The organism is Klebsiella sp. KE9456, assembly GCF_043832615.1.
Taxonomy (GTDB): domain Bacteria; phylum Pseudomonadota; class Gammaproteobacteria; order Enterobacterales; family Enterobacteriaceae; genus Klebsiella; species Klebsiella indica.
The window spans coordinates 57,672-115,059 of the sequence record NZ_JBDYQK010000016.1 but is presented as its reverse complement, the minus strand read 5'-3'; the positions used below and the strand labels follow the sequence as shown (position 1 = coordinate 115,059).

General features: G+C 52.8%; 54 protein-coding genes, 2 tRNA genes and 6 pseudogenes (1 of these 62 running past the window's edge). 29 read left to right on the top strand and 33 right to left on the bottom strand.

Features of this window, described 5'->3' with window-relative positions:
* Positions 1–70: 70 nt before the first annotated feature.
* The 3 genes from pgsA to uvrY are packed head-to-tail and all read right to left on the bottom strand — an operon-like array spanning position 71 to position 3,162.
* Positions 71–619, bottom strand: coding sequence for a CDP-diacylglycerol--glycerol-3-phosphate 3-phosphatidyltransferase (gene pgsA / locus ABK821_RS17065; RefSeq protein WP_138363067.1), 549 nt, complete (start codon positions 617–619; stop codon positions 71–73).
* A 57-nt stretch (positions 620–676) separates the two neighbouring features.
* Positions 677–2,509: an excinuclease ABC subunit UvrC gene (gene uvrC / locus ABK821_RS17060; protein WP_343178597.1), complete on the bottom strand. Its 1,833-nt coding sequence runs from the start codon at positions 2,507–2,509 to the stop codon at positions 677–679.
* Positions 2,506–3,162 carry a UvrY/SirA/GacA family response regulator transcription factor gene (uvrY, locus tag ABK821_RS17055; RefSeq protein WP_138363065.1) on the bottom strand — a complete coding sequence of 219 codons (657 nt, stop codon included), beginning with the start codon at positions 3,160–3,162 and terminating at the stop codon, positions 2,506–2,508. Before uvrY ends, uvrC begins: the two co-directional genes overlap by 4 nt.
* Before the next feature lie 458 nt (positions 3,163–3,620).
* Here uvrY and ABK821_RS17050 point away from each other — a divergent pair, with 458 nt between their 5' ends.
* The gene (locus tag ABK821_RS17050; protein WP_138363064.1) at positions 3,621–3,845 is read left to right on the top strand and encodes a DUF2594 family protein; all 225 of its coding nucleotides are present in this window, start codon (positions 3,621–3,623) and stop codon (positions 3,843–3,845) included.
* Positions 3,846–3,912: 67 nt separating this feature from the next.
* On the opposite strand, the gene sdiA is transcribed toward ABK821_RS17050, so the two are convergent.
* The 5 genes from sdiA to tcyJ form a co-directional block, all read right to left on the bottom strand.
* On the bottom strand, positions 3,913–4,635 hold the full coding sequence (sdiA, locus tag ABK821_RS17045; protein ID WP_138363063.1) for a transcriptional regulator SdiA: 723 nt from the start codon (positions 4,633–4,635) through the stop codon (positions 3,913–3,915).
* 569 nt (positions 4,636–5,204) lie between these two features.
* The gene (tcyN, locus tag ABK821_RS17040) at positions 5,205–5,957 is read right to left on the bottom strand and encodes an L-cystine ABC transporter ATP-binding protein TcyN (protein ID WP_142502152.1); all 753 of its coding nucleotides are present in this window, start codon (positions 5,955–5,957) and stop codon (positions 5,205–5,207) included.
* On the bottom strand, positions 5,954–6,622 hold the full coding sequence (gene tcyL, locus ABK821_RS17035) for a cystine ABC transporter permease (protein ID WP_142502153.1): 669 nt from the start codon (positions 6,620–6,622) through the stop codon (positions 5,954–5,956). The genes tcyN and tcyL overlap by 4 nt, the downstream gene beginning before the upstream one ends.
* A gap of 15 nt (positions 6,623–6,637) precedes the next feature.
* Complete coding sequence (dcyD, locus tag ABK821_RS17030; RefSeq protein WP_138363060.1) at positions 6,638–7,624, bottom strand: D-cysteine desulfhydrase; 987 nt, start codon at positions 7,622–7,624, stop codon at positions 6,638–6,640.
* A gap of 94 nt (positions 7,625–7,718) precedes the next feature.
* Positions 7,719–8,519, bottom strand: a complete 801-nt coding sequence (gene tcyJ / locus ABK821_RS17025) for a cystine ABC transporter substrate-binding protein (RefSeq protein WP_138363059.1) — start codon at positions 8,517–8,519, stop codon at positions 7,719–7,721.
* Positions 8,520–8,718: 199 nt separating this feature from the next.
* Between tcyJ and amyA the strand changes: the two genes are divergently transcribed.
* A complete protein-coding gene (gene amyA / locus ABK821_RS17020) occupies positions 8,719–10,206 on the top strand; it encodes an alpha-amylase (protein ID WP_142502154.1) in 1,488 nt (495 codons plus the stop codon).
* Between the two features lie 32 nt (positions 10,207–10,238).
* Here the strand turns inward: amyA and yedD are convergent, their stop codons facing one another.
* Positions 10,239–10,664, bottom strand: a complete 426-nt coding sequence (yedD, locus tag ABK821_RS17015; RefSeq protein ID WP_138363083.1) for a lipoprotein YedD — start codon at positions 10,662–10,664, stop codon at positions 10,239–10,241.
* A gap of 460 nt (positions 10,665–11,124) precedes the next feature.
* Here yedD and rcsA point away from each other — a divergent pair, with 460 nt between their 5' ends.
* Positions 11,125–11,748: a transcriptional regulator RcsA gene (gene rcsA / locus ABK821_RS17010; RefSeq protein ID WP_138363057.1), complete on the top strand. Its 624-nt coding sequence runs from the start codon at positions 11,125–11,127 to the stop codon at positions 11,746–11,748.
* A gap of 31 nt (positions 11,749–11,779) precedes the next feature.
* Here the strand turns inward: rcsA and dsrB are convergent, their stop codons facing one another.
* Positions 11,780–11,977, bottom strand: coding sequence for a protein DsrB (gene dsrB, locus ABK821_RS17005; RefSeq protein ID WP_138363056.1), 198 nt, complete (start codon positions 11,975–11,977; stop codon positions 11,780–11,782).
* Between the two features lie 134 nt (positions 11,978–12,111).
* Between dsrB and ABK821_RS17000 the strand changes: the two genes are divergently transcribed.
* Positions 12,112–12,315 (top strand): YodD family peroxide/acid resistance protein, encoded by a 204-nt coding sequence (locus tag ABK821_RS17000; protein WP_138363055.1) that lies wholly within the window; start codon positions 12,112–12,114, stop codon positions 12,313–12,315.
* Between the two features lie 395 nt (positions 12,316–12,710).
* Here the strand turns inward: ABK821_RS17000 and ABK821_RS16995 are convergent, their stop codons facing one another.
* On the bottom strand, positions 12,711–12,890 hold the full coding sequence (locus ABK821_RS16995; protein WP_138363054.1) for a YodC family protein: 180 nt from the start codon (positions 12,888–12,890) through the stop codon (positions 12,711–12,713).
* 75 nt (positions 12,891–12,965) lie between these two features.
* Positions 12,966–13,877, bottom strand: coding sequence for a DUF808 domain-containing protein (locus tag ABK821_RS16990; protein WP_343178598.1), 912 nt, complete (start codon positions 13,875–13,877; stop codon positions 12,966–12,968).
* Positions 13,878–14,064: 187 nt separating this feature from the next.
* Between ABK821_RS16990 and yedA the strand changes: the two genes are divergently transcribed.
* Positions 14,065–14,976, top strand: coding sequence for a drug/metabolite exporter YedA (yedA, locus tag ABK821_RS16985; RefSeq protein WP_142502156.1), 912 nt, complete (start codon positions 14,065–14,067; stop codon positions 14,974–14,976).
* 1 nt (position 14,977) lies between these two features.
* Here the strand turns inward: yedA and ABK821_RS16980 are convergent.
* From ABK821_RS16980 to drpB, 4 genes and pseudogenes are all read right to left on the bottom strand, one after another.
* Positions 14,978–15,445, bottom strand: a pseudogene (locus ABK821_RS16980) (very short patch repair endonuclease); the annotation flags it as partial.
* Between the two features lie 7 nt (positions 15,446–15,452).
* Positions 15,453–15,593, bottom strand: a pseudogene (locus ABK821_RS16975) (DNA (cytosine-5-)-methyltransferase); the annotation flags it as partial.
* Between the two features lie 31 nt (positions 15,594–15,624).
* On the bottom strand, positions 15,625–16,320 hold the full coding sequence (locus ABK821_RS16970) for a phosphohydrolase (protein WP_308565213.1): 696 nt from the start codon (positions 16,318–16,320) through the stop codon (positions 15,625–15,627).
* 42 nt (positions 16,321–16,362) lie between these two features.
* The gene (gene drpB, locus ABK821_RS16965; RefSeq protein ID WP_138363049.1) at positions 16,363–16,644 is read right to left on the bottom strand and encodes a cell division protein DrpB; all 282 of its coding nucleotides are present in this window, start codon (positions 16,642–16,644) and stop codon (positions 16,363–16,365) included.
* Between the two features lie 769 nt (positions 16,645–17,413).
* On the opposite strand from drpB, the gene ABK821_RS16960 reads away from it, so the two are divergent.
* The 5 genes and pseudogenes from ABK821_RS16960 to ABK821_RS16940 all read left to right on the top strand — a co-directional run bounded on the left by ABK821_RS16960 (position 17,414) and on the right by ABK821_RS16940 (position 21,954).
* Complete coding sequence (locus tag ABK821_RS16960; protein WP_138363048.1) at positions 17,414–18,469, top strand: porin; 1,056 nt, start codon at positions 17,414–17,416, stop codon at positions 18,467–18,469.
* Positions 18,470–18,638: 169 nt separating this feature from the next.
* A pseudogene (locus ABK821_RS16955) lies at positions 18,639–18,893 on the top strand (IS30 family transposase); the annotation flags it as partial.
* A 193-nt stretch (positions 18,894–19,086) separates the two neighbouring features.
* Entirely contained in the window at positions 19,087–20,067 is a 981-nt protein-coding gene (locus ABK821_RS16950) for a GlxA family transcriptional regulator (protein WP_138363047.1), read from the top strand.
* Between the two features lie 78 nt (positions 20,068–20,145).
* Positions 20,146–21,156, top strand: a complete 1,011-nt coding sequence (gap, locus tag ABK821_RS16945) for a type I glyceraldehyde-3-phosphate dehydrogenase (protein WP_138363046.1) — start codon at positions 20,146–20,148, stop codon at positions 21,154–21,156.
* A gap of 351 nt (positions 21,157–21,507) precedes the next feature.
* Entirely contained in the window at positions 21,508–21,954 is a 447-nt protein-coding gene (locus tag ABK821_RS16940) for a hypothetical protein (RefSeq protein ID WP_179951939.1), read from the top strand.
* 179 nt (positions 21,955–22,133) lie between these two features.
* On the opposite strand, the gene ABK821_RS16935 is transcribed toward ABK821_RS16940, so the two are convergent.
* Positions 22,134–22,223 (bottom strand) — tRNA-Ser (locus ABK821_RS16935).
* A gap of 90 nt (positions 22,224–22,313) precedes the next feature.
* Here ABK821_RS16935 and mtfA point away from each other — a divergent pair.
* The 3 genes and pseudogenes from mtfA to ABK821_RS16920 all read left to right on the top strand — a co-directional run.
* Positions 22,314–23,114, top strand: a complete 801-nt coding sequence (gene mtfA / locus ABK821_RS16930; protein ID WP_171034950.1) for a DgsA anti-repressor MtfA — start codon at positions 22,314–22,316, stop codon at positions 23,112–23,114.
* A 100-nt stretch (positions 23,115–23,214) separates the two neighbouring features.
* Positions 23,215–23,290, top strand: a tRNA-Asn gene (locus ABK821_RS16925).
* A 162-nt stretch (positions 23,291–23,452) separates the two neighbouring features.
* Positions 23,453–23,743, top strand: a pseudogene (locus tag ABK821_RS16920) (Arm DNA-binding domain-containing protein); the annotation flags it as partial.
* 126 nt (positions 23,744–23,869) lie between these two features.
* On the opposite strand, the pseudogene ABK821_RS16915 reads toward ABK821_RS16920, so the two are convergent.
* Both ABK821_RS16915 and ABK821_RS16910 read right to left on the bottom strand, forming a co-directional pair.
* Positions 23,870–24,013: pseudogene (locus tag ABK821_RS16915) on the bottom strand (type II toxin-antitoxin system HipA family toxin); the annotation flags it as partial.
* A 4-nt stretch (positions 24,014–24,017) separates the two neighbouring features.
* Entirely contained in the window at positions 24,018–24,311 is a 294-nt protein-coding gene (locus tag ABK821_RS16910) for a helix-turn-helix transcriptional regulator (RefSeq protein WP_138363081.1), read from the bottom strand.
* Between the two features lie 591 nt (positions 24,312–24,902).
* Here ABK821_RS16910 and ABK821_RS16905 point away from each other — a divergent pair.
* Positions 24,903–24,992, top strand: a pseudogene (locus tag ABK821_RS16905) (hypothetical protein); the annotation flags it as partial.
* 215 nt (positions 24,993–25,207) lie between these two features.
* Here ABK821_RS16905 and ABK821_RS16900 read toward each other — a convergent pair.
* The 3 genes from ABK821_RS16900 to ABK821_RS16890 all read right to left on the bottom strand — a co-directional run bounded on the left by ABK821_RS16900 (position 25,208) and on the right by ABK821_RS16890 (position 27,236).
* Positions 25,208–25,639, bottom strand: a complete 432-nt coding sequence (locus ABK821_RS16900) for a DUF6515 family protein (protein WP_343178599.1) — start codon at positions 25,637–25,639, stop codon at positions 25,208–25,210.
* Between the two features lie 285 nt (positions 25,640–25,924).
* Positions 25,925–26,089 carry a hypothetical protein gene (locus ABK821_RS16895; protein WP_171034949.1) on the bottom strand — a complete coding sequence of 55 codons (165 nt, stop codon included), beginning with the start codon at positions 26,087–26,089 and terminating at the stop codon, positions 25,925–25,927.
* 223 nt (positions 26,090–26,312) lie between these two features.
* Positions 26,313–27,236 carry a LysR family transcriptional regulator gene (locus ABK821_RS16890; RefSeq protein ID WP_308565062.1) on the bottom strand — a complete coding sequence of 308 codons (924 nt, stop codon included), beginning with the start codon at positions 27,234–27,236 and terminating at the stop codon, positions 26,313–26,315.
* A gap of 165 nt (positions 27,237–27,401) precedes the next feature.
* Between ABK821_RS16890 and ABK821_RS16885 the strand changes: the two genes are divergently transcribed.
* From ABK821_RS16885 to ABK821_RS16845, 9 genes are all read left to right on the top strand, one after another.
* Positions 27,402–28,826, top strand: a complete 1,425-nt coding sequence (locus ABK821_RS16885) for a M20 family metallopeptidase (protein WP_395033998.1) — start codon at positions 27,402–27,404, stop codon at positions 28,824–28,826.
* The gene (locus ABK821_RS16880; RefSeq protein ID WP_395033997.1) at positions 28,823–30,097 is read left to right on the top strand and encodes an MFS transporter; all 1,275 of its coding nucleotides are present in this window, start codon (positions 28,823–28,825) and stop codon (positions 30,095–30,097) included. The genes ABK821_RS16885 and ABK821_RS16880 overlap by 4 nt, the downstream gene beginning before the upstream one ends.
* Before the next feature lie 301 nt (positions 30,098–30,398).
* Positions 30,399–31,094: an oligogalacturonate-specific porin KdgM family protein gene (locus ABK821_RS16875; RefSeq protein WP_395033996.1), complete on the top strand. Its 696-nt coding sequence runs from the start codon at positions 30,399–30,401 to the stop codon at positions 31,092–31,094.
* A gap of 18 nt (positions 31,095–31,112) precedes the next feature.
* Positions 31,113–32,417, top strand: a complete 1,305-nt coding sequence (locus tag ABK821_RS16870; protein ID WP_395033995.1) for a histidine-type phosphatase — start codon at positions 31,113–31,115, stop codon at positions 32,415–32,417.
* Between the two features lie 212 nt (positions 32,418–32,629).
* Positions 32,630–34,450, top strand: coding sequence for an ABC transporter permease (locus tag ABK821_RS16865; RefSeq protein WP_395033994.1), 1,821 nt, complete (start codon positions 32,630–32,632; stop codon positions 34,448–34,450).
* Position 34,451: 1 nt separating this feature from the next.
* Positions 34,452–35,531 (top strand): ABC transporter ATP-binding protein, encoded by a 1,080-nt coding sequence (locus ABK821_RS16860; RefSeq protein ID WP_395033993.1) that lies wholly within the window; start codon positions 34,452–34,454, stop codon positions 35,529–35,531.
* A 27-nt stretch (positions 35,532–35,558) separates the two neighbouring features.
* Positions 35,559–36,662, top strand: coding sequence for an ABC transporter substrate-binding protein (locus tag ABK821_RS16855; protein ID WP_395033992.1), 1,104 nt, complete (start codon positions 35,559–35,561; stop codon positions 36,660–36,662).
* A 57-nt stretch (positions 36,663–36,719) separates the two neighbouring features.
* Complete coding sequence (locus tag ABK821_RS16850; protein WP_395033991.1) at positions 36,720–38,165, top strand: inositol monophosphatase family protein; 1,446 nt, start codon at positions 36,720–36,722, stop codon at positions 38,163–38,165.
* On the top strand, positions 38,155–39,195 hold the full coding sequence (locus tag ABK821_RS16845; protein ID WP_395033990.1) for a substrate-binding domain-containing protein: 1,041 nt from the start codon (positions 38,155–38,157) through the stop codon (positions 39,193–39,195). Before ABK821_RS16850 ends, ABK821_RS16845 begins: the two co-directional genes overlap by 11 nt.
* A gap of 91 nt (positions 39,196–39,286) precedes the next feature.
* Here the strand turns inward: ABK821_RS16845 and ABK821_RS16840 are convergent, their stop codons facing one another.
* Entirely contained in the window at positions 39,287–39,739 is a 453-nt protein-coding gene (locus tag ABK821_RS16840) for a hypothetical protein (protein WP_395033989.1), read from the bottom strand.
* A 1,641-nt stretch (positions 39,740–41,380) separates the two neighbouring features.
* Here ABK821_RS16840 and ssuE point away from each other — a divergent pair.
* From ssuE to ssuB, 5 genes are read left to right on the top strand one after another with little or no spacing between them, the layout of a single operon-like run.
* Positions 41,381–41,938 (top strand): NADPH-dependent FMN reductase, encoded by a 558-nt coding sequence (ssuE, locus tag ABK821_RS16835; RefSeq protein ID WP_138361740.1) that lies wholly within the window; start codon positions 41,381–41,383, stop codon positions 41,936–41,938.
* 13 nt (positions 41,939–41,951) lie between these two features.
* Entirely contained in the window at positions 41,952–42,911 is a 960-nt protein-coding gene (locus ABK821_RS16830; RefSeq protein ID WP_343178983.1) for a sulfonate ABC transporter substrate-binding protein, read from the top strand.
* An 18-nt stretch (positions 42,912–42,929) separates the two neighbouring features.
* Positions 42,930–44,075, top strand: a complete 1,146-nt coding sequence (gene ssuD, locus ABK821_RS16825; protein WP_138361738.1) for an FMNH2-dependent alkanesulfonate monooxygenase — start codon at positions 42,930–42,932, stop codon at positions 44,073–44,075.
* A gap of 14 nt (positions 44,076–44,089) precedes the next feature.
* The gene (ssuC, locus tag ABK821_RS16820; protein WP_343178984.1) at positions 44,090–44,869 is read left to right on the top strand and encodes an aliphatic sulfonate ABC transporter permease SsuC; all 780 of its coding nucleotides are present in this window, start codon (positions 44,090–44,092) and stop codon (positions 44,867–44,869) included.
* Positions 44,866–45,666, top strand: coding sequence for an aliphatic sulfonates ABC transporter ATP-binding protein (gene ssuB / locus ABK821_RS16815; protein ID WP_138361736.1), 801 nt, complete (start codon positions 44,866–44,868; stop codon positions 45,664–45,666). The genes ssuC and ssuB overlap by 4 nt, the downstream gene beginning before the upstream one ends.
* 56 nt (positions 45,667–45,722) lie before the next feature.
* Here ssuB and cbl read toward each other — a convergent pair whose 3' ends face one another.
* The 9 genes from cbl to ABK821_RS16770 form a co-directional block, all read right to left on the bottom strand.
* Positions 45,723–46,676 (bottom strand): HTH-type transcriptional regulator Cbl, encoded by a 954-nt coding sequence (gene cbl / locus ABK821_RS16810; RefSeq protein ID WP_138361735.1) that lies wholly within the window; start codon positions 46,674–46,676, stop codon positions 45,723–45,725.
* A 654-nt stretch (positions 46,677–47,330) separates the two neighbouring features.
* A complete protein-coding gene (locus tag ABK821_RS16805; RefSeq protein WP_138361734.1) occupies positions 47,331–48,056 on the bottom strand; it encodes an IclR family transcriptional regulator in 726 nt (241 codons plus the stop codon).
* A 53-nt stretch (positions 48,057–48,109) separates the two neighbouring features.
* A complete protein-coding gene (locus ABK821_RS16800; RefSeq protein ID WP_241675638.1) occupies positions 48,110–49,051 on the bottom strand; it encodes a 2-hydroxyacid dehydrogenase in 942 nt (313 codons plus the stop codon).
* Positions 49,051–50,283: an MFS transporter gene (locus tag ABK821_RS16795; protein WP_138361733.1), complete on the bottom strand. Its 1,233-nt coding sequence runs from the start codon at positions 50,281–50,283 to the stop codon at positions 49,051–49,053. The genes ABK821_RS16800 and ABK821_RS16795 overlap by 1 nt, the downstream gene beginning before the upstream one ends.
* An 81-nt stretch (positions 50,284–50,364) precedes the next feature.
* The gene (locus tag ABK821_RS16790) at positions 50,365–51,567 is read right to left on the bottom strand and encodes a pyridoxal phosphate-dependent aminotransferase (protein ID WP_343178985.1); all 1,203 of its coding nucleotides are present in this window, start codon (positions 51,565–51,567) and stop codon (positions 50,365–50,367) included.
* Between the two features lie 12 nt (positions 51,568–51,579).
* Entirely contained in the window at positions 51,580–52,305 is a 726-nt protein-coding gene (locus ABK821_RS16785; RefSeq protein WP_138361744.1) for an amino acid ABC transporter ATP-binding protein, read from the bottom strand.
* Positions 52,306–52,315: 10 nt separating this feature from the next.
* Complete coding sequence (locus tag ABK821_RS16780) at positions 52,316–53,023, bottom strand: amino acid ABC transporter permease (RefSeq protein WP_138361731.1); 708 nt, start codon at positions 53,021–53,023, stop codon at positions 52,316–52,318.
* A complete protein-coding gene (locus ABK821_RS16775; RefSeq protein WP_138361730.1) occupies positions 53,023–53,721 on the bottom strand; it encodes an amino acid ABC transporter permease in 699 nt (232 codons plus the stop codon). Before ABK821_RS16775 ends, ABK821_RS16780 begins: the two co-directional genes overlap by 1 nt.
* A 146-nt stretch (positions 53,722–53,867) precedes the next feature.
* Entirely contained in the window at positions 53,868–54,731 is an 864-nt protein-coding gene (locus ABK821_RS16770; RefSeq protein WP_343178987.1) for a transporter substrate-binding domain-containing protein, read from the bottom strand.
* A 554-nt stretch (positions 54,732–55,285) separates the two neighbouring features.
* Between ABK821_RS16770 and ABK821_RS16765 the strand changes: the two genes are divergently transcribed.
* A complete protein-coding gene (locus ABK821_RS16765) occupies positions 55,286–56,749 on the top strand; it encodes a glycoside hydrolase family 1 protein (RefSeq protein ID WP_138361742.1) in 1,464 nt (487 codons plus the stop codon).
* Positions 56,750–56,952: 203 nt separating this feature from the next.
* Here ABK821_RS16765 and ABK821_RS16760 read toward each other — a convergent pair whose 3' ends face one another.
* Positions 56,953–57,388: the 3' portion of a hypothetical protein gene (locus ABK821_RS16760; RefSeq protein ID WP_343178988.1), read on the bottom strand. It continues 50 nt past the right edge of the window; the window shows 436 of its 486 coding nt (coding positions 51–486); its start codon lies off the right edge, out of view; its stop codon occupies positions 56,953–56,955.

Genomic DNA, 57,388 nt, shown 5'->3' with positions numbered 1-57,388 from the left:
TACCTGGCGCAATGAGTCAACGTTATTTTTTAAAAGCCCGTATTGTTTGCTGAAAATTGCGCCGAAACGATCACTGTTCAAGCAAATCCCCACGTGCCGCGTTCAAATATTGCAGCATGGACCACAGCGTCAGTACTGCCGCGACAAAAAACAGACCGATTCCCGCCCATTCAACCCAAATATATGGCCGCCACAGCATCCACACCAACGCCGTCATCTGAGCGGTGGTTTTCACTTTACCTATCCACGATACCGCCACGCTGCTGCGCTTGCCCAGTTCGGCCATCCACTCACGTAGCGCGGAAATAATGATTTCACGGGCGATCATCGTTGCGGCCGGTAACGTCACCCACCAGGTGTGGTAGTGTTCAGCAACCAGCACCATCGCAATCGCCACCATCACTTTATCCGCTACCGGGTCAAGGAAAGCACCGAAACGGGTGCTCTGGTTCCAGCGGCGCGCCAGGTAGCCATCAAACCAGTCGGTCACTGCGGCAATAAAGAAAATCAGCGCGCAGGCAAATGGCGCCCAGGTAAATGGCAGGTAAAACGCCAGTACAAAGAACGGGATAAGAATGACGCGAAACAGAGTAAGCAACGTAGGGATATTAAATCGCATAATAACGGGTAACTATCTGTTGTAAGTAAAAATTAGCCCTATGTTGCTACAGAGCCCCTAATGTTTCAACGAGTAGAAGATCTTTTCTGCCAGACCGTGAGATATACCCGGTACTTTAGCAATCTCTTCGACGCTGGCTTTCTGCAGCCCTTGCAGACCCCCCATATATTTCAGCAGCATTTGTCGGCGTTTTGGCCCCACTCCTTCAATCGTTTCTAACGTGCTGGTGCTTTTCACCTTCGCCCGTTTTTTGCGATGACCGGAAATAGCATGATCGTGTGATTCATCGCGTATATGCTGGATAACATGCAGCGCCGGTGAATCCGGCGGCAAGCTAAAACCGTCACCTTCCGCGTCGAAAAATAGCGTCTCCAGCCCCGCTTTACGGTCACTGCCTTTTGCCACGCCCAACAGCAAAGGATGATTTTTATCCCACGGAACATCCAGCCCGGCAAAAACCATTTTCGCCTGTCCAAGCTGACCTTTACCGCCATCAATCAGGATAACATCAGGAATTTTACTCTCTTCTATCGCCTTGCCATAGCGACGACGCAGAACCTGATTCATCGCCGCATAATCATCTCCCGGCGTGATGCCGGTAATGTTATAACGGCGATATTCCGCGCGCAGCGGCCCGTTATTGTCAAAAACCACGCACGAGGCGACCGTCTGCTCACCCATAGTGTGACTGATATCGAAACACTCCATCCTATTCACCGTCGGCAGCTTAAGCAATGTTGCCAGCGCCTGCAGGCGTTGCGTAATCGTCGCGTGTTGAGAAAGTTTAGCCGTCAACGCCGTCGCAGCATTGGTCCGCGCCAGCTTCAAATAACGTGCACGATCGCCACGCGGCTTCGTCTGTACATTAACCCGACGCCCCGCCAGCTCAGAGAGCGAATCGGACAGCAGCGTTTTATCACCCAGATTAAAATCCAGTAAGATCTCGCCAGGTAAAGTACGCATCTGGCTGCCCTGTAAATAGAATTGACCGACAAAGGTTTCCACAACTTCCCCCAGTTCGGTTCCATTGGGGACTCTGGGGAAATAGCTGCGGCTACCCAGCACTTTACCCTGACGAATAAATAGCACGTGGACACAGGCCATTCCGGCCTCAAACGCCACGCCAATCACATCCAGATCGTCCCCGGTATTAGAAACAAACTGCTTTTCGGTGACCCGACGCACGGCCTGAATCTGATCGCGGATCCGCGCCGCCTCTTCAAACGCCAGCGACCGGCTGGCCTTCTCCATGCGGGCAATCAACTGCGTGAGCACCTGATCGTCCTTACCCGTAAGGAACAGGCGGACATAATCAACCTGCTGTGCATACTCTTCTTCACTCACCAGCCCGGCGACACACGGCCCCAGACAGCGACCAATTTGATATTGCAGGCAGGGCCGGGAGCGATTGCGGTACACACTGTTTTCACACTGCCGGATGGGGAAGATTTTTTGCAGCAGAGCTAAAGTTTCGCGAACCGCATAACCATTCGGAAACGGGCCAAAATACTCACCTTTCGCATGCTTTGCCCCGCGATGCATGGCCAGACGAGGATGGGTATCGCCGCTAAGAAAAATAAAAGGGTAGGATTTATCATCGCGCAGCAGCACGTTGTAACGCGGCTGATACAGCTTGATATAATTGTGCTCAAGCAGCAGCGCTTCCGTTTCGGTGTGGGTAACGGTCACGTCTATCTGCGCGATGAGCGCCACCAGCGCCTCCGTTTTGCGCGAAGCCAGATTGCTGCGAAAATAGCTGCTGAGGCGCTTTTTTAAATCTTTGGCTTTACCTACATAAATGACAGTACCGCCAGCATCATACATACGATAGACGCCCGGTTGGCTGGTAACTGTCTTCAGGAAAGCTTTGGCGTCAAAAACATCACTCACTGACTTGCTAACGACTCCGTATTGCACAGGCCATGGCGAATTGCCAGGTGCGTCAGCTCCACATCGCCATGAATGTTAAGTTTACTGAACATACGATAACGATAGCTGTTCACCGTCTTAGGACTCAGATTTAACTGCTCTGAGATCTCATTGACCTTCTGACCTCGGGTGATCATCAGCATAATCTGCAATTCTCGCTCGGACAAACTGGCAAACGGCGATTCTGCCTTTTCAGGTTCAATCTGGCTGAGGGCCATTTGTTGGGCGATATCCGAGGCGATATAACGCTGGCCGGACGCCACGCAACGAATCGCATTGACGACTTCCTTCGGCGCTGCGCCTTTACTGAGATACCCCGCCGCGCCGGCTTGCATAACCCTGGCCGGCAGTGGGTTTTCAGTATGCACCGTCAGCATAATCACTTTGGCATCGGCAACAGAGCGGACAATCTTACGCGTCGCTTCAAGTCCGCCGATACCCGGCATATTCATATCCATCAGGACGACATCAACGGGATGTGCGCGGCACCATTTCACGGCATCCTCGCCGCAGCAGGCTTCGCCGGCAACTTTAATCCCTTTTATATCTTCCAGAATGCGTCGTATCCCTGCGCGCACTAGTTCGTGGTCATCAACAAGAAGGACGTTGATCAAAGGAATAATCTCCAGAATTGAGGGATAACGCTACTGATAGCTTATCTTTTACATATTACCGGGTTTTATCGTAACTTTAAAAGCCCAAAAATGTGCTACGAAAACTTTCTTACGCCATAGTGAAAATTTGTCAGCGTATCTTATAGAATTCCATAGATAACATAGCGTTATACAACACCATTTTTTTAACATTGATCATACAGATTACGCAAAAACACAACACTTTATGTAGAAGCGAAATACAGCGCTGATATGTAACAATTATTAACGAAAAAATAGCATCACGCAAAATTATCCCGCTCAGGCCCCATAATTACGTATTACGCAACAAATAGAACCATTCACCATTCAAATGAGAGAACAGAAATCAGGCACTCTTTTTTCCCTTGCTTGTGGTATACTGCGCCGCCTTTACTTTTAGTCATGCGCATTTGCGCAGAAAGCAAACGAGGATATCGATGAGTACACCAGATTTTTCCACTGCAGAAAATAATCAAGAGCTGGCGCAAGAAGTTTGCTGCCTGAAAGCGATGCTGACGTTGATGCTTCAGGCCATGGGCCAGGCAGATGCAGGCCGCGTGATTATTAAAATGGAAAAGCAAATCGCGCAGATGGAAGATAAGGCTCAGGCTGCCGTATTCTCCAGTACGGTCAAGCAAATTAAACAGGCGTACCGTCAGTAATCATTCACCGGCTGAAAGTATGACTGACAGCCGGTTTTGCGTCTGACACGCAGAACAACGAATTAACTCAAATTAATCCCGTCGCCACCGCATAGCAGGCAATTTGCGTTTTGTTTGGTGCATTGAATTTTCGCTGCATATTCTTCTGATGGAAATTGACGGTATTTTCAGAGATAGAGAGAATCATCGCCACTTCTGCCGACGTTTTCCCTTCCGCCGTCCATTTGAGAATCTCCAGTTCGCGTCGGCTAAATTTCATTTCCGGCGGCATAACCATCCCATCTTCCAGTCGCAACAGCGTGAATAAACTTAATTCTGTTAGCATACTTAAACGCATTTCCAGTTCATCTTCCGCAAAAGGGCCCGGACCCGGCTTGTTACCTGAAACGGATAGGAATCCCTGGGCATGATTCGGCAATATCCGGCACTGAGTCACACCTTTGCGTAAACCATGATCGCGCGCGCCATTCCATAATTCCGGCGTATCACGAAATAACGTGTCGTTCCACTGCAGATGCCCGCGAATGAAATTCTCGTTGCGTAGTACCGGATCAATAGCAAAATAATTTTCGGCTTGATAGTGCGACATCCAGGCCTGCGGATAGGTTGATTGCAGGGTCAACCTGGGGCGCGTAAACGGTACAGGATGCCGAACACAAAGCGCAAAGTAATCATATTCCAGTCCCTGCACCTGCTGCTGTAGCAGTTTATAAACCCCTTCCCCCGAAGCGATTGACTGAAATTGTTGCAGCATATCCCGCCGCCAGCTGAAAAAATCATTGTCCCTCATAACTGACCAAATAACCCCTAAGTAATAATCATTCTTATAAACATATAAAGCTAACACATAAATCTTTTTTATATGTATACCCGTCATACTTCAAGTTGCATGTGCGTTGGCTTTCCTCGTTCACCCCAGTCACGTACTGGAGTACGCTCCCGGGGATTCACTGCGTCGCCGCCTTCCTGCAACTCGAATAATTTAGGGTATATAAAATATCTATAGCCTGAATAATTAGAATTGCAGAACAAAACGACTATCCGTTTTGAACAACGCTTGCACGGCTCCCGAAAGGCCGTGCCTCATAGATGAAACGCATCACACCGCAGCCAACACATCTGCAGCCTGAAGTCTGACGGCTAAAAAGCCCCCCATTTATTAGACTGCCGCGGGCAACATCACCTGATTTAATAAATAAAGTATACCTCCGGCACGCCTGAATTGATGAAATACACAACCAGATTGCTCATAACCTGCGGCAGAATAAGCAACATTTGATAGCCGCAATCAGTACAAACATGGGCCCTCAGAGTGCGTTCGCCAGAACATTACCCCGGGAACGCAACCGGAGGAAAATGTTACTGCATCAGGAATTTTTCAAGGAACTGGCGAGTACGCGACTGCCGGGGATTAGCAAACAGTGATTTCGCTTCGCCCTGTTCAACAATACGCCCCTGATCCATAAAAATCGCACGATCCGCCACGTCACGGGCGAAACTCATCTCGTGGGTCACTATCACCATAGTACGCTTCTCCTGCGCCAGCTGACGAATGGTGTTAAGCACCTCACCCACCAGTTCAGGATCTAACGCCGATGTGGGTTCGTCAAACAGGATCACATCGGGGCGCATCGCCAGCGCACGCGCTATCGCCACGCGCTGCTGCTGCCCGCCGGACAAGCGCCGCGGATAGCTGTTTTCTTTACCGGCAAGGCCAACCTTCGCCAACAGTTCACGGGCCCGGATAATGGCGGCGTTTTTATCCTCGCCTTTAACGATTACCGGCCCCTCAATGATATTTTCTAACACCGTCCGATGTGGAAAAAGATTGAAGTTCTGAAACACAAAGCCCACATGCTGACGCAGGCGGCGAATGGCCGCTTTTTGCTGACTGATGCTGCGTGCTATATCTATCGTGACCTCACCAACCCGAATCGTCCCGCTTTCCGGCTGTTCCAGCAGATTAATACTGCGCAACAATGTGGTTTTGCCGGAGCCGCTGGGACCGATGATTGCAACAACCTCGCCTTCCTGTACTTCAAGGTCGATACCATGCAGGACCGTTTGCCCATGAAATTTTTTCACCAGGTTTTTGACTTCAATGGCACTCATTTCGGCTCACGCTCCTGGCGGTTAAGTTGATGTTCAAAATAGTTTTGCAGCGTCGACAGTACCGTCGCCATCACCCAATAGATCAGTGACGCAGCCAGATACATGGTGAACACCTCCAGAGTACGCGAGGTGATCAGTTGCGCCTGACGAAACAGTTCCGGTACCTGGATAGTCGCGGCCAGCGAGGTATCTTTCACCAGGCTGATAAAACTGTTAGAAAGCGGCGGCAGCGCCACCCGAGCGGCCTGCGGAAGAATAGCCCGACGCATCGCCTGCCAGCGCGTCATACCGATACTTGCCGCCGCTTCCCACTGCCCTTTGTCAATGGAGGCAATGGCTGCGCGCAGCGTCTCGGCTGCGTAAGCCGCAGTATTGAGCGACAAACCGATCATTGCCGCGGGAACAGGATCCAGTTCAATACCAAACTGCGGCAAACCGTAATAGATCATAAACAGTTGCGCGATCAGCGGTGTACCGCGAAAAATGGAAATATACATCCGTGCCAGCCATTTTACTGGCCAGACCGACGACATACGCATCAGGGCCAGAATGAACCCTAGCACCAGACCAAATAACATACCGCCGATGCTGAGCTGTAGCGTGAAAACCGCTCCTTTTAGCAGAAAAGGCGCCGAATCGATAACCAGTTGGATACTCTCTTGCATTCTATTCGCTCTGTATTAGATATGAGGATGATAGGCGAACAGCGCAGGTGCACCGCCAGTGTGGACAAACAATATCGGCCCTTCATCTTTAAAACGATTCTGGTTGATGCCATCAATCAGTCCAGCCATCGCTTTTCCGGTATAAACCGGATCCAGCAGGATGCCCTCCAGCTGTGCCAGCAGCTTCACCGCCGCCATCCCCTCATCGTTCGGCGTACCATAACCCGGCGCAAAGTAGTCATCCCATAGCTGAATATCGGCCTTCGCCTCCAGCGCCAGGCTGTTTGCCACCGCCTGTTGCAGCGCAACCACCTTTGGCAACTGGTCCGCAACTGTGCGCGACACGGTTACACCAATCAATTCAGTCTCTGGCATCAATTGTTCAAGACCCACGGCGAGACCTGCATGGGTGCCTGCGCTCCCGGATGCCACCACAATTGACGAAAGGCCAACCGCACCTTCACACTGCTGAGCAATTTCCAGCGCACTTTCTACATAACCCAGGGCGCCCAGGGCATTAGAACCGCCAACCGGGATCACATACGGACGGTAGCCCTGAGCTTCAATACGTGTCGCCAGTTCCTCCAGTTGCGCATTGGGATCGGTCAGCGCATCACACATTTCAACCTGAGTATTAAACAAGTCGAGGAGCAGGCGGTTACCGTTAGTCAGGTAGTTCTCCGCCCGGGTACCTATCGGATTCTCCAGCAACGCCACGCAATGCAGACCCAGTTTCGCCGCAACTGCCGCCGTCTGACGGACATGGTTAGACTGGATAGCCCCTGCGGTGATGAGCGTATCCGCGCCCTCGCGCAGCGCATCGGCCGCCAGAAATTCCAGTTTGCGTAGCTTATTTCCCCCCATTGCCAGGGGAGTGACGTCATCACGTTTAATGAAAATTTCGCGACCAAGGTGATCGGATAAACGCGGCAGATATTCAAGCGGCGTCGGCGCGCCAATCAGTTCCAGACGCGGGAAAAGCGTTAAATTTTGCAGTGACATAAGACCTCCTGACTCAATTATCCTTAATTATGCACGCTGTTACAGGCGAAATAAAAAAGGCGCTATCGAAAGCGCCTTTTTTCACCACCTGTGGTTACTTCGTGACGTCAGCACCAAACCATTTTTCCGATAGTGCCTTCAGGCTGCCATCTTTTTGCATATCCGCAATGGCGCCATCGATCGCGTTCAGCAGGTCTTCATTGCCTTTACGCAGCGCCACGCCGGATTCCTGCCTGGAGAAGGGTTCTCCGGCGAGCGCAAGGGTGTCGCCCGTTTTCTTCACCAGATCGAGCGCCGCCAGGCGGTCAACCAGGATGGCGTCGATACGACCAACGCGCAGATCCTGATACTTGGTCGGATCATCGTCGTAAGTACGAATATCAACCCCTTGCACGTTCTGGCGCAGCCAGGCTTCATAATTCGTGCCCAGGCCGACACCAACTTTCTTACCTTTCAGGTCAGCGGCGGTTTTAATCGTTCCTGCATTACCTTTTTTCACCAGCGCCTGAATCCCGGAGATGGTATATGGCGTCGAGAAGTCATACTTCTTCTTACGCTCAGGGGAGATGGTTACCTGGTTGATAACCACGTCGATACGTTTGGATTCCAGTGACGCAAGCATGCCGTCCCATTTCGTCGGTTTAAGGTCAGCTTTTACGCCTAAGTGCTTCGCCAGATCGTTGGCGAAATCCACCTCAAAACCGGTCAGCTTGCCGTCATCGCCCTGATAACTGAATGGCGGGTAGGTGCCTTCCAGGCCAACACGTAAGGTGCCGCGCTCTTTAATCTGATTAAGTAAATTTTCAGCGGCAAAGGTTTTTACGCTGACGCCCGCCAACAAAACAACAGCCATAACGCCCATCAGCGCCTGACGACCCCGAAATGCTAATTTCATAGAGACTCCTGGCAGAGAGATATTTTTGTAGTGTAAAGGGTTTAGCCCCTGTCACCAACATCGATACGCTACATCTTATACCAAATAATTATATATGATGCCTTTTATCACATAGTGAAAATACAACAAAAATGCCACCGTTTTGGTGGATATCTCTCATACTGCAATGGTCAGCTTGATGACGTCTGGAGCACGGAAGATGAAAAACCCCACGTTATTGCAGTGCTTTCACTGGTACTACCCCACCGGCGGCGAATTATGGCGTGAAATCGAAGCCCTGGCACCAAACCTGAATGAAATCGGTATCAATATGATTTGGTTGCCTCCCGCCTACAAAGGCGCTTCTGGCGGATATTCCGTCGGTTATGACAGCTACGATCTTTTTGACCTCGGTGAGTTCGATCAAAAAGGCTCGGTCGCCACCAAATATGGCGATAAAGCCCAACTACTCGCCGCCATCTCCGCGCTCCGCCAGCATGATATCGCCGTGCTGCTTGATGTCGTGATCAATCACAAAATGGGTGCTGATGAAAAAGAGGCCGTACGTATACAGCGTGTTGATGAACAAGACCGGACGCAAATCGACGATGAGATTATTGAGTGTGAAGCCTGGACGCGCTACACCTTCCCCGCCAGGCGCGGACAATATTCAGCGTTTATATGGGATTACAAATGCTTTAGCGGCATCGATCATATTGAAAACCCTGATGAAGATGGCGTGTTTAAAATCGTCAACGACTATACCGGCGAGGGATGGAACGATCAGGTCGATGATGAAATGGGTAATTTCGACTACCTGATGGGCGAAAATATTGATTTTCGCAATCGGGCCGTTGCCGAGGAGATTAAATACTGGGCGCGCTGGATAATGGAGCAAACCGGCTGCGATGGCTTCCGTCTTGATGCAGTTAAACACATCCCCGCCTGGTTTTATAAAGAATGGATCAACCACGTCCAGGACGTCGCGACAAAACCACTGTTTATCGTCGCGGAATACTGGTCGCACGAAGTCGACAAACTTCAGCAATATATCGCCATGGTAGATGGAAAGACACTGCTATTTGATGCCCCTTTGCAAATGAAATTCCATGAAGCCTCCCGACAGGGACGCGAATACGATATGCGTCAGATTTTTAGCGGTACGCTGGTTGAAGCCGATCCATTCCACGCAGTGACGCTGGTCACCAACCATGATACGCAGCCGCTGCAGGCGCTGGAAGCACCGGTTGAGGCATGGTTTAAGCCGCTGGCCTATGCGCTGATTCTGCTACGTGAAAATGGCGTGCCGTCGGTCTTTTATGCCGATCTTTTCGGCGCCTGCTATGAAGACGCCGGCAGCGATGGACAACGCTATGCAATTGAGATGCCAGTTATCGAACAGTTACATGAGCTGATCGATGCCCGCCAGCGTTTTGCCCACGGTGTACAAACGCTATGGTTCGATCATCCTAACTGTATCGCCTTTAGCCGTAGCGGCACCGATGAAGATCCAGGTTGTGTGGTGGTGCTGTCAAACGGCGATGACGGAGAAAAATCGCTTCCTCTGGGGGAAAACTACGGCAACAAACGCTGGCGGGATTTTCTCGGCAACCGTGAAGAAGTGATTACCACCGATGCTAAAGGTAACGGTATTTTTACCTGTAACGGTGGTAGCGTCAGCGTTTGGGTGATTGAAGAGACGCTATAAAACATATCGGTCCCGCGCGGGCTGAAAATGACTCATTCCGCGTGGGCGTTCGTGCTCTCCGTTGAAGACGCTTCCCACGCCTGTTCACACTCCGGAGTAAGACGCGCCACCCGTTTGAACGTCATGCGATCGTAGTGCAGCGTATCACCTTCACGCTCAACGGGATAAACATTCAGCGCAGCGGTAACGTTATAGATAACTGCGTCACGTTTCATTAATTTCCCCGGTACGACGATCACCCTTTGCCACTGTCGACAGTCAAACGTATCGCCATCTTTAGTCACAATCAGGCTGGCAATCGCCTGTGGGCTCATCATCTCTTTCTGCGGTCCCGCCGATTGCCAGTAGCCATCCAGACCGTCCGGGGCTGGCGCTTTAATTACATCGCTGTAGTTATCAACCTGAGCGCAGCCAGATAAAACCAACAGCAATCCCAAAAATACGATCTTGTTCTTCATCATCATCCATCCCGCAAACCGATAAAAAATTATTGTGGCATTAAAGCGTTACGCCCGCTACTCTTCTCGAATTGAGGGAAAACATCCGCATCGTGCCTGCCACCTCCGGCGCGGCAAAAAAATTGCCTGTACCGAATAAATTATTTTTCTCTATTGAATAATCCTATCTTTTTGTGAGGTGATATTTTAATCGCTCAATATAAGGATAATCCTATTTTAAAATACGATGAAAAATGACAACCTTATATCACACGGGAGTTTTTGGTTTTTATTTCCTCCACGTAGCAATTCGTCACCTTTACTTTAAGAATATTCCTGGCAAATTATGGGATTATTACAGAATGGTTCATGCTGCCTGATAGTTACTGAGCGGTAGCAGTTTTTATGACTAACAAAATGGACTTCATCGCACTTACCGGCGAGGAATAAATTATCGTTAGGTGTTGATTGAGGATGAGTCATGTCAACGATTATCATGGATTTATGCAGCTTCACCCGGCTGGGATTAACCGGGTACCTGACAAGCCGGGGGATAAAGAAGCGCGATATCACTGAAGTACACAGCCTCACCAGCCTGCAATCAGGCTGCGAGAGTAACCGCCCAACGGTGGTGTTTATCAATGAAGATTGCTTTATTCACCATAAAGAGAGCAACCAGCTTGTCCGGCAGATCATCAAAGCACACCCGGCGACGCTATTTGTTGTCTTTATGTCGCTAACCAATATTCATTTTGATCACTATCTGTTGGTGCGCAAAAACTTACTTATTTGCTCAAAGTCACTGACGGCAAAAGACCTTGATGATATTCTAGCCAATCGTCTGAAATATGAGAATCATCGCACTACGCGCATTACTATCCCGACGCTGGCGTTAAGCCAGACTGAATCAAATATGCTCCGGATGTGGATGGCCGGGCACGGCACCACGCATATATCCGCCCAGATGAACATTAAGGCCAAAACGGTCTCATCGCATAAAGGCAATATTAAAAAGAAAATCCAGACTCACAATAAACAAGTGATTTATCACATTGTACGATTGACGGAAAACATCACGTCCGGGATTTATGTCAACGCTCGTTGAAAACGCTGGCGGCATCGGCCGCCAGTTTGCTTCATACAGGTGACTCTTCTTTCTCAACAAAAATGCCGTCCGGATGCCCTTTCTCGTTGAAAAACCAAATTCCCAGCGGATAATCTTCCAGCGAAACCAGATACATGACCCCTTCACTAAACGACTCTATGGCCAGCACAACCCCCGATCGACGTGGGCCACCATCGGTCTTGACCGTGACACGATCGTTTACCTGCATAACTCATCTCCTCTCTATTTTGAGCCAGTGTAGAACAAAAGAGCCGATCGCGCAGCGCTCTCCCTGATAACAGGTGTTTTTGTAAACAGTCTATACTTAAAAGCGCCATCCCCGAGTTAAGCGAGGTCGCTGCGATGAAAACCGCCAAAGAAAATAACGTCGGAGAAAGAGTCGATGTTGACGCCCTGCTGGCGGCAATTAATGAAATCAGCGCAACTGAGGCGCACCGCATACGCGAGGTAAGTAGTGATGATGGCGATTATCATGCCTGGCGTGAACTGGCTGAAGCTTTTGAGCTGGATATTCATGACGTTAGCATAACGGAGATTAATCGCTGATACGCACGCAAAAAAATCCCGACTCGCAGGAGTCGGGAAGAAACTTGCTAATGCAAGAAGCACTTAAAATTCGTTACACCGGGAAATCCGATGTACTAAAGACATTATCCTCAATTATTTTGCATGACAAGGTCTATTCATGAGGCAAATTATTGAAAAAATGTGACTTATAAAAGGCGTAACGCTGGCAAGGCACGCCAGACAAGGACTTTACCAGTTTGTTCTGCTACGAACATTTGTTCTCAGGCGTATTTTTTTTAAGATAAATCTCATTATAGCGATCGCAACAAATAGATTATGGATTTATTCATTGGTTAAACGAATAAATAATTATCCCTCGCAATGACAAACCCGCCCCGTTCGCACAAATGAAGCCGGAGCAACAGTATACAAACTCAGGAATGATTGAGCTTCTCCTCCCCTCCGCGGATCAGCTCATCCTCACGAAATGACTCACGCTTAACGCCATGCCCGTCATACCAGCGACACTCAACCATACCGCTGGCAAACCCGGTGACAATCATCCGCGGTCCTCCGTTTTTACGCCTCACTTCATCGCTAATCAACAAGCCCATCTTCGCCTCCGCTTTCAGGAAGAAACAACGTTACCTTAGACGAAGATGGGCGATATTGCCTGGTCCGGCGGGCATTTAGTCTGCAGAACGCCGAAGCGCAGCAATCGCTTTCACCCCTGCCAGCACAATAGCGCCAATGATAAAGCCCAGCAGCAGATTCGCCGCCATGGGCAACAATGACGCAATTATGCCATTCTGCTCATGGACAATCTCCTCAATAGCATGGTGCAACGGCGTAATACCGTGAACGACAATCCCTCCGCCGACCAGAAACATCGCCAGCGTTCCGACCACCGATAACGCTTTCATCAAGCGAGGAGCAATCGCTAATAAGGCCTTACCTGACCATTGCGCCAGCGAACTGGTTTTCTCCACCAGCCAGTACCCCATATCATCAAGCTTGACGATGATCCCCACCAGACCATACACGCCTATCGTGACCAGCAGCGCAATGCCAGACAAGATCAGAATCTGGTTTAACAGCGGCGCTTCGGCGACTATGCCGAGCGTGATGGCGACAATTTCAGCGGAGAGGATAAAATCGGTGCGTATCGCCCCTTTTACCTTATCGCGTTCAAAAGCCATAGGATCCTGATTTGCCAGCGCCTCAAGCCGCTGCTGGCGAACCTGCGGATCCTCTTTATGTTTACGCGCCTGCAGGCTGTGCAGAACTTTCTCTACCCCTTCAAAGCACAAAAACGCCCCACCCAACATCAGTAACGGCGTAATTGCCCACGGAATAAAAGCGCTAATCAACAACGCCAGCGGCACCAGAATCACTTTATTAATAAACGAACCTTTAGCCACGCCCCAAACCACCGGCAGCTCGCGGTTAGCCCGTACGCCAGTCACCTGTTGCGCATTAAGCGATAAATCATCGCCCAATACGCCCGCTGTTTTTTTTGCCGCCAGTTTCCCCATGACCGAAATATCGTCAAGCAGAGTGGCAATATCATCCAATAAGGTTAAAAGACTACTTCCTGCCAAAATTACATTCCTTCATTGATGGTTGTTCAGCGTAAAGTATGAAGCAAAAGCCCTTTTTCGCCCACAACAGTCTGCATATAGTCAACAAAAATTTAACAGTAGCAAATGTGTGAAAGGACTCGCCAGCGCGATAGTTTTCACGTTTACTATGTGCCTCCTTTCTATCTCTGCACCGTCGTGAGGAAATATGTCTACCCGTCAGTTGTTACCGCTTATCGGGGCATTATTTGCGTTATATATCATCTGGGGTTCCACCTATTTTGCTATCGCCATTGGTGTTGCCAGCTGGCCGCCGCTCATGATGGCTGGCGTCCGTTTTCTTTCTGCCGGCGCGGTGCTCACTGCCTGGTTACTGGCAACCGGACATAAACTTCCCGCCCGCAGGCCGCTGCTCAACGCCGCGCTGATTGGTATTTTACTGCTGGCTGTCGGTAACGGTTTCGTCACCCTCGCGGAACACCAGCATGTTCCCTCCGGCATTGCGGCGGTAATGGTGGCGACGGTGCCTCTGTTTACCCTGTGCTTTAGCCGCTTTTTCGGCATTGCTACCCGTAAGCTTGAGTGGCTGGGTATCGTCATCGGTCTGGCGGGGATTGTCCTGCTCAATAGCGGCGGTAACCTCAACGGTAATCCGTGGGGAGCATTGCTGATTCTGCTTGGTTCGATGAGTTGGGCCTTTGGTTCCGTCTACGGGTCGCGAATTGCGCTACCGACAGGCATGATGGCGGGGGCCATTGAGATGCTGGCTGCGGGCCTCGTGCTGATAATTGCCTCGGCGTTAACCGGAGAAACGTTAACCCGAATGCCTTCATGGTCCGGCATACTTGCCGTTGCTTACCTGGCCATATTCGGCTCACTTATCGCTATCAATGCCTACATGTATCTGATTCGTAACGTAACTCCTGCTGTTGCCACCAGCTATGCCTACGTTAATCCGGTAGTCGCCGTTCTGTTGGGTACCGGACTGGCGGGTGAAAATCTGTCGCCGATCGAGTGGCTGGCACTGGGAGTGATTATTTTTGCGGTGGTGCTGGTGACGCTTGGAAAATATCTGCTCCCTCCCCGGAGCAAAGTGACTTCCTGTCAGGCTGAGAAGTGATCGCCAGCGGACCTATGCCTTGAGTGTCGATCTGCGCGCAGTCCCCACCGCCGCAGATCCACTCTTCCAGGCGTTCGCCAAGCGCTTCATCACTGAGTTTCTTTCTCCCGCGCAACGCACACTCCCAGACCACCAGCACCCGCCATCCCAGTTCCGTCAGTCGCCCGAGATCCCGGCCATCACGCGCCACGTTTTTGGCTATCTTAGCTAACCAAAATTCGGTTCTCGTGGCTGGGATTTTAAACAGATAGCAATGGTGATGATGCCAGAAACAGCCGTGAGTAAAAATCACGCACTGATAGTCGGCCACCACAAAATCAGGCCGTCCCGGCAAGGCGGCGTCCTGCACCGTAAAAGAAAATCCTGTACGCGTCAGCAATGCCGCCAGCCGTTTTTCGATCGCCGTATCGCGCGTGCCAATCGCCCGCATGTTTTTACTGCGGGTGGCTTTATCGTGAACGTCCGCCATGATGAATCCCTCGTTCCTGATGTTTATGCGCATAACGGTAGAGATATTTCCATAGCACCTTCGTGAGAATAAACTTAGGATCGACTTCGGCTTCAAGTAACTCACCGAATGTTGGCCGTTTTGCCGGATAAAGGGCCGTAATATCTCTGCGGAAATTACCATCAATAGCGCTGGCAGTTTTAAGTCAACGGGGTAAAGCGCTGTAAAACAGCCTCATCAAAGGTCACAGGATCGCCGCGAAGCTCCGCGCTGAGTTTAGCCATAAACTGCACCAGAAAGTGCGCGTTATGCATCGCCATTACCCTGCCCTTTTCTGTCTGCATCGTTTCCGGTAAACGCAATAGCTTGCACTGAAAGTGGTCCAGGGCATACTTCTTGTCATTTAATTCCCGCCGTTCGGCGAAAGGATCGTCGGCATCAAACAAGAGATTATTCAACGAACCGGAGACCGCAAACACACGAGCCAGCCCAATCGCGCCTAAAGCTTCCAGACGATCGGCGTCCTGGACAATTTTCGCTTCTTCACTTTGCGGGGCAATTGCGGCGCTAAAGCTGTGCGCTTCAATGGCGTGCAGAACCGCCGGATAGCGGTCTGCGGGGAAGTCCGGGAAAGAAGACTGCAGAATGGCCAGCGTCCTCTCTGCCGCCATTACCGAAGACCGGCTACGCTCTGGATGATTTTTCGCCAGACTGATAATGTCATGAAAATAGCAGGCGGTCAGGATCACCAGACGATCAGCATCGGTGCCTTCCGCCAGTCTCTGTGCCGTTGACCATACCCGACGAAAGTGTGAAATATCGTGTGCGGAATCCTCTTGCGAATGGCATCCGCTTAACCAGTTTTCAAATCGTTGCTGCCAGTCAACCAGTTCCATGCTCGTTCCTTTAAGATAACGCCAGCAATCAGCATAGCAACATTAATCGTGATGTTCATAACGCTGTGGAAGCGGGCGCGTGTACCAGGCAATTGCGCCGAGAATTCCGCCCACGGCACCCAGAACCAAAAAACCCAACAATGCACCGATCCATTTCCCCGCCGTTGAGCCAAGTTCACCTGCGATTGTCGCACCAGGCACACTTTGAATCTGTCCGACAACCCACCAGTAGCGCACCATCGCCCAACAGAAATAACAACAAAAAGCATAAAATGCCCATAACGCCAGTTTACCTCCCGGGCTCCGTTTCGCTTTTTCTGCCATTTATTTTTCTCCCTTTACTTAACAGCCATATGCAGTCTGGTTGCACAAAATTGTGATAAGCATCACATTATATACTTAAAATTGTTCAATATGCATTGCGGCGCCAGGCAGGTGACAGACCTGAACAGTCAGGAGCAGACGCAGGAGAAAAATGCATGGCAGGCGACCGCGCATCCATCCTCATGATCAGAGGTAATGATGGACTGACGAGAACGACAGGACCCCCGGTGCCAGTTTGAATGCAGCCACGGTAATGGGAGCGGATAGTATTCAAAGATAAACGGGTAACCGTCACCGATGCATCAGCAATCCGATAGGTAATATTGAGAATACTCATTATATTTAAATAATCGAATCTGACAGCGATAAACAATAGCCCCTCTCCTCTTCGCCACTGACATCATCACTGAATTCCTATTTTATACAAAACCCTCAGTTATCTTTTTAAAAGAGACCCACAAAGAACCCAACATCCACCTAAAAACGGAAAACAGCAATACCTGGTACACCCGGAAGAAATTCATAACATCAATCACACCAAAAAAAACATAACAGCATGTTATCTTTAAATATTATTACAATGAATATATTGCATCTTAATTATATAATTAAAACATAAAGAGAGCATTAGAAACAATTAGAAATATTTTATATATTTTGTTTACATAATTTAATTTAAAGAAAAATAAACTTAATCGCTAGTATCACACCGTCACTTCGGAGTGAGGTGGCACAATTCATATTAATTATGATTAAAAGGGAATATATAATGAAAAGAAAAGTACTGGCAATTTTGATTCCAGCGTTATTCACTGTGGGTAGCGCTAATGCGGCTGAAATCTATAATAAGAACGGTAACAAACTGGATTTCTACGGTAAAATGGTCGGCAAGCACATCATGACCCATGATGGCGGCAACAATAATGCCAACGATGCCTCCTATGCCCGCTTTGGTATCAAAGGGGAAACGCAGATTAACAACACGCTGACCGGTTATGGCCGGTTTGAGTACAACATCAAAGCGGACAAACCTGAAGGGCAGCAGACTCATGCCACGCGTCTGGCTTTCGCTGGCCTGAAATTCAGTGACTATGGTTCATTCGATTATGGGCGTAACTATGGCGTGGTTTACGACGCAGCCGGTTACACCGATATGTTGGTTGAATGGGGAGGCGATGGTCTGGTTCACACCGACAACTTCATGACCGGCCGTACCACTGGCGTTGCAACCTACCGTAATACCGACTTTTTCGGATTGGTTAATGGCCTGAACTTTGCGCTCCAGTATCAGGGTAAAAACAACCAGAGCTCAGCTAAAAAATCGAACGGTGACGGTTTCGGCTTCTCCGTAAACTACAACATTAACGACTTCGGTTTCGTTGGCGCATACAGCAATTCTGACCGTACGCACGAACAAACAGCAGACAACAAAGGCGAAAAGGCGGAAGCCTGGAGCATCGCCGCGAAGTATAGTGCGAATAACATCTATACAGCCGCCATGTATGCGGAATCCCGCAACTTGAGCCCTATGGAAAATGGTTCTTTTGCAAATAAAACCCAGAACATCGAAGCCGTTGTTCAATATCAGTTTGACTTTGGTCTGCGTCCGTCCCTGGGCTATGTCTACGCGAAAGGCAAAGATCTGAATAACCGCCGCGATGCGGATATCATGAACTATGTTGAGCTGGGTACCTGGTACTACTTCAACAAGAACCTCAACGTTTTCACTGCATACAAATTCAACCTGTTGGATGACGACGATGCCGTTGTGACTGGCGCGTCGACTGACGATCAGTTCGCGGTCGGTATCACCTACCAGTTCTAAGGTTGTTCAACACATCCAGATCCGCCTCGTAAACCATGTCATTCCTTTAAGCGAAGCGGCATGTTTATTCACCGGATAACAGGTTTTACCCTTGAAAAACGGCCCTGGTCTTGATGACCGGGGCATTTTATAATGAAGATTCAGGATGATTCCCGGACGCCTCTGCGCCAGCTACACCCGATTTACTGTAGCGGCAAACATTCAGATTTATTTCTGTGATCCTCAATCTCCCTGGCAACGCGGCTCAAATGAAAATACAAACAGATTACTCAGACAGTATTTTCCAAAAGGAACTGACTTATCAGTTCACAGCCAACAAAGACTAAACAATGTTGCCAGACGGCTCAACGAAAGGCCCAGAAAAACGCCAGACTATGAATCACCCGCAGAGCGCTTCAATCAATGTGTTGCATCCATCAGTTGAACTCACAGCGCATAGCGGAACACCGGGCCATATGCCCGATCCACTGTGTGTCAGAATCGCACATTAGCAGGCAACTCCGGTCAGTCAAAATCAAACCATCATCCAGAGATGGCCCTGTCACTTCGGTAGAGAGAATTTTTCCGTCCACAGAGGTTCTGTTGACTTATTCTGTAAAAAGTCTACTTTTCAGGACATGAAGAAGATACTTATCATTGTACCCGATGGCGGCATGCTGTTTGAATCCGCCGGTATTGCCGACATTCTGATGCAGGCCAACCGCCTGCACGCGAAAGGCGCTACGGACATCTGTTACCAGGTTCAGTTAGCGACAACTCAGCCGCATCAGGTGATCCATGGTCAGTCCGGTTTAAATCTACTGGCAGATCATCGCCTGCATGAGATGAACCCTCGTGAACCTCTCGATACCATTATTATCACCGGCAGGGGGCAAAATCCGCAGGAAGGGATTGCAGTCGTTGACTGGCTGCGCCTTGCCGCTCCCCATTCCCGTCGCATTGCATCCATTTGCGGTGGCGCGATGCTGCTGGCGCAAACCGGGTTGCTGGACGGCAGACGAGCCACCACCCACTGGAAACTGCTGGAGACCATGCAGGCAGAATTTCCTCAGGTTCGCGTCGAAGGTGGTCCACTCTACATTCAGGACGAACACATCTGGACATCCGGCGGGGTCAGTTCCGGCTTTGACCTGACGCTGGCGCTGGTCGAAGAGGACTACGGCTTCAGTCTGGCGCGCGACATCGCCCAGGACTTCGTCATGTACCTGCGCCGTCCCGGAGGCCAGTTGCAGTTTAGCCGCTACAACCTTCAGCAGACCAGCCCCCAGAGCCCTCTTAACGATCTGCAGGCCTGGTTGCTCGAGAACCTCACTGCCGACCTCAGCGTGGATAAACTGGCAGAAAAAGTCGCCATGAGTCCACGTAATTTCACCCGCGTATTTACCCGTGAAACCGGCCTTTCCCCAGCGCGCTACGTCGCAGAAGCCCGGCTGGCCGCTGCCCGGCAGCGTCTGGAGCAGACCAACGAGACACTGGATCGTATAGCCGAGCAAACGGGATTTGGCAACAGCGTTAATCTGCGGCGGCTATTTGAAAAACAACTTCAGCTCACACCTGGTGAATATCGCCAGCGCTTTCACTGCCGTAAAATGGCGTAAAGTGATCCTTTTTTGTCATTTACGCCAACTCGTCACCGACCTACATTACCTTCAGAGACAACAGACAAGGAGTTGATCATGGTAAAGGTCGGTATTAACGGTTTTGGCCGTATCGGACGCAACGTACTGCGTGCTGCGCTGGGTAACCCGGATATTCAGGTCGTAGCAATCAACGATCTGACAGATAGTCAAACGCTGGCGCATCTGCTGAAATACGACTCGCTGCTCGGTAAACTCAATGCCGACGTCACTGCCGGCGAGGGGCAGCTTGTGGTTGACGGTAAACCCATCACCGTGTTCAGCGAACGCGACCCAGCCAATATCCCGTGGCGTCAGCGTGAAGTCGATATCGTCATTGAAGCAACGGGGCTCTTTACTGAGCGTGACAAGGCGGCGGTGCATATCCACCGCGGTGGCGCAAAGCGAGTGATTATCTCCGCCCCCGGGAAAAACGATGATTTAACCATCGTGATGGGCGTTAATGATGGCCTCTACTCCCCGGATAAACACTACGTGGTCAGCAATGGGAGCTGCACTACCAACGCTCTGGCACCTGCCGCACAGGTTCTGCACCAACATTTTGGTATTAAGCATGGTCTGATGAACACCACCCACGCCTACACCAACAGCCAGGCGCTGCACGACCAGCCGGAAAAAGACCTTCGTGGCGCCCGCGCCGCCGCGCTGTCGATTGTGCCTTACTCCAGCGGTGCTGCGAAGGCGCTTGGCAAAGTCATCCCCGGGCTGGATGGCCGCTTAACCGGTTACTCGCTGCGCGTCCCCGTTCCGGTGGTATCTATTGTCGACCTGACCGTAACGCTTGCGCGGGATGTGACAGTAGACGAGATCAATAATGCGTTTCGTGATGCCGCTGCGACGGGGCCACTGAAAGGGATCCTCGGCTATAGTGATGAACCGCTCGTCTCAAGCGACTACCAGGGTGACCCGCGTTCTTCCATTATCGACGGTCTGTCAACACGGGTGATTGGCGGCAATATGGTTAAAATTCTGGCGTGGTACGACAATGAATGGGGATTCTCTAATCGCCTCGTCGACCTGGCGCTGTTGATAGCCCGGTGCGAACACTAACCCGCTGCTCCCGCACGTGCTCTAAAATCCATGCCTGGCGTGGATTTTTTATATCTGTCGCTTGTAAGTCGTCGCATGCCAGCGTATTGAAAGTGAGTTCTAGGGTGGAATAAGCGATCCCAACTCAACGCCTCCTTAAGGGCAAAACCGGAATCAAAGCCCACACCAGACCGCATCAACAATTAATAGATTGAAGACATGCGCTATATTTAGAAGTCATCTAATGATGCTGCCTGAATGAATAACCCATCACACGTTTAAAGGCATTACGCTAATCCCGAACATCCTAAGCCGCGACGGGCGGCGGAATTAGCCGGACTGACCGTTGCACAACGCGGTGTTAACGTTTCTGTGGTACGCCTGTCGCAAGTTCATGACACAAATAAACAAGGATTAGTCACTCTACTGATCGAACTTGCCCGCCAGAAAAGCGTATCCGGGTATGTTGAAGAAGGTCAAAACCGATGGTCAGCCGCGCACATCAGCGATGTGGCTGATGTCTATTTACGCGCGCTGGAGAAAAATAGCCCCAATAGCCGTTATCACGCGGTAACGGAAGAAGGAATTCCTATGTGCACTCTTGCTGAAGTTATCGGTTATATTCTGAACGTATCCGTTAAACGTATCGCAACTCAAGATGCAAAAGAACATTTTGGCTGGATGAGTTTGCTGATTGATCATGATATGTCAGCCTCAAGTACTCTCACCCGAGAACGCCTGGCGTGGCAACCTACTGGCCCAGCGTTGATTGCGGATCTTTTAAAGATTAGCTCTGTTAGTAATAACTCAGCAGTATAATAAAACACCGCCGCGTCAATGGTCAGTTTGTTAAGTCGACAGTTTCGCCGACAAGAGATCTTCCGATTCCGGAAAAACCAGGAGATGATGATTGAAGAAAATATACCAATTGAATATACCAACACTATACCAAGTGTGATGGGAGTCGTTGAAAGGAAATCACGTAAGTGTTTGAATAGTGGCGGAGAGAGGGGGATTTGAACCCCCGGTAGAGTTGCCCCTACTCCGGTTTTCGAGACCGGTCCGTTCAGCCGCTCCGGCATCTCTCCGTTATTGAAGTTGCTATAATGCCAGGTTCTTTGGCATTTTAATAGTTCCTGTCTCTTTAATTCAGTTCAAGTGACGACTTTGCGAGCAAAATGATGTTTAAATGGCCCTGGAAAGTAGGTGAAGAGTCCGGCAACGCAGAAATCCCCTGGGAAAAGGCGCTTGCCATCCCTGTTTTAGCCAATCTCTCCGATCAGGAGCAGCAGAAGCTGCAGCAAATGGCAGCCCGTTTTTTACAACAAAAGCGTCTTGTTGCGTTGCAAGGGCTTGAACTCACTCCCCTGCAGAACGCGCGTATTGCACTTCTGTTTTGCCTGCCAGTTCTCGAACTGGGGCTTGAGTGGTTAGACGGTTTTCACGAAGTGCTTATCTACCCCGCAGAGTTCGTCGTTGATGACGAATGGGAAGACGACATCGGCCTGGTACATAATCAGCGCGTCATACAATCGGGTCAAAGCTGGCAACAGGGTCCCGTTGTTCTCAATTGGCTGGATATTCAGGATTCCTTTGACGCATCAGGTTTTAACCTCATAGTCCATGAAGTAGCGCATAAATTAGATGTCCGTAATGGCGATCGTGCGAGTGGCGTGCCTTTCATCGCTTTACGTGACGTCGCTGGCTGGGAACACGATCTCCATGCCGCAATGAATAACATCCAGGATGAAATTGATCTGGTTGGAGAAAGCGCGGCCAGTATTGACGCCTATGCCGCGACCGATCCTGCCGAATGTTTTGCCGTGCTCTCTGAATATTTCTTTAGCGCGCCAGCACTGTTTGCCCCACGCTTTCCCTCTCTTTGGCAACGCTTTTGTCATTTTTATCGCCAGAATCCCCTGGAGAGATTGGGCGACACTAACTCGCAAAGCGAGGACAATGACCCGACGGTACACTAAAACAACGGACTGTGTTAAATTTAACCATTTGAATCAGTAAGTTAAATTTAGTATTGACACAAAAAACGGTGGACAGTAGTATGCGCCCCGTTCACACGATTCCTCTGTAGTTCAGTCGGTAGAACGGCGGACTGTTAATCCGTATGTCACTGGTTCGAGTCCAGTCAGAGGAGCCATTTTCCCGTTTTCATGCATCCTTATGAGTCCCTGTTTGTACATTGATTCAACAGGTTAGCGTGAAAAACCTTCCCGATGTGTTTCTGGTTTTCCCTCCGCATCGGGAAAACCTGGTGGTCAGATTTGGGGTCAAGTTGGTTCGATGACGGAGTGACCCCCAAATGTCTCTTAACGACTCAAAAATCCGCAACTTAAAACCATCCGCAAAACCCTTTAAAGTCTCCGATTCCCACGGTCTGTATCTGCTGGTCAAGCCTGGCGGTTCCCGTCTCTGGGATCTCAAGTACCGAATTAACGGTAAAGAATCCCGCATTGCACTGGGAGCCTGGCCTGTCGTCTCCCTGTCTGATGCCCGCCAGCAGCGTGAAGGTATCCGTAAACTGCTGGCACTGAACATCAACCCGGCGCAGCAACGGGCTGCTGAACGTGACTCACGGTCGCCTGAGATGGTGCTCGGTGAATCGGGCTTTGCGCATGGCGATCTCCTCAGGAGGACATAATCAGTATGCCGGAAGATCTCTAAAAGTGTATGGTCCGGTTTAGCGGGATTCTTACACGCCGTCAGCCTGATATTTTCGTAATGGCGATGACAGAGGCCTTCCCAGTTCGTCAGCACTCCATTCTGGAAGGTAGTGTAAGCTGTCCACCCCTTTACTTTTTTCCCAGTACCCAACCCTGATGCCGTTCATCCAGATTGCCAGACGCTGCTGTTTCCGGCTCATATCGTTACCAATTCTCCTGTCGTGCAGGTGAGCTTAATTTAAGTATTTCTTCCGTCTGCTTCTTTTCTGAAGAGGTGGTTGCCGAGGAGAAGCTGATTTTTACACCCAGGACGGAAAACACCTTAAACAGCCGTTCAATGCTCGCACTGGCAGGGTTGGCTTCCAGACGTGCGTATGTCTGTTGAGTGACACCTAACCTTTCGGACAGGTCTTTTTGCGTAAGACCATTCGCCTTGCGAAAACCAATGAGCAAGGGACGCAGCTGGTTGAGCGTGTTTAACGGGTAATCATTATTGATCATAAACTGGCCTCAGTAGTTTCCTCTGATACAACTTGCAGGCTGTTTTCTAAACATACACCCTAAAGGCTGTTATATCAATTTTACAGCCTAAAAGCTGTTAAATAAGGAATACAGCCTTTAGGGTGTTACTAAGCGGCAGCATTGATCCAATCTGCCATTTGCCTCCACAAGGAGGCAGGCAAAGTATTAAAAGCATTGGGCAGGCTTTTAGAAGCTGGTGGGCTATGGTACCCCGGAGGAGCTCCGGTGAATGTTACTTGACCTGATGGTACTGAATACTCTCTACAAGCCTGATCCTTTGCGTAACGTAAACTGAGCATAATCAGAAATATAGCTGATGCGTTGGCGTTCAAGCCAGCCTCACGGTTATGTCCTCAAGAGCTTTCACAAAAACAGAAGGTGACTTGCACAAATAACCTTCACACAATAAGTGCAGAAACATTCATTTCTGCACCAACGTAACGCATCCTCATGTCTACAAGGCGTCAAACCTGGCACCCACAGGTGATATACCTCTCACCCCGTAAACCTTATTTATCACGCTGTGACGTCTGTCTGCTCTTGAAGTGGCTTAAACAAAGCCAGAGAATGACGGTTTCGTCAGTCAGACGGCATTATCCTGCCCTGCCTCTGAAACAGTTGCCTGAGTTGCTCGAACGCATTGAAGACTATCATCAACTATCCGTGACATTCTGTTTCTTCAATAAATCCTCGCGCTTAATAGCGTGTCCACTAATAGCGAGTAAGATCAGACTCAGCCTCCCGTTGCCGAAATTTCCCATGTATGCCGCATCCATAAAATCAAGATTCTGAGCTTAACGTATGACCGTAAAGCAACCCGATTCTCTTACCGCGCCAGTCTGATAAAGACTGGCGCATCATACATCGTGGAGTTATAAACCTGGCGGGCGAGGCACTTCAGTATAATGACCATTAATATCTCGTTCATAATAATGGCCGTCCTCAACGTAATAACGCTTTCCGTTATAATCCAGCGGGTGAAGGCTGCTGCTGACAGTGTCTGGCGCATCAACAACAATATAATGATCCGCCTGACGTTGATAATAAATACCATTGACAATGTAATAGGTTATTCCGCCGAGTAATAATGTTGTGGCAAGCCCCGGCAATATATTCACGCGGTATCCAGGGTGAGGATATGGCCCACCATGGGGAAATGGTTCCGGCCCTCTGTGGAAAAGAACCGGTCCATGCCAGCCGGGGTGATGCCCGAAGGGGCCAGGACCGACCGGAGGCATGGCAAAACTGCTAAATGGTATGGAGAATACCAGCAGTGATGCCAGTGTTTTAGTGGCGATGTTCACGTGGGGCTCCTTTCCGCAATCTGCATACGCAGGGTTTATTAAAATGAGAATGACAGATAGCTAATCCCAGGTCACTGACCTGGGCCAGTGCCGTGGCAAACCTGCAAGCAACTTGAAATATGACGGGTATATTCATTTAATTGGCTCTACCACTGAGATTCAAGACAATTTACACGGCCCGACATTATTCCATGTTTTATCCATAATATTCATGAATTATCATATTTCGCTGCCTGCCGACAATTTTTATATTTATTTCGATGTGTAAACAAATATTTAACCAGATTAAAAAAGCACGAATAGAAGCACCAGCACGGTGTCGGTGAGTATGCCACCGATGATGCCGGTTTCAATAACGATGCGACTATTGGCACCAGCGAGAATACGCCGACAATAAAGGCCAGCGCTGTCATCTGGCAACCGGAAAGTTTTAATGCCGATGCACTCCATGAACGGCGCACACCATTAACCAACCTGACTGGACAAACACAACTGGCCTTATCCCGGCTCCGCAGCCTTGGTGAGTAGCAGGAGCTGCTGGAAAACAGCGCGCGATATGCTTACCCGACGACATGCGTGATAGTGGCATTATCCTGGCGGGATGTCATAGCGTGCGTGGCGATCACTAACGACGCGGATCTGATAGCACCGGAGCAAAATGATAAACGCGATGTCAGAATAGTTGCGCCATCCATTGTTTATGTTCGTTGTCCAGCAACTGCGCTGCCATCTCCAGAAAGGTATTGACCACCGTCGGTCGGTGTTTGCTACCCGGAACCTGGATTTGCAGAGTGCGCTGGCTGAGCGCGGTGTTATTGATGGCCTTAAGCGTCATGCCATCCTGTTTCGCCCGCCACAGTACGCTGAAATGGCTGCAAACAATAGCAGCCCCCTGCGTATGGCGGGTAAACCCGTATAACGCCGAGAAGTTATTGCTGCTAAAGGCCGGTTCGAGGAAAGTGCCCGCCATGCGACAAGAGAGATCGAATAGCTGACGCAGTGTGGTGCCCGCCTCGGGCAATGCCAGCGGATAGTGGTGCAAATCTTCCATCGCCACGCCCGGTTGCTTCACCAGCGGATGTGCATTATCCAGCAGCAACAGAACCGGAGCGGGCCAGGCGGCAATAATTTCCACGTCACGTTCAGGCGCGAGGCTAAACTGGAATGCCACATCACAGTCGTTACGGCGAATCCACTCGGCGACTTGCATGGCGGTGCCAACCTGCAGATCAAAGCTGACGCCAGGATACTGCAGGCGAAACTGCGCCAGCAGGCCTGGCAATAAGTCAAACGCCATACCATCCGTGCAGGCGAGACGCACCAACGCTTTGCGCACTGCTTTTAGCCCCTGAATCTCGGCCATTGCAAACTCCATGTCGCGCATACTTTTGCGGACATGATTCGCCAGAATCTGCCCGGCATCAGTGAGGATCATTCCCCGCGGATGGCGCTCGAAAAGCGTCACGCCAAGCCGCATCTCCAGTTTCTGGATCTGTCGGCTAATTGCCGAGCCAGCGACATACAATTGCGCGCTGGCCGTGCTTAACGATCCGGTAGTGGCTACGGCAAAAAAGTAGCGCAACTCATGACTCATCATAGGGGATTCCTCTCTCTCGCCCTGGAATTGTGCAGTGTACCCTTATCAAAAAGGCAACGCCAAATTGCAATTATTATTATTGTGGCAAGGCTCTGTTCTGGTTTAGAACGAAAAGACAATAACAGCGATCTGCCCCATCGGGAGCAGACAGACAGGGCAAACAACATGACAACACAACAAATCATTGCGCAAGCGCTGGCGTGGTTCGACAGCGGCCATTTTAAAACCACACTTGCCGACAGGGTGGCCATTCCCAGCGAAAGCCAGCGCAGCGACCGGGATGAACAACTGCGCCGTTATTATGATGAAGCGTTTATTCCGGCTTTTCATGAAATGGGCTTTACCACTGAGGTTATCGCGAACCCTGTTAACGCCGCTCGCCCCTTTTTACTCGCCAGCCGAGTGGAAGATGACAGCTTGCCAACCGTCATGTGTTACGGGCACGGCGATGTGGTATTTGGCGACGATGCCCGCTGGGCGGAAGGACTGTCGCCGTGGACGCTGACCGAGCGCGACGGTAACTGGTACGGGCGCGGTGCGGCGGACAACAAAGGCCAGCACACCGTGAACCTGGCGGCGCTGGAGCAGGTGTTCCATGCACGCAGCGGGCGCCTGGGCTTTAACTGCGTCTGGCTATGCGAAATGGGCGAAGAGATCAGCTCGCCGGGGCTGGCAGCCGTATGCGAACAGTTGAAAACACGCATCAAGGCCGATCTGTTGATCGCCTCCGACGGCCCGCGTCTGAATGCACAGCGCCCGACGCTGTTCCTCGGTTCTCGCGGCTGCGTTAACTTCCGTCTGACCATCAATGCCCGCGCCAAAGATTACCACTCTGGTAACTGGGGGGGACTGCTGAGTAATCCCGGCACGCAACTGGCCAACGCCATTGCCAGCCTGGTGGATGGCAAAGGGGAGATTCAGCTTGCGGCCCTGAGGCCCCCAGCCCTGACGCCCACATTAAAAACCATTCTGGCGGACATCTCGCCAGCGCGCGGTAAGCACGATCCGGCGACCGACCCGAACTGGGGGGAGCCGGGTCTGACGGCGGCGGAAAAACTGTTCGGCTGGAACACGCTGGAGGTACTCTCTTTTCTTACCGGCAACCCGGCGCAGCCGATGAATGCGATTCCTGGTCAGGCGACCGCAGTCTGCCAGCTACGTTTTGTGGTCGGAACTGACTGGGCGCATCTGGAGCGGGCGGTTCGCGACCATCTGGACGCCCACGGTTTTTCCATGGTCGCCATTAGCGATATACGCGGGACTCCCGCAACGCGTTTCGACCCGACCGACCCGCTGGTCAGCTGGGCGCTGACGGCGATGGAGGAAACCACCGGTATCAAACCGGCACTGTTGCCTAACCTTGGTGGTTCGTTGCCAAACGATGTGTTTGCCGGGATTTTAGGGTTACCGACGTTGTGGGTGCCCCACTCATATCCCGCCTGCGGACAACATGCGCCGGATGAACATTTACCGATCGCCATTGCCCGTGAGGGCCTTGCCATCATGACTCGTCTGTTCTGGGATTTGGGCGAGCAAGGCGCAACACTGCTTGCCAGTCACCTTGCGCATCAAAACGGAGGTGCACAATGACAGCGCTCGTTCGAGAATCAAACCAGGCCAGCCCACGCCCGAATCTGGTGAAAACGCTCTTCGCCACCTGTATTGGCAATGCGCTGGAGTGGTTTGATATTGCAGTCTACGGTTTCTTTGCCAGCTATATCGCACAGGTCTTTTTCCCGACCACCAACCCAACGGTGTCATTGCTACTGGCATTCGGCAGTTTTGGTATCGCCTTCCTGATCCGCCCGCTGGGCGCGGTGATACTGGGGTCGTATGCTGATAAACATGGCCGTAAAGCGTCTCTGTTACTCTCTATCAACCTGATGATGCTGGGCGGCGCGATGATCACCTTTATGCCGGGCTATGCCACATTAGGGGTCGCGGCGCCGCTGCTTATTCTGCTTGCCCGCCTGATTCAGGGCTTCTCCGCTGGCGGGGAATTCGGCAGCTCGACGGCATTCCTTGTGGAGCACTTCCCGGAGCGTAAAACCTTTATCGCCAGTTGGCAGTTCGCGACACAGGGGGCGAGTACCCTGATGGCCTCGGCCTTCGGCCTGGGTCTGGCGCACTGGTTGACGCCGGAACAGTTGCTTGACTGGGGATGGCGCGTGCCGTTCGCCTTTGGCCTGTTGATTGGCCCGGTAGGTTTGTGGATCCGCCGCCATGTGCATGAACCCACGGCTTATGCCAGAACAGCGAAAACCCGCCATCCGGTGAAACTGCTGTTTGGTTCGCAAAAACGGCTGCTGGCGCTGGCGATCGGTCTGATGGTCGTCTCAACAGCAATTAACTACATGCTCAACTATGTGCCAACCTGGGCGACCAAAACGCTGGGGCTACCAGCCTCATCGGCGTACAGCGCCACCTTGCTGGCCGGGGTGATCCTCACGGTGGTAACCCCTGTTAGTGGTCTGCTGGCGGAGCGCGTTGGGCGCGAACGTTTACTGTGGACGGCGCTGGGGATGCTGGCTTTTACGCTGCTCCCGGCCTTCTGGCTGACCAGCCTGAACGTCACGCCGCTGTCGCTTTGCCTGCTGGTGGGCTGGATGGCCCTGCTGAAATCTATCTACTTCTCCACCATTCCGTCAGTAATGGCGGATATCTTTCCGGTCGCCACGCGCGCCAGTGGGATGTCCATCAGTTACAACATTGCGGTCACGGTATTCGGTGGGTTCGCCCCGTTTATCTGTACGCTACTCATCAGCGCCACAGGCAGCCATTTTGCCCCTGGTCTCTATCTGGTGTTGACGGTTTTCTTAAGTGTTACGGCTTTGTGGCAAACACAACGGCTGTTTCGCTAGTTTTACCCGCCATTCTCCTTCGGGAGAATGGCCTGACTTTTTGCGCCAGAAACACATTTTTCCTGCGCCATTCGCATCCGTAATAATCTTTTGCGGGTCAGATTCCGAACCCTGGTGTGCAAGATATTTCACCATCCGCAAAAGGTGCATAAATATCATCATCTGATTTTCTCTATTTCACTCGCCACTCGTCATTCAGACAAAATAGCACATTCATAAAATTGAATTATTTCTTAAATTTAAATGAAATATTTCATCCGTAAATTCCAGTTCCTCCTGATTAACCAAGATAAGAATCACCATGATTAAGAAAACTGTATTTCCAATGATGGCAGGAACTGGCTTTATTTTACTCTCACACTCCGCGTTGGCGCTGGAATTAAATTACGCGCACAAATACGAGGATATCTCCAGACAACACACTGATGAACTGGAAATCTCTCACGATTTCGAATCAGGCGTTGGCCTCGGGGTAAAACTGAAATTTCATCCGCAAGAAAAAGCCAATGGCGATGCCGGTGACGTCTTCGATCGGCGGAAGATTAATGAAAAAGAATTTAAGCTTAATTATACCCGGGACCTTACCGATAAGCTCAGTATTGAGCCGGGCATGGTCTTCGCCCTTAAAAGCAATGAGCAAAAATATAAGCCATCGATTAAATTTAAGTATCGCCTGTTTGATAAAACGCAACTCTCACTGCGTTATCGCAAAGAGATAAGTGACCGGGATGCAAAACCGACTAAGCGCGTTGATAAAGTTGAAGGAAAAATATCTCAAAAAATAAACAATTTTAAATTCAGTTACACCCTCATCTGGTATCACGGTAATGAGAATTTATATAATAATAAACGCCATGATGTTGAGCATAAGGTTGAAGTGGCATATCAGCTCACGCAACATTTTTCGCCCTATATCGGCGTAAAAAATGAGGCCGTCTCAAAAAGCGATTCCGCACGACAGACGGAATTCATCACCGGCATAACCTACGAATTTTAATCGCCCTCGGGAGTCGAAATGAAGAAATTACTGACGTTAAATCTGCTGCTGGTCTGCCTGAGCGCCAGCCTGATACCCGCGTCCCATGCGGCTCCGGCCGAAGCCTCACGCTATGAGCTGGAAAAAGTGGTGATGCTCTCCCGCCACGGCGTTCGCCCGCAAACAGATACCGCCGGGCTGGAAGCCGCCACCGGGAAAAAATGGCCGGAATGGAGCGTGCCGGATGGTTTTTTAACCGGTCATGGCTATGCGGGGATGCTGACGCAGGGAGCGTATCAGCTGGCCGCGTGGCGTGCTCAGGGGCTGCCTGTCGGGAAGCCCACATCCTGCCCGAAGCCCGGGAGCGTATGGCTATGGGCGGCCCCCGATCAGCGGACCAGAGCAACCGGAGAGGCGTTACTGGATGGCATGTTCCCCGGCTGCGGTCTGGCCATTCACGTCACGAAGAATCAGCACGACCCGCTCTTTGATACGATTGAAATGGGGATCGCCAGACCGAATGAAGATGCCGTGTATCAGCAGGTGAAAGAAAGAATCGGTTCTTCCGCCCAGGCGCAAAAAAAATACGCCGCGGCCGTCGCGGATTTACGCCACGCAGTGTGCGCCGACGATCGCAAAAGCTGTGCGTTTCTGGATAACGAATGGAACGTTAAAATAAATGAAAAAGGTAAAGTTAAATTAAGCGGCCCGGTATCTAAAGGCGCTTCGATTGGCGAAACCATTCGTCTGCAGTATAGCGAAAACTTGCCGTTATCCGAGGTCGCATTCGGCCAGGTGAAAAATGCCCAGGATGTGAACCGTTTAATGGCGCTGCATGCGGCAAAATATGACCTGATCAGCGATACGCCGGAATATGCCCGCCACGGCGGCTCGCTATTAATGCGTCAATTAATCGCGGCACTATCTTCCGGTACAAAAGCATCTGACAATGCATCGCAAAATACCCATCTGCAAAGCCCGCTGGTTATTTTTGTTGGCCATGATAGTAATATTGCACAGATCCAGACGATGCTCGGCTTTAACTGGCAACTGCCGGTCTATCCCCGCAATGATATTCCGCCTGGCGGCAGTCTGATTATGGCGCGCTACCTGGATAAAAAAACCGGAGAGAGATTCGTTCGCCTCACTTTCAGCGCCAGAACATTAGACCAATGGCGTCAACTTTCGCCGCTGAATGAACACAACCCGCTGCCGGTGGCTGAATTTAAATATCCCGGATGTCGTGAAACCACGCTGGGCGAGCTGTGCCCGCTGAATACGTTTGTCCGGCTGGCGGAAAAAAATCTGGTCGATGATGGCAAAGATTTAACAGTATTTCAGTGACGGGATATTTTGCAGCATCGTTAAATAGCGCCCTCTCTTGCCGAACGCCGCCAGTGGCTGCTCGCTGACGCCAGAACTGATTCCCCCCCCCATCGCGATATGGGGGGATAAAATAAATCCGTCAAAATTTGCACGTACGTGCAAAGAATTCGTAAAACTGTCACATTGCGCCGATATATTCCCGTCTGTCTTTCACCGCCAGGGGGAACCCCGTGTCTTACCAATCCGAAATCCGTCTCCACACCCTGTGGCCTAAATTGCGCCACCGACTGTCGATCATCAGCCAGGAACCCGCAAATCTGCTGGGCGCGCTACTGCTGCTGTTGTTCAGTTGGATCATCCTCGCGCCGGTTGTTTCCGTGCTGTTAAACGCGATCCTGGTACAAAGCGGCGACGAGAGCCGAACCGGGACAGCAGAAGGCGCGTTTACCGCCTGGTACCTGCTGCGCACGCTGACTTCCCGGATGTCAGACCTGCTGCTGTGGACGCCGCTGCTCAATACCCTGAGCGTGGCCCTGAGCACCGTGACGATCGCGCTTATCGTCGGCGTCTCGCTGGCATGGCTGATCAACCGTACTGATATCGCTGGCAGAAAAGGATTCGCCACCCTGCTGATCGTCCCGTTTATGCTGCCTTCCTGGACCTTTGCGCTGGCGTGGAACACGATTTTCAAAAATAACGCGATCGGCGGCCAGCCGGGATGGCTTGAGGCGATGGGGATCCAGACCCCGGACTGGGTGGCCTACGGTTACTTCCCGATTGTCGTCATCATGGTACTGCACTACACGCCGTTGGTGATCCTGATCGTTGGCAACGCGCTGCAACGTATGGACAGCCAGATGGAAGAGTGCGCGCGGGTGCTCGGCGCCTCGCGCATGGTTATCGCCTTTAAAGTTATTATCCCGCTGGTGCGCCCGGCGCTATTCTCCGCCGCGCTGTTAATCTTCGCCGACTGCATCGGCGAATTCGCCCTCCCCTATATTCTTGGCCTGCCGGTACATTTTGATACCCTCTCCACCGGACTGTACCGGGCAATCGGCACGCGTCAGTCCGGCGTCGCGGCGGTGATGGCCACGGTGATTATGCTGATGGGGATGCTGACCCTGATGCTGGATATGAAGATGCTACGCGAGGCAAAACGTTTTGTGACCGTGGGCGGTAAAGGCGTGATGGAACGTCGCCGCAGCCTGGGACGCTGGCGCGCAGCCGCCGCCGCGCTGCCGCTGTTATTCGTCTTGTTGGGGATGGTGATTCCTCTGCTGACGCTGTTTCTGTCGACGATAATGATGCTGCCTGGCCGCTTCACCGCCGATAACTTCACTCTTGCTTACTGGATTGGGCACAACCTCGATACCGTTGCCCTGCGCAACGGGATTCTGCTGACGCCGGAGTTCTGGCGCACGATCTGGAATACCTTGCTGATTGTCGGTTCGGCATCCGTCGCCTGCGGCGTGCTGGGTCTGCTGGTCGGCTATGTGGTGATGCGCTGCCACTTTCGCTGGGTGGCCGCCTGCCTGCGCCAGCTAACCTTCCTGCCTTATCTGGTGCCGGGTATCGCCTTTGCCGCCGCGTTTCTGTCGCTGTTTGCCGTAGCCCGGGGGCCGGTTCCGGCGCTATACGGCACGCCGTTGATTCTGATCCTGGCGCTGATTGCGGAAAAAATGCCGTATGCCAGCCGCGCGGGTATTGCCGCAATGACTCAGTTAGGTAAAGAAGCCGAAGAAGCGGCGCGGATCGCCGGAGCAGGCTGGATCGCCCGCATTCGCCGTATCGTCATCCCTATTCAGGCGGCCCCTCTGGCAGCCGGCATACTGCTGCCGTTTATCTCCGGCATCAAAGGCGTCAGCCTGTTCGTCATCCTTGCCACTCCGGCAACGGACGTGCTGACCACCTGGTCCCTGCGCCTGATTGATTACAACTACCAGCAGGCGGCCAATGCCGTGGTGCTGATGATTGCGCTGATTTCATGGGCCGGTACGGTGATGATCCAGAAGATCACGGGTACCGGTCTGGCTGATAGTCTGGAGAAATAACATGCCCGCGATTCATTTAAACAATCTGACGAAAACCTATCCGGGCAGCGATGCTCCGGCGGTTAACGCCATCAATCTGACGGTGAAAGACGGCGAATTTATGTGCCTGCTGGGGCCATCCGGCTGCGGCAAGACCACGATTCTGCGGATGATTGCCGGAATTGAGCACACCAGCGGCGGGGAGATCGCCATCGGCGATAAGATCGTCGATTCGGTGGATCGCGGTATTTACGTACCGCCGGAAAAACGCGGAATTGGCCTGGTCTTTCAAAGCTATGCTCTCTGGCCGCATATGACCGTGGAACAAAACGTTGATTTTGGCCTCCGCCTGCAAAAAATCCCCGCGACAGAGCGTATTGCCCGCAGCCAGGATGTCATGGAAAAACTGCGAATTGCCGATTACGCCAGGCGCTATCCGGCTCAGCTCTCCGGCGGCCAACAGCAGCGCGTTGCCCTCGCCCGGATGCTGGCGGTCAATCCCGGCGTACTGCTGCTGGACGAACCGCTCTCCAATCTCGACGCCGCGCTGCGCCTGGAGATGCGCGCCGAGCTGCGCCGCCTGCATGAAACCTTTGGCACCACCATCGTATTTGTCAGCCACGACCAGTGGGAAGCCATGACCCTGGCCACCACGATTGCGGTGATGAGCGCCGGACAAATGCAGCAGGTGGGAACGCCGGATGAGATCTACACTACCCCGGCAAACCGCTTTGTTGCCGAGTTTATCGGCACGCCGCGCCTGAATATGATCCCGCTTCACCAGCCGGACAGCGGGCTGGCGCAGCACCTGCAACGGCGCTTCGCGCTGTCCGGGCAGGCCCGACACTGCGGCATCCGCCCGGAGGAAATCGTCCTCAGCGACGCTTCTGACAACCACAGTATCCCGATGATCATCGATAACATTATGCCCACCGGCGGCAGTTGGGTAATTGAGCTGGTTGCCGGCGAGGATCGGCTGTTTCACTCCACGCAGATTCGACCTCACTGGCAGGCTCGCCAGCAGGTGCATTGCCTGCTACCGACCGCGTCCCTGCACTTCTTTAATCACAACGGGCTACGTCACGACGTTGGCACGAATTAACCGGATACTGACTCCTGAGGAACCACTATGAAGCGTAATTTCACCGCCGTGTTGATCGCCAGCGCTCTGCTAAGCGCGCCCTGTGTCCAGGCTGAAACCTTTAACCTTCAGGCACTGATCGCCGCCGCGAAGAAAGAGCCGCCGCTTACCGTGTATGCTTCCACCGGTAAAATCGTGCAACAGGCGAAAGCCTTCAGCGCGAAATATGGGCTACAGGCCAGCGGCGTAAAAGCCGATGCGCCGCAGATTATCGAGATTATGAGCCGGGAAGCCCAGGCGAAGAATGTGCGGGCCGATGTCGCCATTGTTGAGGATGCGCCTGCGGGGATGATTCAGCTACTGAATAAAGGCTATGTGCAGAGCTGGGTGCCGGACGATCTGAAAGGCCGCATCGCCGCCCGCTATCAGAAGCCGCTGACCGTGGTACTGGCCCCGAACGTGTTCGCCTATAATACCGCGCATCACGCCACCTGCCCGATTAACAATATCTGGCAGCTAACCGAATCCCAGTGGCACGGTCGGGTGGCCATGCAGGACCCCACCGGCAAACCGGCCTATACCGACTGGTTCAGCCAGATGGAAACCCACTACGACCAGCAGGTTCGCGACGCGTATCAGCAGGCATTTGGCAAACCGCTGAAAACCGATGAGAAATCGGCCACCGCGGCATGGGTGAAAGCGCTGGCGGGCAATGGCGTACTGCTGACCCATTCGGATAATGATGCCGCCTCCGCCATCGGCGCGCCGGATAGCAACACCGACTTTGTCGGCCTGGTTTCCACCGCCAAATTCCGCGACAACAAGCTGGGAATGAAGCTTGGACTGTGCAGCGGATTAAAGCCGTTTATCGGCTGGAATTACCCGAGCCTCGGCGTAATCGCCACCGGCAGTAAAAGTCCCAATAGCGCGAAGTTATTTATTCACTATCTGCTGACCGCCGAAGGCATCGCGCCGCAGGGCATAGACGGCAAAATGTCCACCAACCAGACGGTCACACTCCCGGCCGATGAGGAGTCCGGCATTGAACAATATCGCGGCGAATTAATGGAATACCACACCGCTACGGTACAAAAGGACTGGCAAAGCCGCCAGGACTGGCAGGACTTCTGGAGCCTGAACGATAAAAAATAACGTTCCGGTACGGCGACAAAACAAAATATCTTTCATTCAGAACAGGCGGCACATACCTTGACCACTATCGATATTGAACAGCATGAAACGGCGCTCAAACGCATTATTGTCGCCGCCGGGGATACCGCCCTGCGCTTCTTCGTCTCCCGCAAAGCGGGCGAATATGCGCTTAAAGGCCCTCAGGATTTTCTGACCGAGGCCGATACGTTCGTTGAAGGCGAGGTTGTCGGCGCGATTCGCGAGGCTTTTCCGGACGATCTGATTCTCGGCGAAGAGAGCGCCAGCCAGCCCGCCAGCGCGGAGAGCCTGTGGGTGGTGGACCCGATTGACGGTACCGCCAACTTTGCCCGCGGCATTGCCCATTTTTGCGTCTGCATCGCCTGGGTGTGTCGCGGCGTCACCGAACTGGGGGCAATTTATAACCCGGTAAGCCAGGAACTTTATCAGGCTCGTCGCGGCCGCTACGCGCTGAAAAACGGCCAGCCTCTGCGCTGTACCGCGATTACCGAGCCACAGTTAGCCGCCGTGGAACTGGGGTGGTCGGCGCGTCACAGCCAGCGCCGCTACCTGGACGTCATGGCGTCCCTCCTCACGCTGGGCGCCAGCGTACGCCGCGGCGGCTCCGGGGCGCTGGCGCTGGCCTGGGTGGCGGAAGGCCGCACCGACGGATATATCGAGATGCATATGAACGCCTGGGATTGCCTGGCCGGACTGCTGCTGGTGCGTGAAGCGGGCGGGCGGACCGGCATCATACCCGATAGCGCCGAAGGTATCTTCAATGGCCTGCCGGTACTGGCCGTCGCGCCGGGCATCGCCGTCGCGCTGGCTCGCGCATCGGGCATTCCGCTGGCGCTCGATGCGCAGTCCTCCACCTCCGCTGCCGCGCAACCGCCGGGCGTGCGCTATCCTCGCCCGGCAATCAGTCTGATAGAGGAAGATTTTCCCGGTTGGGGGATGAATATTTACATCGGCGACTCTTGTGGGGTGAGCGATACAGCGTTGCTGGCGGAACATGATATCGGCATCGTCATTAACTGCGCGGTCAACCTTGATATTGACTGGGTGATCCTGCCGGAAGCGGCCACTGCGGCGCATCTGCTTTGCCACGGCGCAGGGCCGGTGCGCTACTATAAGCTGGGGCTTGTTGATGGTGAGGGCAACGCGCCGGAGATGCTGCATGCGGGCTATCACCTGATGCGCTCGGCGCTGCTGCAACAGATCCCGAACAAAGCCTCCTACCGCAATCGTAAACGGGGCAACATCCTCGTCAACTGCCGCGGCGGTCGCAGCCGTTCCGTAGCGCTTGTCGCGCTGTTTATGCACCTGGAGTGCCCGGAACGCTTCCCGACTCTCGACGACGCCATCGCCCGGGTCCGCGACCGGCGTCAACTCCATCCCGATGAATGGTTTGAAACGCCGAAACCGTCGCTGACTCGCCTGGCCGAACATGCCGTTATGCGCGAACGGGCAATTGCCGCAGCGGAGCAAGGCCATGAGCAATAACGCGCAGAACAACAATCCCGGCTTCGCCAGCGCCAGCGAGGTAGCGCGCCTGGCGGGCGTCTCCCGCTCGGCGGTGTCACGCACCTTTACCCCAGGAAGAAGCGTTTCCGCCGAAACACGACGCAAAGTGCTTGCTGCCGCAGAGGCGCTGAATTATCACGTCAACCACCTGGCGCGCGGTCTCTCCAAGGAAGCCAGCCGCCCGGTCTGTATTCTTGGCGGCAACCTGTCATCGCCTTATCAGTCCCGCCTGCTTGAGCACCTGACCCGCCGCCTGCACAAAGCCGGACGGGCGGTTATGGTGATTAACACCGATGACGGTGAAGCGAATGTCAGGGCAGCATTACAGCAGACGCTGAACTATCGTTCGACCGCCACTATCGTGCTGTCGGGTAAACCGCCTGCGTCTCTGATTGAACAGTGCCTGCAAAGCGGACAGCAGGTGATCCTGATCAACCGCCAGGGGGAGTTTCCCAACGCAGAGAATATCGATATCGATTACAGCGCGACAATGAACGCGGCATTTGACCATCTGATTGCCGCGGGATGCCGGAATCTGGCCATCGTCTCTTCCGCCGCCCGTTCACCGAGCATGGTGATCCGTGAAACCCGCTTTCTGGCGGCCGCCGCCGCAGCCAATACCGATGTGGCGCTTATCCGCCCCGGCAGCGCCAGCTACCAGACCGGCGTGCTCGCCGCACGGGAACTGTTAAACCAGAATACGCCTCCCGACGGTGCATTCTGCGTCACCGACCTTATCGCCTGCGGCTTTATTGATGCCGCTCGTTACGAATTTGGCCTTCGCATTCCGCAAGATCTCTGTGTGATCGGCTTCGATGATATTGAGCAGGCCAGCTGGCTGGGCTACCAGCTCACCACCTTCTCGCAGCCGCTGGCTGAGATGGCGGAAGCCGCATGTGAACGGCTTCTCTCTCCCTGCGCGGACGCAGCGGGCAGCCAGTTGTTTGATGCGCGTCTGGTAAGACGCGGCACGCTGCGCCCGGCGGTAAATACGAAGGAGATGGTTTGAAATAGACGCCGGGCGGAAATATAGATTGCCTCCGTTTCGGCGACGACCACAACGGGCACGTTTTTTTGCGACCAGGCCCGCTGGAATACCATCAATGGGATGCCCTGTTCTCACTCTCAGGCAGGTAAATATTTTGAATATTCAGATGGTGCGACAGCTCGCGGAGAATGATCAGGTAGCTGATAAAATGCGGGTCATCCGGGAATGCCTCCGCCCGCCACGGACTGCCGGAAACCACATCGGCAACCCTGTTGAACAGATCTTCAATATCGCCCTGGGTCAGGGGGTTAAGCTCACCCGCAATCCGCGAAATCGCTTTCAGATAATCGTCAGAACAGCGGAATGTCCCGGCAACGGCGTGTAACCCGGTCTCAGCCTGAATACAGTCTTCGATGGTTGCGATCGCCATCTCGACATCATAAGGCGAAGGGATCCTGTGACGGAAAAACCGCCCGGCCACGGAGGCATACCCGACGGGCAGGGAAATGGCTGGCGACGAGAATGTCACCTGGTCCGGGTGAATCGACAAAAATGCATTATTCATTGCTATCCTTCCTGAAGAAACTCGCTCGCTGTAACCGTATAGCGTAAATCCAGAGACCAGGCGTCGTCCAGCCTGATGCGTGCCGATTTGCGCCAACCGAAAGCCATATTGCCGACGCCACCTGTCGTAATGCTGGTCAGTTGCGTTTATGGCTGGCTGAGCGGTTCTGTCAATCGGTGGTTTAAACGAAAATCTGATTCAGTTGATTCGCTTACTGAGCTGATACAGGCTGAAATATAAAGGATATAACCTTTTTATAATTTTCAGCCTCTGAAAAGCCCCTGACGAATAACGGACTCACCGCATGGGGGTTGGGCGCATCAAGGAAACCTGGCGGGAACGCAGGCGCGCATCCAGGACTGGCCGCCAGGACGGCGACCAGAGGGCGGGTCGAGACAGGGACGTCGAGTCCCGCCCGGTCCGCCAGATGAAGCCGGAGTGGAGCGGACCGCGCAGCGGCAGGTTTTCAGCGCCATGCCGGGGGTGCAGGGGGACGGGCGAAACGTCCCCCTGCACGTTCACACGCTGCGGAGATAACGAATATCCTCGTACTGACGGTGAACGGAACAACCCACTGAACCAGAATATGAGGCCCCAGAGCAGCGCCACCGGAGGATAACAGGCCGGGTTTCGCTACCATGCCCGCATTCCTGTCAGGTGGCGGCTGACGCCTTACCTGACCTGGAAAACCATAAATACAGGCCCTGCGCCACGGGTTCCGTTCACCGTAATCCCGCAGAAAATGAACTACCGTCGCCCGTGAACGGGTAAAGGGGGAGAAAACCGTCCCCCCCTTTACAATCCCCGCGGTCCCGCAAAGAAACCGGTGCTGCGCACTGCGCTCACCTCCCGGCCCTCAGCCTGCGGTCGGCTCAACTCGGCGTCATGCCTCGATTCGCCTCTGGCCGCCATCCCTGGCGTCCAGCCCTTGTCTTCGGGTCTCCGGTTCGCCGGTTTCAGCGGGCACCAGGGCATCGCTGTGGGTTTTGTGGTTTCAGCAGCGTATTCGTCGCTGCTTAAAGAAACAGTTTTTTATCACTTTCAGCGGTCAGGCAGTTGCAGGTTTACTGCGGGCTCACCGCCGGGGGGGTTGGGCGCATCAAGGAAACCTGGCGGGAACGCAGGCGCGCATCCAGGACTGGCCGCCAGGACGGCGGCCAGAGGGCGGGTCGAGACAGGGACGTCGAGTCCCGCCCGGTCCGCCAGATGAAGCCGGAGTGGAGCGGACCGCGCAGCGGCAGGTTTTCAGCGCCATGCCGGGGGTGCAGGGGGACGGGCGAAACGTCCCCCTGCCCGTTCACACGCTGTGGATATAACGAATATCCGCGAATTTATAGTGAACGGAACTGACCACGGAATCTGAATGGGTGAAAACGGCGTCATGCTCGCCAGAACCACCGATAATGCGATTACGACAGGCAAATAAAACAAAAGACAACACCAATAATTTGCTTAAGTGAACGGCATTGCGCCACCCGTCGCGGTTTCCGCGAAATTCCCCGCAGCACCTCAGCGAGGTTATCTGATTATTCACTTTTTATTTCACAATAATTTATTTCCTCTGCGCTCACTCTCCTGCCAGACTTCGAAACATGTTATTAACACTTCAAAAACAATAACCAAAGGTTATAAGGAGTTGCTATGCGCGTGTTAACGCTGGGCGGAAGTCCACGCTACCCTTCCCGAACGGCTGCTTTATTAAGCCATGCCGGGAAATGGCTGAAAGAACAAAACATTGAAGTCCTTCCCTGGCACATCAGCAATCTGCCGCCGGAAGATCTGTTTAACGCCCGCGTTGACAGCCCGGCGTTAAACACATTTAACCGACAACTGGAAAGCGCCGATGGCTTGATTATCGCAACGCCGATTTATAAAGCCTCATTCAGCGGCGTACTGAAAGCCTTGTTAGACCTTTTACCTGAGCGCGCGCTGGCACACAAAGTGGTGTTGCCCTTTGCGACCGGCGGCTCTCTCGCCCATATGCTGGCGCTGGATTACAGCCTTAAACCCGTGCTCAATGCGCTGAAAGCCCAGGAGATCCTCCAGGGGGTGTTCGCCGATGACAGCCAGATCGCTCACTATGAACGAACCCCGCTGTTCACGCCTGCGCTGGAACAACGACTGGATGACGCGCTGAACACTTTCACCCAGGCGCTGGAACGTCGTCAGACTGTTACACCGCTGCGTCAGAGCGCATAACAAGGAGCCACCGATGTCATTATGGAATCATCGCGTTATCACCGGACTGTTACTGGCAGGCGCGCTGGGCTTTACCGCGTTGTCGCAGGCCGCAGACGCCCCGTCACAATTGCGCGTTGGCTATCAGAAAGGTTCTGTGGCGCTGGTACTGGCCAAAAGCCAGCACCTGCTGGAAAAACGTTTTCCTCATACCCGCATCACCTGGAACGAATTTCCTGCGGGGCCGCAAATGCTCGAAGCGTTGAATGTTGGCAGCATTGATATCGCCAGCACCGGCGAAGTACCGCCCATTTTTGCTCAGGCGGCAGGAACCGATTTGGTTTATATCGGCGAGGAACCGCCTAAACCAAAGGCCGAAGTGATTCTGGTGGCGAAAAATAGTCCGATAAAAACGGTTGCTGAGCTGAAGGGCCGTAAGGTGGCTTTTCAGAAAGGTTCCAGCGCCCATAATCTCCTCCTGCTTCTGCTGCAAAAGGCGGGGCTGAAATTCACTGACATTCATCCCATCTATCTGACTCCGGCAGATGCCCGCGCGGCATTCCAGCAAGGCGATGTCGATGCGTGGGCGATCTGGGATCCCTACTACTCTGCCGCATTGCTACAGGGCGGCGCGCAGGTGCTGGCCGATGGCAGCAGCATAACCCGCGCGGGCTCGTTCTATCTGGCTTCACGCGACTATGCCACCCGGCATGGTCCGTTTTTACAGCAGGTCCTGCAGGTTCTGACTCAGGCAGATGCGCTGACCCGCAGTCAGCGTGAGCAAAGCATTGACCTGCTGTCTCAATCCCTGGGCCTGCCAAAGGCGGTCATCGCCAGTTATCTCGATCACCGTCCGCTCACCGTCATTAAGCCGGTGGAGGATTCTACGCTGAAAGCCCAGCAAAAAACGGCCGACCTGTTCTATCAAAACCACCTGATCCCTAAAGCTGTGGATGTTTCCAGTCTGATCTGGCATTTCCACGCCGCGCAATAGGAAATAGAGGCAAACACAATGAGTCTGAACATTTTTTGGTTTCTTCCCACACATGGCGATGGCCGTTATCTTGGCAGCGACGCGTCCGCACGCACGGTGGACCACAGCTATTTGCAACAGATTGCGCAAGCCGCGGATCGGATTGGTTTTGGCGGCGTGTTAATCCCGACGGGCAGTTCCTGTGAAGACGCCTGGCTAGTGGCGTCGTCGCTGATTCCCGTGACCCGTCGGCTGCGCTTTCTGGTTGCGCTGCGTCCGGGCGTTGTTTCACCGACGCTGGCCGCACGTCAGGCCGCCACCCTGGATCGACTCTCTAACGGTCGCGCGTTATTCAATCTGGTGACCGGCGGCAATCCGGAAGAATTAGCTGGCGAAGGTCTGTTTCTTGATCACGCGGAGCGTTACCAGGCCTCGGCAGAATTTACGCACGTCTGGCGGCGGCTGTTATCCGGCGAGAAAGTGGATTTTGCCGGTAAACATGTGCAGGTCAAAGGCGCTCAACTCCTTTTTCCACCTGTACAACGACCGCACCCGCCACTCTACTTTGGCGGTTCCTCCGACGAAGCTCAGGACCTGGCGGCAGAACAGGTGGATTTATATCTGACCTGGGGGGAACCGGTCCCTGAGGTGAGAGAAAAACTGGAACAGGTACGCGCCAAAGCGGCGGCCCAGGGACGGAAGATTCGTTTCGGGATTCGTCTACATGTCATTGTGCGTGAAACCAATGAGGAAGCCTGGCAAGCCGCAGAACAGCTGATCTCCCGGCTGGATGATGACACCATTGCGAAAGCGCAGGAAGCGCTGGCGCGCTTTGACTCGGTGGGGCAGCGGCGTATGGCGCAACTGCATGGCGGTAAGCGGGACAAGCTGGAAATCAGCCCCAACCTGTGGGCCGGTATCGGACTGGTTCGCGGCGGCGCGGGTACCGCGCTGGTCGGTGACCCGCAGACTGTCGCAGAGCGGATTAAAGAATATGCCGCTCTCGGTATAGACACCTTCGTGCTCTCCGGGTATCCGCACCTGGAAGAGGCATATCGGGTAGGAGAACTTCTGTTTCCCCTGCTCGATGTGGCGGTACCGGCTATTCCTCAACCGTTCTCGCAACGCGCGCAGGGTGAAATTGTCGGCAACAGTTTCGCGCCACTGAAAGCCGCGCAAAGTTAAGAGGCAGAACCGTGATGAAGAAGATACTGCACCGGCTGATCCCCTGGCTACTGCCGCTAACGCTAATTGCCCTGTGGCAAATCGCATCGCAGGCTGGCTGGTTGTCAACCCGTATTCTCCCTGCTCCTGATGCCGTCGCTGCAACGTTCTGGCGGCTCACGGTTGACGGCGAGCTGTGGCAAAACCTCTCCATCAGCACCTGGCGTGCGTTGACCGGTTTTGCCATCGGCGGATCCATCGGCCTGGGGCTGGGATTGATAACGGGCCTGTCACGCATCGGCGAACGCGTGCTCGACACCTCGGTGCAAATGCTGCGTAACGTTCCTCATCTGGCGCTGATCCCGCTGGTGATTCTGTGGTTCGGGATTGATGAAAGCGCCAAAATCTTCCTGGTGGCGCTGGGTAGCCTGTTTCCGGTCTATCTGAATACGTTTCACGGCATCCGTAACCTCGACCGCGGTCTGTTAGAGATGGCCCGCAGCTACGGGCTTTCGGGATTTAGTCTCTTCTGGCAGGTGATACTTCCCGGCGCGCTGCCGTCGATTATGGTCGGGGTCCGTTTTTCTTTGGGGCTGATGTGGCTGACATTAATCGTTGCGGAAACTATCTCAGCCAACGCCGGTATTGGCTACCTGGCGATGAACGCCCGTGAGTTCCTGCAAACCGATGTGGTGGTGGTCGCCATCATCCTTTACGCCCTGCTGGGCAAGCTGGCGGACACCGTGGCGCAACTTCTGGAGCGCGTCTGGCTACGCTGGCATCCTGCTTATCAACCTTCGGAGGAACCGGCATGATACATTCCGATTCGCCTTCTCCTGCCCGCCTGAACAGCGGTCTCCCCCTGCATCTCGATAACGTGAGCAAATATTACGGCGAACGCGTCATTCTTGACGCACTGCAATTACACATTCCCGCCGGTCAGTTTGTCGCCGTGGTTGGCCGCAGCGGCTGTGGCAAGAGCACGCTGTTACGCCTGCTGGCCGGATTAGAGTCCGTTTCCAGCGGCGCGCTACGGGCTGGCGCCTCGTCGCTCGAAAACGCGCGCCAGGATATTCGCCTGATGTTTCAGGATGACCGCTTACTGCCCTGGAAACGGGTAATGGATAATGTCGGGCTCGGATTAAAAGGCGACTGGCACAGCCCGGCGCGCCAGGTATTGTCGGCGGTTGGACTGGCATCTCGTGCGGGTGAGTGGCCCGCCGCGCTATCAGGCGGCCAGAAACAGAGAGTCGCGCTAGCCCGTGCGTTGATCCATAATCCCGGCCTGCTGCTACTCGACGAACCGTTAGGCGCGCTGGACGCGCTGACCCGTATCGAAATGCAGAGTCTCATTGAATCGTTATGGCAAGAGCAGGGATTCACCGTATTGCTGGTGACGCATGATGTTGCCGAAGCGGTCACGATGGCCGATCGGGTGCTGCTAATAGAAGAGGGTAAAGTCGGTCTCGATGTGACAATAGACTTGCCTCGCCCGCGTCGTCGCGGTTCTGCAAGGCTGGCAGAACTGGAGGCGCAAGTGCTCGATCGAATCCTGACCCCCTCCCCCAGCGAAGTGTTTTCCCGGGCGCGGGCCGTAAAAACGGCGCGATAATCCTCCACAATTGCGTGGCGCAAGCCGCCACGCTTTTCACGGAGGTCAGTAGAACATCATATTTGATAGTCAATAACGCTGTGCGGATTTTCCGCGAAGATCTGCGTCTTAATCTCTTCCAGCGTCAGTTCCGGATTGCATAACTGGATAAACTTCCAGGTATAGTTACGCTGTAACTGACCGCGTTTTAGCCCCACCCAGACGGTATTCGCTTCGAAAAGATGTTCAGCGTTTAGCTTAACCAGGCCGCGATCGCGCGCCGGATCATACGACATATCCGCCACGATACCTACGCCCAGCCCCTGCTCCACATAGGTTTTGATTACATCCGAATCCTGCGCGCTGATAGAGATTTGCGGCATAAGCCCCACGGCAGTGAACGCCCGGTCAATACGGGAACGCCCGGTGATACCTTGTCGATAGGTGATTAAGGGACAGGCATTGAGCTTATCCAGCGTGATGAGAGGTTCCTGTTCCAGCGCGTGCCCTTCGGGGACAAGGATCGCATGGTGCCAGTGATAATAAGGAAAGGCGGTCAGGGAATCTGCATTCCGTAGCTTTTCAGTCGCAATACCGATATCCGCCTCGCCGGTTTCCAGCATGGCGACAATTTCATCCGGCGAGCCCTGGTTAAGCGCCAGACGAACCTTGGGATAGAGTTCACGGAACGCCTTAATAACGGACGGCAGACTATAACGCGCCTGCGTATGCGTGGTCGCAATCACCAGTTGCCCGCTGTCGTTGTTACTGAATACGTTGGCCAGTCGACGTATATGGCTAGCGTCATTAAGAATACGTTCCGCCATAATCAATAGTTCTTTACCGGGATCGGTCATCCCCAGTAAACGTTTCCCCCGGCGAACGAAAATCTCAATGCCCAGTTCATCTTCCAGCTCGCGTATATGGCGGCTGACGCCTGACTGCGAGGTGTATAGCGTATTCGCAACCTCTGTCAGATTAAAATTGCACCGTACGGATTCGCGTATGATACGTAATTGCTGGAAATTCACATTCAACCCCATCGTGATCGCTGTCGTTAACTCTATTGATACAAAGCAATCTTATTCCCGACAAATAAAAAAAATCACTCACATATATCAAAAACAAATAAAGACATCCGTCTGGTATCGACAAAACAAGCAAAATCGGGAGTGCGCAGGGCTCGTCTCAGAAAATCGGTTCATCGGTAACGTGAGCACGCCTCTCCGCCCGGCAGAATATGAGACCAATCAAGGCGTGTGACAGCGTCAGCCAAACTGGCGTTTTGGGTTTTATCCGGCGACCTAGTCCCATTCCTGGCGCCAGAAAAATTAAGCATTTGCAGGATAATGCCGAAGCAGCAAATCTGATAATTGCCGACGCGGATATCAGTACGCTCGACAGCATTTTTACGCCAGATAATATTCATGGATTACGATATAACCCGAGCGATTTTGATTTAATCGATAAATAGCCAACCGAAATCCGTATTCCCGCAGACGTCCGAAATAACACAGAGACCATCTGTCATCGCCTGTTCAAGATCAGTTCAGATTTTTGAGCCTGCCACGCTTCGGGAAAGCAGACCACGGATTCAGCGTTTGAAAATGGCGCGCCCCTGAACCGCATGCAATAAAAGCGCGAGTGCAGCCATCGCGGCTGTCTATATGCATGAGGTGGGCGCACTACGCCACAATCACCGCGCCCAACACCGCCGATAACGCTTTTGCCGCCTCCAGTATCAACTGTTGGCTGGCGGCGTCTTCCGGATCAAAACGGCTGGTCGGGCCGGAAATACTCAGCGCCCCTGCCAGTTGGTTATCGTGCTTAAATACCGGTACGGAGATCGATGCCGTCAGCAGGCTGTCCGTTAGCTGGCGGTTCAGCCCCGCGCCGGTGGAGGTAAACAGCCCCTGACGGTAATCCCAGCGCGGCGAGACGCCGTGTTCGAACTGGCGTAACACGCACGCGGCGGAGGTATCATCCATATCCAGTAGCGTTCCGACCGGCACACTGGATTTGATATGGTGTGGCGAATCCTGGCGCAGCAGGCACATACGATGATCGCCATCACGCACATAGAAAGTGCTGCTTTCCAGCGTGGCTGTCGTCAGCTTTTCCAGCACCGGCAACACATGCTGATGCAAATTGAACGTACGCTGATAGGTACAGCCCAGTTGGTAAGCTCGGGAACCTAACTCATATCGACCATCCGGGCGCTTAAACACATAGCGCTCCGCTTCCAGCGTCAGCATATAGCGCATAATCACGCTCTTAAACAACCCGGTCTCCGTTTCCAGTTCACCCAGCGTCATACCGCCAGGATGTGAAATAAATGCATCCAGAATTGCCAGCGTACGCTTAACCGCTTTGACCGAACGATCGATATCAGTACTCTTTGGTCGCGACATAACTTCCCGGTAAATAAATTAAAATGGCGTTGTAAAAACGTAATGTAACGAAATCAACCACAACTGCCAACCAGCGGCCTGCCGCTGAAATAGCGGATCACATTCTCCAGCATACGCTGTTGCTGCGCGTGCTGCGCAGAAAAGGTATTCGCCGCGACATGGGGTGTCAGGATGGTATTTGGCGCGGCCTGCAAACGAGCGGAAATCGCCGGTTCGAACTCATAGACATCCAGCGCTGCCCCCGCCAGTTCCCCTTGCTCCAGGGCGGCGCACAGTACGTTTTCATCCACCAGCATACCGCGGGCGATATTGATCAGATAGCCCTCTTTGCCCAACAGGCGCAATACCGTTTCATCGGCGACATGATAGTTTTCCGGCGTGCCGCGCGCGGCCAGTACCAGAATATCCGCCCAGTCCGCCAGTTGCATAATATCCTCACAATAGTGATACGCCGTGGTTTTGCGACTGCGGCTGTAATAACCGATCTCCATGCCAAACGCCTGCGCTCGCTGGGCAATCTGCATACCGATTTCTCCCAGGCCATAAATCCCCAGCCGTCTGCCCTGCAAGCCGGGTGCCAACGGATAACGCAGCACGCTGTTCCCCTGCCACTCTCCGCTACGTAAAAAACGGTCGCTGGTGATGATCTGGCGGCTGGCGGCCAGCATCAGGCCCAGCGCGAATTCGGCAACGCTGGCGGCATTGGTACCCGCGGCGTTAGTCAGCGCGATCCCTTTCTGGCGCAAATACGCCGTATCGACAAACTCAATCCCGGAGCCGTAGCAGCACACCAGTTTTAACTGCGGTAAAGCGTCGATTAACGCGCGTTCCGTAGGCAAGCTGCTCATGGTCAGCAGCACTTCCACGTTTTCCGCACCGGCGGGCAGATCGCTGCCATCCAGCGCCGTAATCGGTCCTGACAGATTGCAGTGTTGGCGCAGTTGCGTAACTAACGCAGCAGGCAACATGCGCGTCATTAATACGTTGTTATTCATTATGGTTCTTCCCCGCTCGTGACCGCTGAATGCGATGATTTACGTTGCAAAATAGCCCACTGCACCACAAGAAATAGCACCAGCATGCCAGCCATTAACAGAAAAGTCAGTGACACCGTGCCAACCGACGCCAGCATCCCCACCAGCAGATTGCCCAGCGGCATGGTGCCCTGAAAGCACATGCTGTACAGGCCCACCACGCCCCCCCGCAGATCCGGGGGGCTGAAATGCTGCAGGGTAGAGTTAATCATGGTCGAAAAAAAAGTGAGTGACAGCCCCAGTAACAGAAAACCGCCGCAGGTCAGCAGCGGCTGTACGGAAAAGGCAACACCGCCCAACGCAAGAACCGCAGTCCAGGGCGCGAATTGCAGCCAGCGCACCAGTCGCTGATGGGAAACCCGCGCCGCAATCAGCAGTGCCGCCAACAGCGATCCTACCCCCGCGCTGGTAAAGAACCAACCGGTATAACGTGCGGTATCATGAAAACCGTCGGCTGCCAGCACCGGGATCAGCGATTGATAAGAACCGGCAAAAATGCCCATCATCGCCAGCGCAGGCAGGAAACGGATGGCAAAGCGGTCACTACGCGCATAACGCAGTGCATTACGCATACCGCCACCGCGCCGCACGGCAGTCGCGCCGTCACCAACTCGCATACCGCGCACCGCCAGCAACATCGTTATCAGCCCGCAAAGTGAGAGGCAGAAACCGGCCTCCGGGCCATAATGGTTAAAACTCCATGCCGCAATCGCCGGGCCAAACATCCGTCCAAGATTAAATACCATGGTGTTGGTGGCCACGGCGTTATACATCAGCGACTTATCCTGCAGGCTGCTGGTCAGCAACAACTGACGGGTGGGGAGTTCCATCGACGCCACACACCCCGCTATCGCCGCCATCAGCAGAATAAATAGCGGAGAGACAAACCGGAGCAACACACTGGTCAGCAGCAGACTGCTGACCAGCATCGACATGCAGAGGATGCGCAGCATAATGCCCTTCACCCGCGCTGGCGTTAAGCGGCTGCCAAACAACAACGGTACGATCAGTGACGGGCAGTAGAGCAAAAAGTTCAGCACTCCCAGCAACCACGGTGAATGACTGAGTTGCCACATCAGCAGGTTGAGCGTCACATTCTGCGTCCATAAGCCGATGATGGACGCCGCCTGGCCCATCAGGTATCTGCGCGTCATCGGTTCCTGTAATACCGGAAAAGCACCTGCCAGTATCATGTTCTGTCCTTCCGCTGCGGGTCTCCTCCGCAGCGCATTGCAAGGGGTCGGCGGCAGACCGCTTATGGTCTGCCGTCAGTATTATTTCAGAGTGCGACAGAAACGCTGGATGCGCGCACAGGCGTCTTCCAGTTGCGCCATTGACGCGGCATAGGACAGGCGAAAATTAGGCGCTACACCGAATGCCTCGCCATGCACTAATGCCACACCTTCGCTCTCCAGCAGCGCCTCCGTGAAATCTTTATCACTGCGGATCACCCGCCCCTGCGGCGTGCTTTTATTCAGCAGATCCGCGCAGGAAGGATAAACATAAAACGCGCCCTGCGGCGTCAGACACGACAATCCCGGCGCATCATTCAGCGCCGCAACCACATAGTTGCGGCGAGCGACAAAGCTGGCGCGCCATTCGGCGAAGAATTCCTGCGGTCCCGTCAGCGCGGCGACTGCCGCCCACTGGGAAATCGACGAAACGCCTGAGGTCGTCTGACCCTGAATAGTCTCCATCGCTTTGATCAATGCAGCCGGACCCGCGCCGTAACCGACGCGCCAGCCGGTCATGGCATAAGCTTTCGACACGCCGTTAATCACCAGAGCACGCTCGATTAACGCGGGCTCAACCTGCGGGAAAGTAACGAATTGACTGTCGTCATATACCAGTTTTTCGTAGATATCATCCGCCATCACCCAGACATGAGGATGGCGCAGCAGTACATCCGCCAGAGCGCGTAACTCCTGCCAGCTGTAGACCGCACCGGACGGATTCGACGGAGAGTTAAACAGTAGCCATTTGGTGTTCGGCGTAATGGCCTGCTCCAGTGCCTGCGCCGTCAGTTTGTAACCCTGTTCAGCGCCGGTCGCCACCGTGACGGGCGTGCCGCCGCACAGCGCCACCATTTCCGGATAAGAGACCCAGTACGGCGCGGGAATAATCACCTCATCTCCGGGGTTCAGCGTCGCCATGAAGGCATTGGCGATAATCTGTTTCGCGCCATTGGAGATAATGATCTGTTGGTTGTGATACGCCAGTTGATTATCCTGGCGAAATTTCTCTACCACGGCCTCACGCAAGGCCGGGATGCCGGCAATCGGCGGATATTTGGTTTCGCCCCGTATCATCGCCTGCAGCGCCGCCTGTTTAATGTGTTCCGGGGTATCAAAATCCGGCTCACCGGAACTCAGGGCAATCACATCAATTCCCCGCGCTTTCATATCACGGGCCCGCTGGCTGGCGGCATTACTGGCGGAAGGTTTAATTCGATCAAGGGTCCGGGAAAACATCTTCATCTGTGAGTCCTGTCAATGGCGAATATCGGCGACAAATTTCTGTGCGCGTGGATGTTGCGGGTGATGGAAAAAGGTTTCAGGTGGGGCGCGCTCAATAATTTCGCCCTGATCCATAAAAATGACGCGATCGGCGACTTCGCGTGCGAACCCCATCTCATGGGTAACGCACACCATCGTCATGCCCTCTTTACCCAGTTGTTTCATTACCTGTAAGACTTCCCCCACCATTTCCGGATCGAGGGCGCTGGTCGGTTCATCAAACAGCATGACGGGAGGTTTCATTGCCAGCGCACGGGCTATCGCCACGCGCTGCTGCTGGCCGCCGGACAGTTGATGCGGATAAGCCCGCAATTTGGTCGCCAGCCCCACTTTCTCCAGCAGCGTACTGGCGATGTCATCCGCTTCGTGCTTGCTGGTTTTACGTACCCGACGCTGCGCCAGGGTGACGTTCTGCAATACCGTCAGATTAGGAAACAAGTTGAACTGCTGGAAAACAAAACCGATATTGCTGCGAAACTGATTCAGATCGACGCCTTCCGCACGGCTGTCAACCCCATCCACCAGAATGCGCCCGCGCTGAATCTCTTCCAGCCGATTAATCGTGCGGATCAGCGTTGATTTGCCCGAACCGGAGGGGCCGCATACCACTACGACCTCACCTTTAGCGATCTCTTCGCTGATGCTATTAAGCACTTTATGCGGACCATACCATTTTTCGACATTTTCAAGCTTTAGCATTGCCATTGCTTCACTCCTGGGGATTAATCTGACGTTTACGCTGAATCATATTTTCCAGTTTGCCGACCGCGCGCGTCAGTGAAAAACAGATGATAAAATAGATAATTGCCAATATTGCAAAAACCTGCAGAGGCTGAGTTAATTCCAGTGTATTAATCTGATATGCGGAATACGTCAGTTCCGCCACGCCGATGACATACCCCAGCGAGGTATTTTTAATCAAATTAATAAACTGATTCAGAATGCTGGGAATCATGGTAAACAACGCCTGCGGTAAAATAATTTCGCACATGGTTTGCGAATAGCTAATTCCCAGCGTACGAGCGGCTTCAATTTGGCCACGCGGCACAGAGTTAATGCCCGCGCGCACAATTTCCCCTAAAAATGCCATTTCATAAATCACCAGTGCGACGATCAACGTTTTTACACCGGAAATAGAGTGGCCTGAAATCAGCGGCACGGCAAAATAGGACCAGAACACCAGCATCAACACCGGCAATCCTCGTACCACGCTGCTGAATAGCGTCACCGGCAGATAAAAAATCTTATATTTGCTGGTACGCGCGATACCGACCAGAATCGCCAGCGGAAAGGCGCAGAGTAATCCAGCGGCGGCAATCAGCAGCGTCAGCGCCAGCCCGCCTAATGGTCCATTGGGGTAACTGCCGGTAAAAAGTAAATGGTGATACTTCGTAACAATATTCAGCATATCGTTCATTAGCGGCTCCCGGAACGCAAGGCAAAACGGTCATACGCCGCGCCGACGGTGACAATCAGTAGTGAACCCGTCAGGTAAATCACCGAAATAATGGCAAACGCATCAAAGGTACGAAACGTTTCATTCTCGATCTGTTTCGCCGCGTAGGTCAGCTCCGCGACGCTAATTGCCATTGCCAGACTGGTGGATTTATACAGCGCCAGCGACTGGCCGATCAGCGGCGGAATCGACACACGAATCGATTGAGGCAGAATCACATCACGCATCGCCTGCGAAAAGTTCAGCCCTAATGCACGACAGGCCTCCATCTGCCCGCGGGCAATGGAACGCAGGCCGCTGCGCAAATCCTCCGACATAAACGCAGCGCTGTTCAGCGTCAATGCTACATAAGCAAAAAAGAATTCACTGCCATGTTGATTGACCCAATCCGACCAACTGTATGGCAAGATGGCGGATAAACCGAAATACCACAGCAGTAATTGCACCAGCGCCGGTACATTACGGTGATATTCCACATAACACACCACAAACCAGCGCAATGGAGCAATGCCGGAAATACGCATCGAGGCAAGTAGCAGCGCCAGAATGAACCCCGAAATAAGACAAAGAAAAAACAGCAGCAGCGTATTTTCCAGACCGGACAATATCCACTGTAAATATTCACCTTGCAGTAAGGTAATGGGGTTAAAACTTACCATCAGACTTCACTCCCTGATGCAGAAACAACGACATAAATACGCAGCCATGGTATCGGGAAATAGCCGGAGCGACTTTCCGCGCAAACTATTCCCCGCCATGAAAAAATTCGCCCGCCGGATGCAGAGTGTTATTTATTATGACTCAATTACTGCAGAGTTTGTTTCACCTGGGCAATAGACTCTAATTTATGTTCACGTTTAATTTTATAAACCGTATCAGCCCCCAGCCATTTATTCCAGATAGCATCAAGTTTGCCGTCCTGTTCCATTTTTGCCAGTGCATCATTTACCGCCGCAAGGAATTCTGGCTCATTTTTGCGAATCCCCAGGGCATTCGGTTCCCAACCGATCGCCTGGTCAATAAAGGTGTAAGCGCCTTTACCGGCACGTAAATAACGCACTCCTGACGTTTGTGCAAATGCCTGACCACTGATTTTACGCTGCTGCAAGGCAAGGAACGCCGAAGGTGAATCGTGATAGGTCACCACGTGAATATTCGGGAAGGATTTGCGTAGCCAGTATTCCGAGGTCGAACCGGAGGTCATACCAACCCGTTTACCCGCCAGATCTGCCAGCGTTTTATAGCCCGCCGCCGTCGGCACCAGCACTTTCAATGGCACCTGGAAATGCGAAGATGAAAAATCAATCTGCTTTTCACGTTCAGCGGTATAACCCAGCGCTGCGGAAAGAATATCTACCCGACCAATCTGCAGTTCCGGAATACGCGCTTCCACTGACAAACTTTTCTGTACCATTTTGACGCCCAGTTGATCCGCCAGCGCCTGGCAGACATCCACATCAAAACCCACCACTTTCAGGGTTTTCGGATCGGTAAAACCCAACGGTTCAGTCGTGGACAGCGTGCCGCATACCATTTCACCACGCGCTTTGATATCCGCCAACTGATTCGCGGAAGCGAGCCCGGCGATACTGAACAACCCCAGCATCAATAGCGCCAGCATGCCGGGTTTTTGGGATTTCGGAGTAAAGCTTGTTGCATTTCTGACCACAGGTTAACCCTCCAGAGTAAGCACAAGGGAACAAGCCGTTGCGGGCTGTCCGGACCATGTTTAAACGCCAGCACTTATGCAAATCACATTTTCATAATGGCATTATGATTTTGTAAAAAGCATGAATGATGCCAATCCTGAAAAAAACCGGAAACATTAATTTAACACAATGAAATTCAGATAATTACAATCACCGGCATCGCCAACACGCCGATCAGATCGGAACAGACAACCGCGTTTTTCTCTCGCCTGACTGCACTTTTTCGGTGAGCGCTGTTCCATAATGGTGAAAAGATCCTCTCCCCGATCCGCATTTATCGGCGTGAAAATCTTTTTTAGGGGGTTTTGGGCGAAACGAGGTATTTTTTGTTTTTTACCACGTTTGGATCAGTTTGGATCAGCAACCTGTTCCGCTCACACCGCACATTGCGGGTGACGACAAGCGTCAACATGGCGCTCGCCAACGATGAACACGTCATACTGCAATCCAAGACATCCGCAACCAGCATCAACAACTATCGCCACATTATGATGGCATCAGAGGAGTCCGTATGATGGAAAATAAAACCGCTTTTCCACAGGGGTTCTTGTGGGGTGGCGCGATCGCCGCAAATCAGGCCGAAGGGGCATGGAACATCGATGGCAAAGGGCCTTCAGTGGCGGACGCCATTAGCTGGAAACCAGGTCTGGACCTCACCGACTATCGCGGGCATATGGCGCTGACCGATGAGAATATTTCCGACGCGCTAAACGGCAAAAACGACAAACTGTACCCGAAACGGCGTGGGATTGATTTCTATCATCGCTATAAAGAAGATCTGGCTTTGTTTGCCGAAATGGGATGCAAAGTGCTGCGAACCTCCATTGCCTGGTCTCGTATTTTCCCGACCGGTGAAGATGCGCAGCCGAATGAAGCCGGACTGCAATTCTATGAAGATTTGTTCCGCGAAATGCGCCGTCTGAATATTGAACCACTGGTCACCCTGTCACACTATGAAATGCCGCTCATCCTGAGTGAAAAATATAACGGCTGGGTTCACCGCAATGTGCTGGATGCGTTTGTGCGTTTTAGCAACGTCTGCTTCGATCGCTATAAAGATCTGGTGCGCTACTGGCTGACCTTTAATGAAATCGACAGTATTCACCGTCATCCGTTTACCACTGCCGGTATTCGGAAAGAGAAAAGTAAACCAGGTAAAGAGACTCAGGATATTTATCAGGGGCTGCATCATCAGTTTGTCGCCTCAGCGCTGGTGACGCGCGACTGCCACAGGAAGATCCCGGGCAGCCAGATGGGCTGTATGCTGACTAAACTGACCACCTATCCGCGCACCTGTCATCCGAATGATGTCGAAGCGACGCTAAAAAAGAATCTGGAAAACTATTTTTATGCTGACGTACAGGTGTTCGGTAAATATCCGCCGCTGATTAAGCGCGATCTGGCACTGCGTGGCATCAGACTGGAGATGCAGCCGGACGATCTGGCTATCCTGCAGCAGTACACGGTAGATTTTGTCTCATTCAGTTACTATATGTCGCTCACCGAATCGACCCAGCCAGAGATGGAGCGTACGCCTGGCAATACCCTACTCGGCGTAAAAAACCCGTACCTGCCCTCTTCCGCATGGGGCTGGCAGATCGATCCTCAGGGGCTGAAAATCTCGCTGCTGGAGTTGTATGACCGCTATCAGAAGCCACTGTTTATTGTGGAAAATGGTATCGGCGCGAAAGATATTGTCGAAGACGGCAAAGTACACGATCGCTACCGCGTCGATTATTTCCGTGCGCATTTCGAACAGATGCTGGCGGCAATTGACGAAGGTGTGGAATTAATGGGCTACACCAGCTGGGGCGCGATTGATCTTATCAGCGCTGGCACTTCGCAAATGTCGAAACGTTATGGCTTTATTTATGTTGATCAGGATGATAAAGGCAATGGGTCGCTCGCTCGTCTGAAGAAAGACTCGTTTTACTGGTATCAGAAAGTCATCGCCAGCAATGGCGGCGACCTTGCCTGATCGCCGACGGCGGTGTCGTTAGATGGATTGATTACGAGTGTAAACGGTCATATTCGGTCTGACGACTAAGCTGGCGGAATCCGGGAGTCAATACGGCATAACTTAGGGGGCGGGAACGCCCCGGAAGCGAACAGATCGTACATCGACCGATAAGTGCTGGCGACGAGAAAAATGCCGTTTAAAACGCAATAGATATATAAAAATCAATTAGATACACATATCAATGCCGGTGAATACAGGTTTTGTATCACATAGTCATTTTTCATCTTCTGGATTTTGATATACCGTCCGGAATTTGGATCCGGACTAAAAAAAACTTTCTGCATTACACTTTCAACCATGTTGTCCGCCTCTCTCCTGGAAAGCGAGGTTCTGACTAAGTGATAAATATTATTGCCCTGATTTTCATATTCAAAATGATACGATCTTGCAACGTTGTAACGGGTATCGTTGAGCATTACCTTGCCTGACACATCAAAATATCCGGAATGATTATCCCGCATAATTAAGAAAGTCTTCAATTGGGCATCAAACGCGGGTGACGTGGATTCAATACGCAAATTTGCTGAACAATCAAAACCACGTCTATGATGACCAGCGTAGATCAACAGGCCAAAAACCAAAATGAGGCATAACACT

Excerpts from the sequence above, each read along its gene's own strand:
- pgsA (WP_138363067.1), bottom strand. The coding sequence starts at position 619 with ATGCGATTTAATATCCCTACGTTGCTTACTCTGTTTCGCGTCATTCTT.
- ABK821_RS17050 (WP_138363064.1), top strand. The coding sequence starts at position 3,621 with ATGAGTACACCAGATTTTTCCACTGCAGAAAATAATCAAGAGCTGGCG.
- sdiA (WP_138363063.1), bottom strand. The coding sequence starts at position 4,635 with ATGAGGGACAATGATTTTTTCAGCTGGCGGCGGGATATGCTGCAACAA.
- tcyN (WP_142502152.1), bottom strand. The coding sequence starts at position 5,957 with ATGAGTGCCATTGAAGTCAAAAACCTGGTGAAAAAATTTCATGGGCAA.
- tcyL (WP_142502153.1), bottom strand. The coding sequence starts at position 6,622 with ATGCAAGAGAGTATCCAACTGGTTATCGATTCGGCGCCTTTTCTGCTA.
- dcyD (WP_138363060.1), bottom strand. The coding sequence starts at position 7,624 with ATGTCACTGCAAAATTTAACGCTTTTCCCGCGTCTGGAACTGATTGGC.
- tcyJ (WP_138363059.1), bottom strand. The coding sequence starts at position 8,519 with ATGAAATTAGCATTTCGGGGTCGTCAGGCGCTGATGGGCGTTATGGCT.
- amyA (WP_142502154.1), top strand. The coding sequence starts at position 8,719 with ATGAAAAACCCCACGTTATTGCAGTGCTTTCACTGGTACTACCCCACC.
- yedD (WP_138363083.1), bottom strand. The coding sequence starts at position 10,664 with ATGAAGAACAAGATCGTATTTTTGGGATTGCTGTTGGTTTTATCTGGC.
- rcsA (WP_138363057.1), top strand. The coding sequence starts at position 11,125 with ATGTCAACGATTATCATGGATTTATGCAGCTTCACCCGGCTGGGATTA.
- dsrB (WP_138363056.1), bottom strand. The coding sequence starts at position 11,977 with ATGCAGGTAAACGATCGTGTCACGGTCAAGACCGATGGTGGCCCACGT.
- ABK821_RS17000 (WP_138363055.1), top strand. The coding sequence starts at position 12,112 with ATGAAAACCGCCAAAGAAAATAACGTCGGAGAAAGAGTCGATGTTGAC.
- ABK821_RS16995 (WP_138363054.1), bottom strand. The coding sequence starts at position 12,890 with ATGGGCTTGTTGATTAGCGATGAAGTGAGGCGTAAAAACGGAGGACCG.
- yedA (WP_142502156.1), top strand. The coding sequence starts at position 14,065 with ATGTCTACCCGTCAGTTGTTACCGCTTATCGGGGCATTATTTGCGTTA.
- ABK821_RS16970 (WP_308565213.1), bottom strand. The coding sequence starts at position 16,320 with ATGGAACTGGTTGACTGGCAGCAACGATTTGAAAACTGGTTAAGCGGA.
- drpB (WP_138363049.1), bottom strand. The coding sequence starts at position 16,644 with ATGGCAGAAAAAGCGAAACGGAGCCCGGGAGGTAAACTGGCGTTATGG.
- ABK821_RS16960 (WP_138363048.1), top strand. The coding sequence starts at position 17,414 with ATGAAAAGAAAAGTACTGGCAATTTTGATTCCAGCGTTATTCACTGTG.
- ABK821_RS16950 (WP_138363047.1), top strand. The coding sequence starts at position 19,087 with ATGAAGAAGATACTTATCATTGTACCCGATGGCGGCATGCTGTTTGAA.
- gap (WP_138363046.1), top strand. The coding sequence starts at position 20,146 with ATGGTAAAGGTCGGTATTAACGGTTTTGGCCGTATCGGACGCAACGTA.
- mtfA (WP_171034950.1), top strand. The coding sequence starts at position 22,314 with ATGATGTTTAAATGGCCCTGGAAAGTAGGTGAAGAGTCCGGCAACGCA.
- ABK821_RS16895 (WP_171034949.1), bottom strand. The coding sequence starts at position 26,089 with ATGGAGTGCATCGGCATTAAAACTTTCCGGTTGCCAGATGACAGCGCT.
- ABK821_RS16890 (WP_308565062.1), bottom strand. The coding sequence starts at position 27,236 with ATGATGAGTCATGAGTTGCGCTACTTTTTTGCCGTAGCCACTACCGGA.
- ABK821_RS16885 (WP_395033998.1), top strand. The coding sequence starts at position 27,402 with ATGACAACACAACAAATCATTGCGCAAGCGCTGGCGTGGTTCGACAGC.
- ABK821_RS16880 (WP_395033997.1), top strand. The coding sequence starts at position 28,823 with ATGACAGCGCTCGTTCGAGAATCAAACCAGGCCAGCCCACGCCCGAAT.
- ABK821_RS16875 (WP_395033996.1), top strand. The coding sequence starts at position 30,399 with ATGATTAAGAAAACTGTATTTCCAATGATGGCAGGAACTGGCTTTATT.
- ABK821_RS16870 (WP_395033995.1), top strand. The coding sequence starts at position 31,113 with ATGAAGAAATTACTGACGTTAAATCTGCTGCTGGTCTGCCTGAGCGCC.
- ABK821_RS16860 (WP_395033993.1), top strand. The coding sequence starts at position 34,452 with ATGCCCGCGATTCATTTAAACAATCTGACGAAAACCTATCCGGGCAGC.
- ABK821_RS16855 (WP_395033992.1), top strand. The coding sequence starts at position 35,559 with ATGAAGCGTAATTTCACCGCCGTGTTGATCGCCAGCGCTCTGCTAAGC.
- ABK821_RS16845 (WP_395033990.1), top strand. The coding sequence starts at position 38,155 with ATGAGCAATAACGCGCAGAACAACAATCCCGGCTTCGCCAGCGCCAGC.
- ABK821_RS16840 (WP_395033989.1), bottom strand. The coding sequence starts at position 39,739 with ATGAATAATGCATTTTTGTCGATTCACCCGGACCAGGTGACATTCTCG.
- ssuE (WP_138361740.1), top strand. The coding sequence starts at position 41,381 with ATGCGCGTGTTAACGCTGGGCGGAAGTCCACGCTACCCTTCCCGAACG.
- ABK821_RS16830 (WP_343178983.1), top strand. The coding sequence starts at position 41,952 with ATGTCATTATGGAATCATCGCGTTATCACCGGACTGTTACTGGCAGGC.
- ssuD (WP_138361738.1), top strand. The coding sequence starts at position 42,930 with ATGAGTCTGAACATTTTTTGGTTTCTTCCCACACATGGCGATGGCCGT.
- ssuC (WP_343178984.1), top strand. The coding sequence starts at position 44,090 with ATGAAGAAGATACTGCACCGGCTGATCCCCTGGCTACTGCCGCTAACG.
- ssuB (WP_138361736.1), top strand. The coding sequence starts at position 44,866 with ATGATACATTCCGATTCGCCTTCTCCTGCCCGCCTGAACAGCGGTCTC.
- ABK821_RS16805 (WP_138361734.1), bottom strand. The coding sequence starts at position 48,056 with ATGTCGCGACCAAAGAGTACTGATATCGATCGTTCGGTCAAAGCGGTT.
- ABK821_RS16800 (WP_241675638.1), bottom strand. The coding sequence starts at position 49,051 with ATGAATAACAACGTATTAATGACGCGCATGTTGCCTGCTGCGTTAGTT.
- ABK821_RS16795 (WP_138361733.1), bottom strand. The coding sequence starts at position 50,283 with ATGATACTGGCAGGTGCTTTTCCGGTATTACAGGAACCGATGACGCGC.
- ABK821_RS16790 (WP_343178985.1), bottom strand. The coding sequence starts at position 51,567 with ATGAAGATGTTTTCCCGGACCCTTGATCGAATTAAACCTTCCGCCAGT.
- ABK821_RS16785 (WP_138361744.1), bottom strand. The coding sequence starts at position 52,305 with ATGCTAAAGCTTGAAAATGTCGAAAAATGGTATGGTCCGCATAAAGTG.
- ABK821_RS16780 (WP_138361731.1), bottom strand. The coding sequence starts at position 53,023 with ATGAACGATATGCTGAATATTGTTACGAAGTATCACCATTTACTTTTT.
- ABK821_RS16775 (WP_138361730.1), bottom strand. The coding sequence starts at position 53,721 with ATGGTAAGTTTTAACCCCATTACCTTACTGCAAGGTGAATATTTACAG.
- ABK821_RS16765 (WP_138361742.1), top strand. The coding sequence starts at position 55,286 with ATGGAAAATAAAACCGCTTTTCCACAGGGGTTCTTGTGGGGTGGCGCG.